This window comes from Pseudoxanthomonas sp. 97-1-1, assembly GCF_057773125.1.
Map to the genome: position 1 here is coordinate 277,180 of NZ_JBYMTJ010000002.1, position 55,819 is coordinate 332,998.

General features: G+C 65.9%; 50 protein-coding genes, 3 tRNA genes and 1 pseudogene (2 of these 54 running past the window's edge). 27 read left to right on the top strand and 27 right to left on the bottom strand.

The window, feature by feature from the left end; all coding sequences use genetic code 11:
- On the top strand, positions 1-345 hold the 3' portion of the coding sequence (locus tag AC3DET_RS08495) for a hypothetical protein (RefSeq protein ID WP_488391344.1). 183 nt of this gene lie to the left of the window's left edge; 345 of the gene's 528 nt are visible here — the last part of the coding sequence; the start codon falls outside the window, past its left edge; its stop codon occupies positions 343-345.
- A 414-nt stretch (positions 346-759) separates the two neighbouring features.
- Here AC3DET_RS08495 and AC3DET_RS08500 read toward each other — a convergent pair whose 3' ends face one another.
- From AC3DET_RS08500 to AC3DET_RS08530, 7 genes are all read right to left on the bottom strand, one after another.
- Positions 760-1,176: a hypothetical protein gene (locus AC3DET_RS08500; protein ID WP_488391345.1), complete on the bottom strand. Its 417-nt coding sequence runs from the start codon at positions 1,174-1,176 to the stop codon at positions 760-762.
- Positions 1,177-1,212: 36 nt separating this feature from the next.
- Positions 1,213-1,812, bottom strand: coding sequence for a hypothetical protein (locus tag AC3DET_RS08505; RefSeq protein ID WP_488391346.1), 600 nt, complete (start codon positions 1,810-1,812; stop codon positions 1,213-1,215).
- Positions 1,813-1,844: 32 nt separating this feature from the next.
- The gene (locus tag AC3DET_RS08510; protein WP_488391347.1) at positions 1,845-2,360 is read right to left on the bottom strand and encodes an SH3 domain-containing protein; all 516 of its coding nucleotides are present in this window, start codon (positions 2,358-2,360) and stop codon (positions 1,845-1,847) included.
- Between the two features lie 22 nt (positions 2,361-2,382).
- Positions 2,383-2,583 (bottom strand): KTSC domain-containing protein, encoded by a 201-nt coding sequence (locus tag AC3DET_RS08515; protein ID WP_185896641.1) that lies wholly within the window; start codon positions 2,581-2,583, stop codon positions 2,383-2,385.
- Positions 2,584-2,609: 26 nt separating this feature from the next.
- Positions 2,610-2,858 carry a hypothetical protein gene (locus tag AC3DET_RS08520; RefSeq protein ID WP_488391348.1) on the bottom strand — a complete coding sequence of 83 codons (249 nt, stop codon included), beginning with the start codon at positions 2,856-2,858 and terminating at the stop codon, positions 2,610-2,612.
- A 450-nt stretch (positions 2,859-3,308) separates the two neighbouring features.
- On the bottom strand, positions 3,309-4,253 hold the full coding sequence (locus tag AC3DET_RS08525) for a hypothetical protein (protein WP_488391349.1): 945 nt from the start codon (positions 4,251-4,253) through the stop codon (positions 3,309-3,311).
- A 28-nt stretch (positions 4,254-4,281) separates the two neighbouring features.
- Positions 4,282-5,400, bottom strand: coding sequence for a hypothetical protein (locus AC3DET_RS08530; protein ID WP_488391350.1), 1,119 nt, complete (start codon positions 5,398-5,400; stop codon positions 4,282-4,284).
- 196 nt (positions 5,401-5,596) lie between these two features.
- On the opposite strand from AC3DET_RS08530, the gene AC3DET_RS08535 reads away from it, so the two are divergent.
- The 3 genes from AC3DET_RS08535 to radA all read left to right on the top strand — a co-directional run bounded on the left by AC3DET_RS08535 (position 5,597) and on the right by radA (position 7,564).
- A complete protein-coding gene (locus AC3DET_RS08535; protein WP_488391351.1) occupies positions 5,597-5,890 on the top strand; it encodes a hypothetical protein in 294 nt (97 codons plus the stop codon).
- A 102-nt stretch (positions 5,891-5,992) separates the two neighbouring features.
- Positions 5,993-6,068, top strand: a tRNA-Thr gene (locus tag AC3DET_RS08540).
- A gap of 104 nt (positions 6,069-6,172) precedes the next feature.
- On the top strand, positions 6,173-7,564 hold the full coding sequence (gene radA, locus AC3DET_RS08545) for a DNA repair protein RadA (RefSeq protein ID WP_337731119.1): 1,392 nt from the start codon (positions 6,173-6,175) through the stop codon (positions 7,562-7,564).
- 134 nt (positions 7,565-7,698) lie between these two features.
- Here radA and AC3DET_RS08550 read toward each other — a convergent pair.
- Positions 7,699-8,210 (bottom strand): annotated as a pseudogene (locus AC3DET_RS08550) (demethoxyubiquinone hydroxylase family protein).
- Positions 8,207-8,998, bottom strand: a complete 792-nt coding sequence (locus AC3DET_RS08555) for a cytochrome C assembly family protein (RefSeq protein ID WP_488391352.1) — start codon at positions 8,996-8,998, stop codon at positions 8,207-8,209. The pseudogene AC3DET_RS08550 and the gene AC3DET_RS08555 overlap by 4 nt, the downstream one beginning before the upstream one ends.
- Positions 8,999-9,095: 97 nt before the next feature.
- Between AC3DET_RS08555 and ffh the strand changes: the two genes are divergently transcribed.
- The 7 genes from ffh (at position 9,096) to AC3DET_RS08590 (ending at position 14,211) form a co-directional block, all read left to right on the top strand.
- Entirely contained in the window at positions 9,096-10,466 is a 1,371-nt protein-coding gene (ffh, locus tag AC3DET_RS08560; protein WP_337731116.1) for a signal recognition particle protein, read from the top strand.
- Positions 10,467-10,586: 120 nt separating this feature from the next.
- Positions 10,587-11,387: an aminotransferase class IV family protein gene (locus tag AC3DET_RS08565; protein WP_488391353.1), complete on the top strand. Its 801-nt coding sequence runs from the start codon at positions 10,587-10,589 to the stop codon at positions 11,385-11,387.
- A gap of 106 nt (positions 11,388-11,493) precedes the next feature.
- Positions 11,494-11,748, top strand: a complete 255-nt coding sequence (gene rpsP, locus AC3DET_RS08570; RefSeq protein ID WP_142124374.1) for a 30S ribosomal protein S16 — start codon at positions 11,494-11,496, stop codon at positions 11,746-11,748.
- Between the two features lie 38 nt (positions 11,749-11,786).
- Positions 11,787-12,314 carry a ribosome maturation factor RimM gene (rimM, locus tag AC3DET_RS08575; RefSeq protein WP_488391354.1) on the top strand — a complete coding sequence of 176 codons (528 nt, stop codon included), beginning with the start codon at positions 11,787-11,789 and terminating at the stop codon, positions 12,312-12,314.
- 63 nt (positions 12,315-12,377) lie between these two features.
- The gene (gene trmD / locus AC3DET_RS08580; RefSeq protein WP_488391355.1) at positions 12,378-13,136 is read left to right on the top strand and encodes a tRNA (guanosine(37)-N1)-methyltransferase TrmD; all 759 of its coding nucleotides are present in this window, start codon (positions 12,378-12,380) and stop codon (positions 13,134-13,136) included.
- Between the two features lie 149 nt (positions 13,137-13,285).
- Positions 13,286-13,693, top strand: a complete 408-nt coding sequence (gene rplS, locus AC3DET_RS08585) for a 50S ribosomal protein L19 (protein WP_192201528.1) — start codon at positions 13,286-13,288, stop codon at positions 13,691-13,693.
- Between the two features lie 116 nt (positions 13,694-13,809).
- Entirely contained in the window at positions 13,810-14,211 is a 402-nt protein-coding gene (locus AC3DET_RS08590) for an RNA-binding S4 domain-containing protein (protein ID WP_192201527.1), read from the top strand.
- 78 nt (positions 14,212-14,289) lie between these two features.
- Here the strand turns inward: AC3DET_RS08590 and AC3DET_RS08595 are convergent, their stop codons facing one another.
- The 3 genes from AC3DET_RS08595 to mutS form a co-directional block, all read right to left on the bottom strand.
- On the bottom strand, positions 14,290-14,904 hold the full coding sequence (locus tag AC3DET_RS08595) for a DUF937 domain-containing protein (protein ID WP_192201526.1): 615 nt from the start codon (positions 14,902-14,904) through the stop codon (positions 14,290-14,292).
- Positions 14,905-15,077: 173 nt separating this feature from the next.
- Positions 15,078-17,324: a catalase/peroxidase HPI gene (gene katG / locus AC3DET_RS08600; RefSeq protein ID WP_488391356.1), complete on the bottom strand. Its 2,247-nt coding sequence runs from the start codon at positions 17,322-17,324 to the stop codon at positions 15,078-15,080.
- A 450-nt stretch (positions 17,325-17,774) separates the two neighbouring features.
- Complete coding sequence (gene mutS / locus AC3DET_RS08605; RefSeq protein ID WP_488391357.1) at positions 17,775-20,318, bottom strand: DNA mismatch repair protein MutS; 2,544 nt, start codon at positions 20,316-20,318, stop codon at positions 17,775-17,777.
- Between the two features lie 357 nt (positions 20,319-20,675).
- On the opposite strand from mutS, the gene AC3DET_RS08610 reads away from it, so the two are divergent.
- The 9 genes from AC3DET_RS08610 (at position 20,676) to AC3DET_RS08650 (ending at position 31,314) form a co-directional block, all read left to right on the top strand.
- Entirely contained in the window at positions 20,676-23,240 is a 2,565-nt protein-coding gene (locus tag AC3DET_RS08610) for a TonB-dependent receptor (RefSeq protein WP_337731110.1), read from the top strand.
- A 127-nt stretch (positions 23,241-23,367) separates the two neighbouring features.
- Positions 23,368-23,859: a CinA family protein gene (locus tag AC3DET_RS08615; protein ID WP_142124366.1), complete on the top strand. Its 492-nt coding sequence runs from the start codon at positions 23,368-23,370 to the stop codon at positions 23,857-23,859.
- Positions 23,860-23,890: 31 nt separating this feature from the next.
- Complete coding sequence (locus tag AC3DET_RS08620; protein ID WP_488391358.1) at positions 23,891-25,576, top strand: ABC1 kinase family protein; 1,686 nt, start codon at positions 23,891-23,893, stop codon at positions 25,574-25,576.
- 48 nt (positions 25,577-25,624) lie between these two features.
- Positions 25,625-26,266 (top strand): transcriptional repressor LexA, encoded by a 642-nt coding sequence (lexA, locus tag AC3DET_RS08625; protein WP_337731107.1) that lies wholly within the window; start codon positions 25,625-25,627, stop codon positions 26,264-26,266.
- Positions 26,267-26,459: 193 nt separating this feature from the next.
- Entirely contained in the window at positions 26,460-27,494 is a 1,035-nt protein-coding gene (gene recA, locus AC3DET_RS08630) for a recombinase RecA (RefSeq protein ID WP_192201519.1), read from the top strand.
- Positions 27,495-27,524: 30 nt separating this feature from the next.
- A complete protein-coding gene (gene recX, locus AC3DET_RS08635) occupies positions 27,525-28,040 on the top strand; it encodes a recombination regulator RecX (protein WP_446538627.1) in 516 nt (171 codons plus the stop codon).
- Between the two features lie 93 nt (positions 28,041-28,133).
- Complete coding sequence (gene alaS / locus AC3DET_RS08640) at positions 28,134-30,785, top strand: alanine--tRNA ligase (RefSeq protein ID WP_488391359.1); 2,652 nt, start codon at positions 28,134-28,136, stop codon at positions 30,783-30,785.
- Between the two features lie 150 nt (positions 30,786-30,935).
- A complete protein-coding gene (csrA, locus tag AC3DET_RS08645) occupies positions 30,936-31,145 on the top strand; it encodes a carbon storage regulator CsrA (RefSeq protein ID WP_142124622.1) in 210 nt (69 codons plus the stop codon).
- A 76-nt stretch (positions 31,146-31,221) separates the two neighbouring features.
- Positions 31,222-31,314: transfer RNA gene (locus AC3DET_RS08650), tRNA-Ser, on the top strand.
- A gap of 119 nt (positions 31,315-31,433) precedes the next feature.
- On the opposite strand, the gene AC3DET_RS08655 is transcribed toward AC3DET_RS08650, so the two are convergent.
- Positions 31,434-31,510, bottom strand: a tRNA-Arg gene (locus tag AC3DET_RS08655).
- Between the two features lie 260 nt (positions 31,511-31,770).
- Between AC3DET_RS08655 and AC3DET_RS08660 the strand changes: the two genes are divergently transcribed.
- The gene (locus AC3DET_RS08660) at positions 31,771-33,345 is read left to right on the top strand and encodes a right-handed parallel beta-helix repeat-containing protein (RefSeq protein ID WP_192201516.1); all 1,575 of its coding nucleotides are present in this window, start codon (positions 31,771-31,773) and stop codon (positions 33,343-33,345) included.
- A gap of 234 nt (positions 33,346-33,579) precedes the next feature.
- Positions 33,580-34,977 (top strand): TIGR03013 family XrtA/PEP-CTERM system glycosyltransferase, encoded by a 1,398-nt coding sequence (locus AC3DET_RS08665; RefSeq protein WP_192201515.1) that lies wholly within the window; start codon positions 33,580-33,582, stop codon positions 34,975-34,977.
- Between the two features lie 25 nt (positions 34,978-35,002).
- On the opposite strand, the gene AC3DET_RS08670 is transcribed toward AC3DET_RS08665, so the two are convergent.
- Complete coding sequence (locus AC3DET_RS08670; RefSeq protein ID WP_488391360.1) at positions 35,003-35,920, bottom strand: glycosyltransferase family 2 protein; 918 nt, start codon at positions 35,918-35,920, stop codon at positions 35,003-35,005.
- Between AC3DET_RS08670 and AC3DET_RS08675 the strand changes: the two genes are divergently transcribed.
- Complete coding sequence (locus AC3DET_RS08675; protein WP_488391361.1) at positions 35,919-36,938, top strand: polysaccharide deacetylase family protein; 1,020 nt, start codon at positions 35,919-35,921, stop codon at positions 36,936-36,938. The genes AC3DET_RS08670 and AC3DET_RS08675 overlap by 2 nt on opposite strands.
- A gap of 30 nt (positions 36,939-36,968) precedes the next feature.
- Here the strand turns inward: AC3DET_RS08675 and AC3DET_RS08680 are convergent, their stop codons facing one another.
- The 4 genes from AC3DET_RS08680 to AC3DET_RS08695 are packed head-to-tail and all read right to left on the bottom strand — an operon-like array spanning position 36,969 to position 40,783.
- Entirely contained in the window at positions 36,969-38,024 is a 1,056-nt protein-coding gene (locus AC3DET_RS08680) for a GNAT family N-acetyltransferase (protein WP_488391362.1), read from the bottom strand.
- A 3-nt stretch (positions 38,025-38,027) separates the two neighbouring features.
- Entirely contained in the window at positions 38,028-39,008 is a 981-nt protein-coding gene (gene nadE, locus AC3DET_RS08685; RefSeq protein WP_192201511.1) for an NAD(+) synthase, read from the bottom strand.
- Positions 39,005-40,513, bottom strand: coding sequence for a class I adenylate-forming enzyme family protein (locus AC3DET_RS08690; protein WP_488391363.1), 1,509 nt, complete (start codon positions 40,511-40,513; stop codon positions 39,005-39,007). Before AC3DET_RS08690 ends, nadE begins: the two co-directional genes overlap by 4 nt.
- A gap of 21 nt (positions 40,514-40,534) precedes the next feature.
- On the bottom strand, positions 40,535-40,783 hold the full coding sequence (locus AC3DET_RS08695) for an acyl carrier protein (protein ID WP_142124353.1): 249 nt from the start codon (positions 40,781-40,783) through the stop codon (positions 40,535-40,537).
- Between the two features lie 141 nt (positions 40,784-40,924).
- On the opposite strand from AC3DET_RS08695, the gene AC3DET_RS08700 reads away from it, so the two are divergent.
- Positions 40,925-42,139 (top strand): PQQ-dependent sugar dehydrogenase, encoded by a 1,215-nt coding sequence (locus tag AC3DET_RS08700; protein WP_488391364.1) that lies wholly within the window; start codon positions 40,925-40,927, stop codon positions 42,137-42,139.
- A 10-nt stretch (positions 42,140-42,149) separates the two neighbouring features.
- Here AC3DET_RS08700 and AC3DET_RS08705 read toward each other — a convergent pair whose 3' ends face one another.
- From AC3DET_RS08705 to AC3DET_RS08715, 3 genes are read right to left on the bottom strand one after another with little or no spacing between them, the layout of a single operon-like run.
- A complete protein-coding gene (locus AC3DET_RS08705) occupies positions 42,150-43,094 on the bottom strand; it encodes a methyltransferase domain-containing protein (RefSeq protein WP_488391365.1) in 945 nt (314 codons plus the stop codon).
- 34 nt (positions 43,095-43,128) lie between these two features.
- Positions 43,129-45,111 (bottom strand): asparagine synthase (glutamine-hydrolyzing), encoded by a 1,983-nt coding sequence (gene asnB / locus AC3DET_RS08710; protein WP_488391366.1) that lies wholly within the window; start codon positions 45,109-45,111, stop codon positions 43,129-43,131.
- Positions 45,112-45,138: 27 nt separating this feature from the next.
- Positions 45,139-46,326, bottom strand: a complete 1,188-nt coding sequence (locus AC3DET_RS08715) for a glycosyltransferase (RefSeq protein WP_488391367.1) — start codon at positions 46,324-46,326, stop codon at positions 45,139-45,141.
- 122 nt (positions 46,327-46,448) lie between these two features.
- On the opposite strand from AC3DET_RS08715, the gene AC3DET_RS08720 reads away from it, so the two are divergent.
- Genes AC3DET_RS08720 through AC3DET_RS08730 form a run of 3 tightly spaced genes read left to right on the top strand, consistent with a single transcriptional unit; the run spans position 46,449 to position 49,610 of the window.
- On the top strand, positions 46,449-47,450 hold the full coding sequence (locus tag AC3DET_RS08720) for an acyltransferase family protein (RefSeq protein ID WP_488391368.1): 1,002 nt from the start codon (positions 46,449-46,451) through the stop codon (positions 47,448-47,450).
- Positions 47,451-47,496: 46 nt separating this feature from the next.
- Entirely contained in the window at positions 47,497-48,984 is a 1,488-nt protein-coding gene (locus tag AC3DET_RS08725; RefSeq protein WP_488391369.1) for an oligosaccharide flippase family protein, read from the top strand.
- Positions 48,981-49,610 (top strand): hypothetical protein, encoded by a 630-nt coding sequence (locus tag AC3DET_RS08730; protein WP_337731093.1) that lies wholly within the window; start codon positions 48,981-48,983, stop codon positions 49,608-49,610. The genes AC3DET_RS08725 and AC3DET_RS08730 overlap by 4 nt, the downstream gene beginning before the upstream one ends.
- Before the next feature lie 12 nt (positions 49,611-49,622).
- Here the strand turns inward: AC3DET_RS08730 and AC3DET_RS08735 are convergent, their stop codons facing one another.
- The 6 genes in view from AC3DET_RS08735 to AC3DET_RS08760 are tightly spaced (at most 25 nt apart) and all read right to left on the bottom strand, a layout consistent with a single transcriptional unit that may run on beyond the window.
- Positions 49,623-50,714: a GNAT family N-acetyltransferase gene (locus tag AC3DET_RS08735; RefSeq protein WP_488391716.1), complete on the bottom strand. Its 1,092-nt coding sequence runs from the start codon at positions 50,712-50,714 to the stop codon at positions 49,623-49,625.
- A 2-nt stretch (positions 50,715-50,716) separates the two neighbouring features.
- Positions 50,717-51,859, bottom strand: a complete 1,143-nt coding sequence (locus AC3DET_RS08740) for a GNAT family N-acetyltransferase (protein ID WP_488391370.1) — start codon at positions 51,857-51,859, stop codon at positions 50,717-50,719.
- Positions 51,843-53,903, bottom strand: coding sequence for an NAD-dependent epimerase/dehydratase family protein (locus AC3DET_RS08745; RefSeq protein WP_488391371.1), 2,061 nt, complete (start codon positions 53,901-53,903; stop codon positions 51,843-51,845). Before AC3DET_RS08745 ends, AC3DET_RS08740 begins: the two co-directional genes overlap by 17 nt.
- Positions 53,900-55,105 (bottom strand): glycosyltransferase, encoded by a 1,206-nt coding sequence (locus AC3DET_RS08750; protein WP_337731090.1) that lies wholly within the window; start codon positions 55,103-55,105, stop codon positions 53,900-53,902. Before AC3DET_RS08750 ends, AC3DET_RS08745 begins: the two co-directional genes overlap by 4 nt.
- Positions 55,098-55,709, bottom strand: coding sequence for a class I SAM-dependent methyltransferase (locus AC3DET_RS08755; protein ID WP_488391372.1), 612 nt, complete (start codon positions 55,707-55,709; stop codon positions 55,098-55,100). The genes AC3DET_RS08750 and AC3DET_RS08755 overlap by 8 nt, the downstream gene beginning before the upstream one ends.
- Positions 55,710-55,734: 25 nt before the next feature.
- On the bottom strand, positions 55,735-55,819 hold the 3' portion of the coding sequence (locus AC3DET_RS08760; RefSeq protein ID WP_488391373.1) for a hypothetical protein. Its footprint extends 587 nt past the window's final position; the window shows 85 of its 672 coding nt (coding positions 588-672); the start codon falls outside the window, past its right edge; it ends in the stop codon at positions 55,735-55,737.

Consider the following 55,819-nt stretch of genomic DNA (forward strand, 5'->3'; position numbering starts at 1 on the left):
AAGCAGCCAGTAGGTTCAGTGCGTGCGGAAGGCGAAGATGGCGACGAAGAACACTGGACCATTGTGGGCTGCGATGGACGGCAGTTCACCTATCGCGTATCCGTAGTCTCCCAGCATCACGGTGGTGTCACCGTATTGGTCGGTAACGTCGATGGGGCTCTGGTCAAGCAAAAGCCCAAGATGGACAAGGATCTACGCCAGCAGTGCGAGGACATCGCCAAGGAGCTTGCGTCTTTCGGGGACGACATCGACAAGGTTCCGGACGACAAGATCAGCCGAGTGGCACAGCTAACCGCTGATAACGCAGCATGTCAGGGCGAGGCGAAAGCCGCGGGCAACCGTTAGAACGCAACCAGCGCGCACCTGGGGCGTTCCGTTTTGCCTGACGCACCGATAGTGCTTTATGCATCGGGGCGCGCCAGACAGCGATTGGTGCACTTTGGGGCGTATTCCAGCAATGAGGGACATCAAGGGCATAGCCTGCTTGCGGGGCCCAGACTGCTCGGGCCGGCTTAAGGGAAGTCATCCAAGACGGGCAGGGGCATCGGTGCGGTACGGTAGTGCTTGATCCGAAAGGGGGTAGGGGATCAAGCCAGCGCTTGGGGCAACGCATCAACAATGCGCCGCTCCCCTGACTGACCCCAATGCGGGTGATCCGCGTTACGGGGCATGGAAGTCTTAGAACGGTGCCGGGATCGCCGCCCCGAGTGAGCCGAAGTGGAGGGCAGGACGGATGCACTCCATACAGGCACTCCACCCTTAGGAATACATTCGCTTTAGCGTTGCAACCGCGGTCACCAGCAATGTAGCTGATGCTCCATAGATGACTATGAGTGCCACAAACAACTCAATGAACGTCACCGGCTTATGTTTGGCAATGAGCGTCATCAGGCGCCAGATTCTACGTATAAGCCCCTTCTCTGCGAGTTCGTCGCGTTGCTGGGCAACCCAGTCTGATTGGCTAAATGCACTGCTAAGGAAGGAGTCCATGTTGGCAAAGGCAGCCATGATCGCCAATCCGGTCAAGCCAAGAAATAGGGCGAATGACCAGTAACCTTGTTTTGCCGACCACTGCACATAGAAGTACAGGGCACATGAAAGAAGAAGTACTTGCGGAGTCAGATTGCGAAGGAACTCCAGAAGAGCCTTCCTTCCGTTGGCTGTTAATAGGTGCATCAATGCAGATCCTCGACCTTGGGGATGTCTGAGTGGTCAGACATGCGGCCAAAGCGATGCGATATACGAAAGCTCCGCGTCGACCATGGGCTTGAAGTTCTTTCCAATCGACGAATGACTAAAGGCCTTTCCATTTCGGACATCAAGAACGCAGAATTCAGTGCCTGGCTTCTCCATCGGGGCAAGCACATGAGCCATTAGGGTGACAATCAGATCCGCGCGGGTCTTCGTAAGGGGCTCAGTCTTCAAGAACAGCTTCAAGACATGGCGTTGCCGATTGAACGCCAATCCTATTTCGGGATTGATTGCCACATCGAAGCCAGCTTGCGTGTAGGTGTTACCAGGCGGATTGAACCAAGTGACGGCTTTGGTCCCCCACCACTTTCTGTAGCCCTTGACCATTTGCGGGTAGTTGGTCGCTTTTTTGGGGTCTTTCAGTCCTTTGGTCAAAGATGTGAGGTCGTCCTTAGATCCTCCGCTTCTATGGATCGCAACGAGGCCTTCTCGGAACCCTTTATAGAAGTCGGTCGCGGGATCGTACACGTCACGGTTCTTAAGCTGCGCGACTTTCGTTGCTTTCGGGCTGCCGGATTTTGTGACTACGTCGATGAAGTCAGTGAGTGTTATCCGTGGCATGTCTGATCCCAAGAAAGATGATTGAGTTCGTTCTAAACACCGTACCGCTTCCGCCCGCCTGAGGTGATGCAGTAGCGTCCGCCACGAGGGCCGATACACACCCGGTTGCCAGAACAGGGGCAATTGCTATCCGAGTAATTGGATCGGGCTGGCTGGTAGTTGGTCCGCGGTCTCGGCTTTGGCGTATAGCAGCCGGCCCCCGAGCAAAGCAGCTTCGATGACACCCAGCGTTCAGGTGAACCGGCGGGAGTGATCCGAGCCCAGCCATTTCTACGTTCGTACACGTGGACCGAATCGCCACCAGTCGACTTGTCCACTACTGCCCCATTGGGCGAAGAACGCTGATTTAGCGAACTCGTTGCGACGTACATTGGCTCAGCCGGCTCGGCTATTGGCGCTTGCACAAACTGCGACGACGTTGCTACTGGGGGAGCGGGAGTAGTGTCCTGCTTGCTGTGGTCATCTTTGCCGCCCCGGCACATTGCGACAAGCAGGACGAAGCCCCCGATTATCCAGAATCCTGTAGTCCCCTTCGATCTCGCGCGCATGTTCTTGGTACCTAAGAGCGAATTAGCATTGGTACCTGTCGCGGATATGGTCGTTGTAGTAGGTGCCTTTTGATCTGGCGTTCAGTAGGCCCTGAAAAATGTGTGCCGGAACCCCGCAGAAGTCATATGTATCGCCCTGTATGAAGCGAATGCGCATCCGCATCGTCCGCTGGTCGTAGCCAATTGCTGATATGGCCGATGAATTCACATGAATCATGTCCATGCGGCGTTCCTCCTTGTAGTCGTTGCTTATCGACGCTTCCCTGGCTTCTGCGTGAGCACACTTCCAGCGATTGCCTTATTTGCCTTGCCGGTTTGATTGCTATCCAGTGCTTTTGCTGCTTTGGATGCGATCTTGGGGGATGTCGTTTTGCCGGTGCCGGTCTGTGCCAAAGCACTGCCTGCAATAGACTTCGCCGCCTTGCTTGAGTTCGGGCTGCGAAGAACTGCAGACGCTTTCGCAGCGATATGAGTCGAAGTCTTCTCGTTCTTAGCCATAAATCCTCCGAGGAATATTCAAGGTGGTTGGGAAGCGTTACTTGAATAGCTTTGCGATAAAGCGGAAAAGCTGCGCAGCCGAAGACTCAAGCCCCATCGCCCGCTTCGTCCGGCGCTTCGCATTCTTGGGTGCATTCAGCACGCGCGTGACCTGGTACACGCCGAGGTCGCGCTTAAACTTCTTTTTGACGGCTGTCCCGCCCAAGCGAGTCTTCAAGCTTGGCTTGCGATACCGAATTCGCATTTCTGGCCCCTAACGAATGCGGCGCTTTCACCCCTGTCGGCGTCCAGCCCGATCCTCCGCCCAAATGTGATGGACGTCAAGTGCGTTCAGGGTTAGGTAAATGCGTGTAGCCACGAGTCGTGCATTGGTTCGAGACCAACGACGGTGTTGTGATAGCTCGCTTGGAAACCAGGTTCGGCAGTAGTCTTGCTGAATTGGATGGCAGGTCAGAAGAAGGGCGCCTTCAACAATTCCGATGGGTTAACACCCACGTTGAGCCCATATCGCGTGTTGATATCGGCAACGAGCCTGATGAACCAGTCTTGGGCTTTCGGCGAAACATGTACGCTTTCAATCAGTTCACCCAAGTCGCAAGGCTTGAGTATGCCGGCATCCTCAGTATGGAAATCCTGTATCAACGCTCGGACTTCTTTCTCGTGTTCGTATGAAAGACGCTTCCTCCAGAATGAGTCATTGACCCCCGCATACCGCTTGTTGAAGTCGATGTACTGAACTCGCCCTATTGCGATAAATGGATCTCTTCCGAGTGCGCGATACATGCGCCGTGGGGTGGTTCGTATCGCTACCGCATTTGGTAGAAAGCTGGAGTAGAGGCGCCACATTGCTTCTGACTCATGTGCATTCTCGTGCCAGCAGCTGATGAAAACGTGTCTTCTTTGTTGCTCGCCGCCGGACGAAAGCTGTTCCACAAGTGTCGAAACCTGCTTGTCGATTGCTTCCTCGTCCAGCGTGACCGGTCGTCCATCGGGAGGATTACAGATTGCATCCCGGAAAAACCTTCCGAAATGGTCATCCCAGCCCTTTTTGTTATCGGCAATACCCTTGGCGCCTTCAAAAGCATCATCAAAAGTGTCGGCGCGTGCAAAGAACAAGCTGCCACTGGACAGGAGGCTGGCGTACTTGGTGAAGTCCAGATAGCGCCATAGGAAGGCATCAGGATCTGGTACTTCGTACGGTCTGGGAAAGAAGTATTGCTTTTCAAGAAGCTCAGTGGGATAGGGGCACGAGCCGCAAACGTAAGTCGGCTTATTCAGTGCATCAAATCCAAGAAAGGTCGTCTCCCCCTTGCTGAAGGGATGGTTGCAAGATGTGCAAAGGCCGTAGTTCTCATAGGCGAATCGCCGTAGCTCCAGAACTTCATCGTTATCCATCTTTGCGAAGCCCTATGAAGCTGGCCTACTAATTGCAGGTTGTGGTTGCCGTATTGCCGTAACCCACGGTCCGGCAGGTTGTCGCCTTAAGGCTGCGCAAGAAGTTCTGGAAGTTGGCTTGCTGCTGAGCGCGTGCCTGTGCCTGCATAGCCGCAGCTTGATCCTGCATCGCCATTACCTTCCCTTGTTCGGCAGCAATAAGGCCCCGTTCAAACATTTGTTTCTGCTGTATGGCGTCCTGCTGATCTCTGATTTCGGCTTCCTTCTCGATAGCGAGGTAGTCGAACTCCTCGACCGAAATTTCCTTCTTGGCGAGCCGGGAAGCAATCAAGCGGTAGTAGGTGACCAATTGCTTCTGACGGTGTGATTCCAATGCCTGGGAGAAGTCGAGTTCGGCTTCCTTGTACTCGACCGCAGCCTGGCCATAGGAAATCTGGCCCGAAGCGTGCCTTTGGCTGATTAGCTCGCCTTGGATGTCCAACTTGGCGAGGGCGGCAGTTCCACCGTAGGCGTCAGTCAGCTTGTCGTCGCGGAAGACGGCAACCACCGGTCCGCAGTTGTAGGGCAGTCCATTGGCCAGAAAGCCGGTGTACTCCCGGATGACGAACCCCGTGCCGGGAATCTGTTCGGTTGTGCGGGGCATACGTGCAAGCGGTTGGCTTGCCGATATCGCCACATAGGGTGCGTCTTTCGAGTTCTGCAGGAAGCTGTAGTCGCTGCACATGGTCGAAAGCGACGCGGCGATCTCGTTGGTCAGCAGCTTGGTGAAGTCGTTGTACGAGCCGTGGATCTTCCGTTCGCCGTTCGAGCCCTGCTTGAAGTCCAGTTCCCGGCTGTCGGCATAGGTAATGGACACCGACTGGGGCGTGGTCGTCAGGTAGGCATAGATGACATGTCGGTTGTTCCATTCCTTGGTGATCCGCATCCGGTAGCCGCCCGGGACCTCAGTCATCCCGTAAGAGCCATCAACCTTCCAGTCGTTCTTGGATGACTTGACGGCTTCGAGGGCAACACCCAGCAGCTGCAGCGGGTGCCTTTGCGGGTTTATCGAGATCGGGGCGGGTTCCTTTAGGGTGGCCGCGATGGAGGGCAGCGAGCCCAATGCAATCGAGAGCCCCACGGCAAAGGAAGTGAATCTGGCGCGCATCCTTGTTGTCCCCATACAGATCAGTACTTTGGCCCTATATCATGCAATTGCTGGGCCACCCCGGGTGCAATGATGCTCCTTTTGAGGCTCAACTGCTGATCCTTTCCCGCCTACGGCTTTATGGGTCGGTGCCTGCCATTGATTTCAATACAGCCATTCCCATGTAGCCGTTAACCACCACAGATTGCGAGGCCCCATGAAATACTTTGTCGACTATCAGTACCTGCCGAAGACGGCAGGCCGTCCGCTCGATGACGGGGAAATGATGCCCATTGAGATCAGCGAAGAGCATCCGCAGTCGCTGCTTCCCAATGTGGGCGACTACGTGGAGATCCATAATGTGGATAGTGGCGAGCACGCCAACTTCTCTGGACGCGTCCGGTCGCGGCTGTTCCGCTACTTCCGTAAGGAGGGCATCGAGTCCACTTGCGCTGTGAACATCGTGGTCGAGGAATCGGATGACGACTGGGGACGGCTCGTCAAGGAGTGATGTTGGGACGGGAAGACCCCGGCTTCCCAACGGCTTACCACCCGATACCCAATACCCCCGCATTGACCAGCCCCCACCCCAGCCCCTAAAATTCGCGGCTCCGCCGGAATAGCTCAGTTGGTAGAGCGGCGCATTCGTAATGCGTAGGTCGTAGGTTCGATTCCTATTTCCGGCACCAGTTGAGACAAAGCCCCGCTTCGGCGGGGTTTTGTTTTTTCCGGGTCTCGCCCCCGGAGACGGCGGCCCGATACAGTAGCCGTTCGCCTTCACGACAGGTTTCCCGTGGCCAAGACCTCCGCCAAGTCCCGTACCGCCTACGTCTGCACCGAATGCGGGGCCGACCACAGCAAATGGCAGGGCCAGTGCGCCGACTGCGGGGCGTGGAATTCCCTCAGCGAGATCGTGCTGGAAAGCGCCGCCAGCGCGCCCGCCGCCGCCCGTCGCTCCGGCTGGGCCGGCAAGGCCGAGGCGCCGAAGGTCACCGCGCTGAAGGACGTGCGCCACAGCGAGGAAGCGCGCGTGACCACCGGCATCGGCGAGTTCGACCGCGTGCTGGGCGGCGGCCTGGTGGAGGGTGCGGTGGTGCTGGTGGGCGGCGACCCGGGCATCGGCAAGTCCACGCTGCTGCTGCAGGCCGTGGCGAAGATGTCGGCTAGCCTGCCGGCGCTGTATGTCACCGGCGAGGAGTCGCTGGCCCAGGTCGCCGGCCGCGCCGTGCGCCTGGACCTGCCGCTGGACAACCTGCAGGCCCTGGCCGAAACCGGCATCGAGAACATCCTGCAGCACGCTTCGGTGGCACGGCCGAAGCTGATCGTGGCCGATTCCGTGCAGACCCTGTGGACCGAATCCCTGACCGCCGCCCCCGGCTCGGTCAGCCAGGTGCGCGAGAGTGCGGCACGGCTGGTGCGCTACGCCAAGGAGACCGGCACGGCCGTGTTCCTGGTCGGCCACGTGACCAAGGAAGGCGGCATTGCCGGCCCGCGCGTGCTGGAGCACATGGTGGACGCCGTGCTGTATTTCGAAGGTGAGAGCGGCAGCCGGTTCCGCGTGCTGCGTGCCTTCAAGAACCGCTTCGGTGCGGTCAACGAACTGGGCGTGTTCGCCATGGGCGAGAAGGGCCTGAAGGAAGTGCCCAACCCGTCGGCGATCTTCCTGTCCGGCGGCAGCACCCAGCAACCCGGCAGCTGCGTGCTGGTCACCCGCGAAGGCACGCGCCCGCTGATGGTGGAAGTGCAGGCGCTGGTGGACAGCTCGCCACTGTCCAACCCGCGCCGCGTGGCCGTGGGCCTGGAACAGAACCGCCTGGCCATGCTGCTGGCCGTGCTGCACCGGCACGGCGGCGTGGTGGTGGGCGACCAGGACGTGTTCGTGAATGTCGTCGGCGGCATCCGCGTGCAGGAAACCGCCGCCGACCTGCCCGTGCTGCTGGCGGTGCTGTCATCCCTGCGCGACCGCCCCCTGGCGGAGAAGACCGTGGCCTTCGGCGAAGTGGGCCTGTCCGGCGAGATCCGCCCTGTGCCCAACGGCGAGGAGCGCCTGCGCGAAGCGGCCACGCACGGCTTCAAGCGCGCCATCGTGCCCAAAGGCAACGCACCGAAGTCGGGTGCGTTCAAGGGACTGGAGGTGGTGGCGGTGGAGCGGCTGTCGCAGGCGCTGGAAGCGGCGGCGGAGTAGGGCGGGGGCGGATCCCTTGTAGGAGCGACGTCAGTCGCGACCGCGAGATCGACATACCTTGGAGGGTTGGCGCGCGCGTCAGCCGTGCGGTCGCGACTGACGTCGCTCCTACAAGAAGCAGGTCGCGACGAGCATCAGAGCCGCATTCCCAGCCAGATCACCGCTTCCGTCGAGACGCGCACGATCGGGGTCAGGATCGGCGGCCAGAAAGCGCCGGGGTGCATCGCGTCACGACCGTGATCGTGATGCTCCTGTTCTTCCACGACGATGCGAGACACCGCATCGAAGGCATCCGCGTCGGTGGACGCGAGCTGCTGCCGTTGCGCCATCAGGTGCTGCAGCACCACGCTTTCGACGGCATACGTGGTGGCCGCGATGGCGGATGGCCCCAGCAGGCCGGTCACCAGTCCCAACGTCCAGCCGCCGACACCGCACAGCTGCGGCAGCGACGGACACCGCGTGCCTGGAGGCGATCGTGAAACAGGGTGCGATGACCGAGTTCGTGATCGAGGAAATGCCGGAGCAGTGGCACCCGCTGCGGCGCGGTCCGCTGCGACACCAGGATCTGTGCACGATAGATGTTGACCGCGCCGTGTTCGCCCGCGTGATCGACCTTCAGGATCCGGTCGCCCAGCGGCGTACTCAAGCCCGCCTCAGCACCATCTCGTACACGAACTTGCTGCCGAAGAACGCCAGCAGCAACAGCGCCATGGCCGTCAGCGTCCAGTGCACGGCCTTCGCACCGCGCCAGCCGTAGCGCCAGCGTCCGACCAGCAGGGCGCCGAAGGTCAGCCACGACAGCACGCTCAGCACGGTCTTGTGGGTGAGCTTCTGGACCAGGAAGTTCTCGACGAAGAGCACGCCGGTCAGCAGCGTGGCGGTCAGCAGGATGAAGCCGACCGTGATCGTGCGGAACAGCAGGTCTTCCAGTTCGGTCAGCGGTGGCAGGGCGCGCAGCCAGAGGTGGAACTCGCGCCGGCGCAGGGCGCGTTCCTGCGCCCACAGCATCAGTGCCAGCAAGGCGGCGATGGCCAGCGCCGCGTAGGCGAGCAGCGCGAGCCAGGCGTGCAGTTGCAGGCGCCAGTCCAGCCCGCTGGAGGCCCGGTGCCCGTACAGGTGGTAGACCACCAGCAGCAACGCGGCCAGCGGGAACGCCACCACGCCGAGGGCGGCCATGCGGCCCTGGATGGCGACCAGCAGGGTCATTACCGCCATGCCCAGCGCCACCAGGGACAGGGCCGCGAAGAAGTGCATGTCCGGGCCGCCCGGCGTCCGCCAGGCCACCAGCAGGTGGTAGGCGCCATGCAGCAGCACGCCGCCGACCGCGGGCCACAGCCACAGGCGCATGCCTTCGCCCGGATCGCGGCCGACGGAGCGGACCAGCAGGCCGGTGGCGAACAGGTAAAGCGCGACGGCAATGAGAATGACTGTCATCGGAGCAGTGTCGCACAGCGGGCCGGCAGGAAGGCAGGGGGCGGGCGCGGCGCGACCGCATATAATTCCGGTCCGATTTTCCCCGGTCCCTTCCCCCATGTTCGAATCCCTGACCCAGCGCCTCTCCGGCACCATCGAACGCCTCCGTGGCCGCGGCCGCCTGAGCGAGGAGAACATCCGCGAGGCTACCCGCGAAGTCCGCATTGCCCTGCTGGAAGCCGACGTGGCGCTGCCGGTGGTGCAGGCGCTGATCGAGCGGATCAAGGTGCGCGCCGTCGGCCAGGAAGTGCTGAAGTCGCTGACCCCGGGCCAGGCGCTGATCAAGGTCGTGCGCGATGAGCTGACCGCGGTGATGGGCTCGCAGGCCAGCGACCTGAACCTCAACGTGCCCGCGCCCGCCGTCATCCTGATGGCCGGCCTGCAGGGCGCGGGCAAGACCACGACCGTCGGCAAGCTGGCCAAGCACCTGCGCGAGAAGCGCAAGAAGAAGGTGATGGTGGTCAGCGCGGACGTCTACCGCCCGGCCGCGATCGAGCAGCTGAAGACGCTGGCCCAGCAGGTGGACGTGCTGTTCTTCCCGTCCGATGCCGGGCAGAAGCCGGAAGCCATCGTCCGCGCCGCCATCGACGATGCGAAGAAGTCCTTCGTCGACGTGCTGATCGTCGATACCGCCGGCCGCCTGGCGATCGACGAAGCGATGATGGCCGAGATCAAGGGCCTGCACGCGGCCGTGAAGCCGGTGGAAACGCTGTTCGTCGTCGACGCGATGACCGGCCAGGACGCCGCCAACACCGCCAAGGCCTTCAGCGAAGCGCTGCCGCTGACCGGCGTGGTGCTGACCAAGACCGATGGTGATGCGCGCGGTGGCGCGGCGCTGTCGGTGCGCTACATCACCGGCAAGCCGATCAAGTTCATCGGCGTGGGCGAGAAGCCCGACGGGCTGGACGTGTTCCACCCCGAGCGCGTGGCCAACCGCATCCTCGACATGGGCGACGTGCTGTCGCTGGTGGAGCAGGTCGAGCAGAACGTCGATCGCGAGAAGGCCGAGAAGCTGGCGGCCAAGGTCATCAAGGGAAAGAAGTTCGACCTCAACGACATGCGCGACCAGTTGGAGCAGATGCAAAACATGGGCGGCATCAGCGGCCTGATGGACAAGCTGCCGGGCATGGGCCAGATCCCCGAGCACGTGAAGCAGCAGGTGCAGCAGGGCAAGGAAGTGCCGCGCATGATCGCCATCATCAACTCGATGACGAAGAAGGAGCGCCGCAATCCCGCGCTGCTGAACGGTTCGCGCCGTTCCCGCATCGCCAAGGGCGCCGGCCTGACCCCGGCCGACGTCAACAAGCTGATGAAGCAGTACCAGCAGATGGAAAAGATGATGGGCAAGCTGGCCGGCGGCGGCATGAAGGGCCTGATGCGCAACATGAAGGGCATGATGGGCGCGCGCGGCGGCATGCCGTTCCGTTGAGGCTTTCTGCCTGTTGTGGGAGCGACGTCAGTCGCGACCGCGAGAACGAAGCACCATGCGCTCTGTTGGCATGCGGTCGCGACTGACGTCGCTCCTACAAGGGAATCAGAAGGCGCCCGCATGACCTCGGTTTTCCTCAACGGCAAACCCGCCACCGCCGACGACCTGCGCGCATTGGCATTGGCCAACTATGGCCATTTCACTTCGATGCAGGTGCGCGATGGCGCGGTGCAGGGACGTGCGCTGCATGTGCGGCGACTGGAAGAGGCCACGCTCGCGCTGTTCGGCAGCGGGCTGGACGGCGACAATGCGTTGAAGCAGGCCGCGCAGGTGATGGAGCAGGCTGGTCTGCGCGATGCGTCGGTGCGTATCACCGTATTTTCCACGCGGTTCGACTACCGCGATCCTGCGCGAAGCGTCACCCCCGACGTACTGGTGTCGCTGGCGCCGCCGTCATCGCCGGACAAGCCCGCGCTGCGGGTGAAGTCCTATCCGTTCGTACGGCCCTTGCCGCAGTACAAGCACGTGGGCACCTTCCCGCTGTTCCACTACCGCCGCCAGGCGGTGGCGGACGGATACGACGACGCACTGTTCGTCGATCCGGCCGGGCAGGTGGTCGAGGGGTCGATCTGGAACCTGGGCCTGTGGGACGGAGAAACAGTGACCTGGCCCGAGGGGCCGGCATTGCGCGGCACGGCCGAGCGGTTGCTGCGCCAGGCGCTGGAAGAGGTGGGCGTCCCGCAGCGGTGCGGGCCTATCCCGCTGGCCGAACTGGGCCGGTATCGGACTGGATTCGCCTGCAATGCCAGTGGCCTGCAGCCGGTGGTGGCCGTCGATGGCGTCGCATGGGGCCTTGATACCGCCCTCATGGGGGTATTGAAGAAGGCGCTGGATGCCGTGCCCTGGGAGCCGCTGGCCTGACCGTCCGGGCGACCTGTCCGGGGGTGGGTTTTCCTGACCGATTCAATGGCTTAGAATAGCCGGCTTACCTCGCCATTCTGGCGACTGGGCAACACTGGAAAACACCATGGTCAAGATCCGTCTCACCCGCGGCGGCGCGAAGAAGCGCCCCTTCTACCACATCATCGTCACCGACTCGCGCAGCGCGCGTGACGGCCGCAACATCGAGCGCGTGGGTTACTACAACCCGGTCGCCGCCGGCAACGAAAAGCGCGTCGAACTCGACGTGGCCCGTGTCGACCATTGGGTCGGCAACGGTGCGCAGCTGACCGAGAAGGTCCGCAACCTGTACAAGGAAATCAAGACCGCTCCGGCGGCCTGATGGCCTTGGCCGCGCAGACCGCGCGGCCTTCCGTCCGCATGAACACCGAGCGCCCACCGACCCCGCAGAAGATGATTCTGCTGGGAAGGCTTCTGGGCGCTTTTGGTGTGCGTGGCCAGATCAAGATCGAATCCTGGACCGAGCCGCGCGAGGCCATCTTCCGCTACCAGCCGTGGACGCTGCGCGACGCCAGCGGCGCCGAACGCGAATTCACGGGGGCCCGTGGCAAGGCATCGGGCAAGCACCTGGTGGCCACGCTGCCGGGCGTGGAAGACCGTGATGAGGTGGAGGCCATGCGCGGACTGGAGATCTTCGTCCCGCGGTCGTCTTTGCCGCCGCCGAGTGCCGGCGAGTTCTACTGGGTCGACCTGGAAGGCCTGCGCGTGGTCAACGTGGACGGCACCGATTTCGGCACCGTCTCGCACCTGTTCTCGACCGGTGCCAACGACGTGCTGGTCGCGCGGGGCGACCGCGAGCGCCTGATTCCGTTCGTCGATCCCGATTACGTCCGCTCGGTGGATTTCGAGGCGGGCGTGGTCACCGTGGACTGGGATCCCGAGTTCTAGCCGCCTCGCGGGCGACCGCCGTGGCGGTTACCCTGCGTCCCCACCAAGTTGCAGCCGATCGCCATGCGTATCGACGTCATGACCCTGTTCCCCGAGTTCATCGCCCAGGCCGCCGCCGTGGGCGTGGTCGGGCGCGCGCAGGAACGCGGGCTGCTGTCGCTGCATGGCTGGAACCCGCGCGACTACGCCAGCGGCGGCTATCGCCGCGTGGATGATCGTCCCTTCGGTGGCGGTCCCGGGATGGTGATGATGATCGAGCCGCTGCAGGCCTGCCTGGAGGCGGTCCGTGCCGCGGATGCCGCGCCGGCGCCACTGATCTACCTGAGCCCCCAGGGTGCGCCGTTGACCCAGAAGAAGGCGCGCGAACTGGCCGCGCTGCCGCGCATGATCCTGCTGTGCGGCCGCTACGAGGGCGTGGACGAGCGTTTCCTCGATGCCGAGGTGGACGAGGAACTGTCCATCGGCGACTACGTGCTGTCCGGGGGAGAACTGGCGGCCGCCGTGGTCATCGACGCGGTCGGCCGTCTGCAGGACGGTGCCCTGAACGATGCGGATTCGGCCATCCAGGACAGTTTCGAAGGCGATGGCCTGCTCGATTGCCCCCATTTCACCCACCCGTCCAGCCACCCGTTGGGTGACGTCCCGGCGGTCCTGCGATCCGGCGACCATGCCGCCATCGCCCGCTGGCGTCGCCAGCAGGCGCTGGGGCGCACCTGGTTGCGCCGGCCCGACCTGCTGGACGAGGCGGGCCTGACCAAGGCCGACAAGGCCCTGCTGGCGGCCTTCCGGGCAGGTCAGGCCGGCAGGGACGGGGCAGGGTAGCCAGTCCGGCCGGGAATCCGGTAGAATGCGCGACCCTTGGGCGGTTCACGCCCCCGGATCCCATAACAATATCGTGCGGCGCAATTCGGCGACTGCATCAGTTTTCGTTGTCGCAAGACACAATCACGCATACAAGCATTGGTGCCAACATGAGCAAGCTCCTCCAGGAATTCGAAGCCTCCCAGATCACGCGCGAGCTGCCCGCGTTCGGCCCCGGTGACACCGTGGTCGTCAACGTGAAAGTGAAGGAAGGCAACCGTGAGCGCGTGCAGGCGTACGAAGGCGTTGTCATCGCCAAGAAGAACGCCGGCCTGAACTCCGCGTTCACCGTCCGCAAGATCTCGCACGGCTACGGCGTCGAGCGCGTGTTCCAGACCCACAGCGCCACCATCGACTCGGTCGAAGTGAAGCGCCGCGGCAAGGTCCGCGCCGGCAAGCTGTACTACCTGCGCGAACTGGAAGGCAAGGCCGCCCGCATCAAGGAAGATCTGGCTGCCAACGCCGCCGCCAAGGTCGCCCGCCAGGCCGCCGCTGCTGCGGCTTCCGCCGCCGAGTAACGGCTGGCTGGATAGCGCTGCAGGAACGGCCACCTCCGGGTGGCCGTTCGCGTTTCCGGCGGCGGAATCCCGGCGCCGCGGCATGGCGCTCATGCACCTGTTGTTCCTCGATCACGATGACTGAACTCCCCACTGCAACCGTGCGCCTGGATCTCTGGCTCTGGGCAGCACGCTTCTTCAGGACCCGAAGCCTGGCCAAGCAGGCGGTCGAGACCGGCAAGGTCGACGCGGCCGGGCAGCGCGCGAAGTCGTCGCGTGCGGTGCGCGTGGGCGATGTGCTGGTGATCACGCGAGGTGAGGAGGTCTTCGAGATCGAGGTGCTTGCGCTGAGTGACCGTCGCGGTTCGGCCGCGGTGGCGCAGGCGCTGTATTCCGAATCGGCAGCCTCCAGGCAACGGCGTGAGGCCGCACTTGCGGCGCGCCGTGCGGAGCGTGCCGGTTACCAGGCGCCGCAGTCGCGACCGGACAAGCGCGCGCGTCGCCTGATCCGTGCGTTGGGCGACATCGATGCGCTGTAGCGATACCCGCGCCTGAAACGGAAGAAGGGCGCCGATGGCGCCCTTCCTGGTTGCAACTGTGCGCTACGTGGAAGCGGATCAGCGTCCGCCGCCGAACATGCCGCTGCCGATCTTGAGGATATCGCCCAGGCCGAGCTGGCCATCGCCGTCCTGGTCCAGCACGGCGCCAAGCAATCCGCCGCCCAGACCGCCCTGTTGCTGCACCTGGCGCTGTTCCTGTCCCAGCACTTCAGCCAGTCCCAGCGGGTTGTTCTGCGCGCTGCCCTGGCTCATGCGCTGGGCGAGGAAGGCGAGCACGATGGGGGCGAGGATCTTCAACAGCTGGCCTGCACGTTCGCCACCCAGCCCGGTCGCCTGGCCCAGGCCCAGTTCTGCACGGTTCTGCTGGCCGCCGAAGACATGCCCGAGGATGCCCGCACCGTTGGCCTGCGGCGAAGAAGCGCCACCCAGCACCGCGCCCAGCACGCTGCCGATGTCCAGCCCGCCGTGGTTGCGTTGCAGGGCACCGAAGAGTGCCTCCGCACCCTGCGGCTGTGCCGCGTTGCGACCCAATGCGCCCAACAGCAGCGGGAGTGCGGCGCCGATGGCGCTGGATGCCTGCATCTGGCCGATACCCAGTTGCTGCGACACCTGCTGCAGCGGCGCGCCCTGCAATTGGGCGAAGAGGTCTTCTGCGAGGGATGCGTTGCTCATGGTGCGGTCGTCCTCCTGGACGCGGTGGGAAGCGGCGCATCATGCTAGCGCCAATGTGACCCGTCGCCGACTCACACTAGTGGTCGGCCGACCGACGGAAACAGCAACGCCGCATGCCTTTCGGGGCATGCGGCGTTGACAGAGCGACGCAAACGCTGATCCGGTCGATCGCCTTACTTGAGGTCGAAGCGGTCCAGTTCCATCACCCGGGTCCAGGCGGCGACGAAGTCCTTTGCCAGTTTTTCCTTGCCGTCGGCGCTGGCGTAAACCTCGGCGAGCGCGCGCAGGACGGAGTTCGAGCCGAACACCAGGTCCACGCGCGTACCGGTCCATTTCGCGGCCCCGGTCTTGCGATCGCGGCCTTCATAGCGGTTCGCGCCGGTCGCTTTCCATTCCGTGCCCATGTCGAGCAGGTTGACGAAGAAGTCATTGCTCAGCACGCCCGGCCTGTCGGTGAACACGCCCTCGCTGCCACCGTCGGCATTCGCACCCAGCACGCGCAGGCCGCCGACCAGGGCCGTCATCTCCGGCGCCGTCAGCGTCAGCAGCTGGGCGCGATCCACCAGCAGGTGTTCGGCCGGCACCACCGAGCGTCCCTTGAGATAGTTGCGGAAGCCATCGGCGAAGGGTTCGAGCACGGCGAACGATTCGACGTCCGTCTGGTCCTGGCGCGCATCGGTGCGGCCGGGCCGGAACGGCACGCTGACATCGATGCCGCCGGCCTTCGCCGCCTGCTCCACGCCAACGCCGCCGGCGAGCACGATCAGGTCGGCCAGCGAGACCTTCTTGCCGCCGGCAGCGTCGAGGTTGAACTCCATCTGGATGCGCTCCAGGGTCTTCAGCACTTTCGCCAGCTGCCCGGGCTGGTTGACGGCCCAGTCCTTCTGCGGGGCGAGGCAGATGCGCGCGCCATTGGCGCCACCACGCTTGTCACCGCCACGGAAGGTCGAGGCAGACGCCCAGGCCGTCGAGACCAGTTCGGGTACCGACAGCCCCGACGCTGCGATCTTCGTCTTCAATGCGTCGATGTCGGCCGCATCCACGGTGGCGTAGTCCGCCTTGGGAAGCGGGTCCTGCCATACCAGTTCTTCCTTCGGTACTTCCGGGCCGAGGTAGCGCACGCGCGGCCCCATGTCGCGATGGGTCAACTTGAACCATGCGCGCGCGAAGGCATCGGCGAAGGACTGCGGGTTCTCCAGGAAGCGCCTGGAGATGGGCCCGTAGATCGGATCGAAGCGCAGCGACAGGTCGGTGGTCAGCATCTTCACGCGCTGCTTCTTCGATGCGTCGTGTGCGTGCGGCACATCCTCGGGCGCGTCCTTGGCAACCCACTGGTGCGCGCCGGCCGGTGACTTCTCCAGTTCCCATTCGAAGCCGAACAGGTTCTCGAAGAACTTGTTGCTCCACAGCGTCGGCGTCTGCGTCCAGGTCACTTCGATGCCTGACGTGATCGTGTCGCGGCCCTTGCCGCTGCCGAACTTGTTGTGCCACCCGAAGCCCTGCTGCTCCAGATCGCCCGCTTCCGGCTCGGCGCCCACGTTGTCGGCCGGGCCGGCACCGTGGGTCTTGCCGAAAGTGTGGCCACCTGCGATCAGGGCGACGGTTTCCTCATCGTCCATCGCCATGCGGCCGAAGGTGTCGCGGATGTCCTTGGCGGCCAGCAGCGGATCGGGATTGCCATCGGGACCTTCCGGGTTGACGTAGATCAGGCCCATCTGGACGGCGGCCAGGGGGTTCTCCAGCCGGCGCGAGTGCACGTCGCCGTCGGCATCGTCGTCGGAGACCAGCACGCCTTCATCGGCCGGCTTCTCCACGCCTTCGGAACCATGCGCATAGCGCACGTCACCGCCGAGCCAGGTGGTTTCCCGACCCCAGTACACGTCCTGGTCGGGTTCCCAGGTGTCTTCGCGGCCACCACCGAAACCGAAGGTGCGGAAGCCCATCGTTTCCAGCGCCACGTTGCCGGCCAGGATCATCAGGTCGGCCCAGGAGATGCTCTGCCCGTACTTCTGCTTGACCGGCCACAGCAGGCGGCGCGCCTTGTCCAGGCTGACGTTGTCCGGCCAGCTGTTGAGGGGCGCGAAACGCTGCTGCCCGCGACCACCACCACCACGCCCATCGCCGATGCGGTAGGTGCCTGCACTGTGCCAGGCCATGCGGATGAACAGACCGCCGTAGTGGCCGAAGTCGGCCGGCCACCAGTCCTGCGAATCGGTCATCAGGTCGCGCAGGTCCTTCTTCAGTGCGTGGTAGTCGAGCTTGTTGAAGGCCTCGGCATAGTCGAAACCGCCGTCGAGCGGATTCGAACGCGAGGAATGCTGGTTGAGCAGGTCCACGCGCAGCTGGTTGGGCCACCAGTCGCGGTTGCCGGTGCCGCCGCCAGCGGTCTGGTGAAACGGGCACTTCGATTCGGTGGTCATGCGTGTGCTTCCTTTTGCCGTCGGGTGTGGGTGGGAAGGAGTCGGATCAAGCGGGCGACTGCGGTCGCCATGCCTGCGGCGCGCGAGCGGCGCGGGGCGGCCGCGTGTGCTGGAGGGTGGGGAGCGAAACTGGCCAGCGGTTCTTCGAGACGGTGGGCGCGTGCGGGGCGTACCGGATGGCGGGCATGCACATGGCTGACGTCCTGCGGGCGTTGGCGGATGGCGACCAGACTAGGCAATGCGAACGATCAATGAAAATCGTTTGTGACGAAGAGTTCGATAGCGCGATTCAATGGTGCATTGCGCAATCGACGATCCCCGGGCGGCGCATACGACGATACGCCGCGCACGTTACGCGGATGTTGTACGAGCGTGCGCGACCCACTGTACTGCTGCCTGCCGGCATGCACCGGATCAGCCAATGGCGTTCGCGGGGTTCTCGCGAAACGGTCAGAGCAGGGCTTTCAGCCGATACATGGCTTCGAGTGCCTGCTTGGGCGTCAGTTCGTCGGGATCGATCGCGGCAAGCGCTTCCTGCGCGGCCGAAGGCCGGGCAGCAAACAAGGCGAACTGCTGCGGTGCATCGAGTGCCAGGGGAGCCATGTCCGAGGCGTGCGTCTCGCGGCCGCGCTGCTCCAGTTCGGCCAGGCGGCGACGGGCCTGCTGCAGCGTGGTCCTCGGCAGACCGGCGAGGGCGGCCACCTGCAGGCCGAAGCTGCGGTCCGCGGCGCCTTCCTTCACCGCGTGCATGAAGACCAGCGTATCGCCATGTTCGACGGCATCGAGATGCACGTTGGCGATGCCGCTGCCTGTTTCGTTGGCCAACGCAGTGAGCTCGAAATAGTGGGTGGCGAACAATGTGTGGCAGCGGTTGGTCGCGGCCAGATGGCGTGCGACGGCGTCGGCCAGTGCCAGGCCATCGTAGGTCGACGTGCCGCGGCCGATTTCGTCCATCAGCACCAGCGATTGCGCGGTGGCGTGGTGCAGGATGTAGCTGGTCTCCGCCATCTCCACCATGAAGGTGGACTGCCCGCGTGCGAGATCGTCGCCCGCACCGATGCGGGTCAGGATGCGGTCGACCGGGCCGATGACGGCGCGCGAGGCAGGCACGAAGCTGCCGATGTGGGCGAGCAGCACGATCAGCGCGTTCTGCCGCATGTAGGTGCTCTTGCCGCCCATGTTCGGACCGGTGATGACCAGCATGCGTCGGTCTTCGTGCAGGTGCAGGTCGTTGGGCTCGAAGGGTTCCTTGCGCACGGCTTCCACCACGGGGTGGCGGCCGCGCTCGATCCGCAGGCCCGGCACATCGTTGAGTTCCGGCTGGGTCCAGTCCAGCGCCTGCGCCCGCTCGGCGAAGGCGGTGAGCACATCGAGTTCGCTGAGCGCGGCGGCACAGCGCTTCAGCGGTTCGAGTCGCTCGTTGAGCGTGTCCAGCAGCGCGTCGTACAGCAGCTTCTCGCGCGACAGCGAGCGCTCGCGCGCCGACAGCACCTTGTCCTCGAACTGCTTGAGCTCCTCGGTGATGTAGCGCTCGGCGCCGGTCAGCGTCTGCCGTCGGGTGTAGTGCACCGGTGCTTTGTCGGCCTGGCCCTTGCTGATCTCGATGTAGTAGCCGTGCACGCGGTTGTAGCCCACCTTCAGCGTGGGAATGCCGCTGCTCTCACGCTCCCGGGTCTCCAGGTCGATCAGGAACTGGTCCGCGTGGGTGCTGAGTTGGCGCAGTTCATCCAGTTCGGCATCGTAGCCATCGGCCAGCACGCCACCATCGCTGAGTTTCAGCGGCGGTTGCGGTGCGATGGCGGCCAGGAGCAGCGAGGCGGTATCGGCATGCTCACCGAGCGCCATGGCCAACGCCTGCAGGCGCGGCGCGTCCAGTGGCAGCAGGTGCGAACGCACGTCCGGCAACAGGGCAAGGCCGTCGCGCAGCGTGGACAGGTCGCGCGGCCGCGCGGAGCGCAATGCCACGCGGGTGAGGATGCGTTCCACATCGCCCAGCGCACGGAAGCCCGACCGCAGTTCGCGGTCGGTGCCGTGTTCGATCAGCGTGGCCACGGCCTGGTGGCGTTCGCCCAGCACACGCTGGTCGCGCAGTGGCCGGTGCAGCCAGCGACGCAGCAAGCGCCCCCCCATCGGGGTGATGGTGGAATCGAGCACGCCGAGCAGCGTGTGCCGCGTGTCGCCGTCGACGCGCGTATCGAGTTCCAGGTGGCGGCGCGTGGCCGCATTCATGGCGATGGCATCGCCGGCCGATTCCACCGCGATCGCGGTCAGGTGGGGCAGGCGCTGCTTCTGGGTTTCTTCCACGTACCCGAGCAGGGCGCCCGCAGCGCCCGTGGCGAGCGGTTTGTCGTCGATGCCGAAGCCGCTGAGATCGTGCAGGCCGAAGAAGTTCAGCAGCTGCCGCCGGCCGCTGTCGGGATCGAACAGCCAGGGCGCGCGCCGGCGGACGCCCGTGCGCTGCTGCAGGAATGCCGGCCAGCCTTCTTCGTCGGGAACCAGCAGCTCGGCCGGCTCCAGGCGCGAGAGTTCGGCCTCCAGGGCGTCGTCGCTGTCCACCTCATTGACCATGAAGCGACCGCCGGCCAGGTCTGCCCATGCAAGGCCATAGCCCGAGCGGCCGCGCGCGACGGTCATGAGCAGCGTATCGCGACGCTCGTTGAGCAGCGCTTCGTCGGTCACGGTGCCTGGGGTGACCACGCGCACCACTTTCCGTTCGACCAGCCCCTTTGCCAGCGCCGGATCACCGATCTGCTCGCAGATCGCCACCGATTCGCCCAGCGCCACCAGCCGGGCCAGGTAGCCCTCGCAGGCATGGACCGGTACGCCCGCCATCGGGATGGGCGCACCACCCGAGCTCCCGCGCTGGGTCAGCGTGATGTCGAGCAGCCGGGCCGCCTTGCGGGCATCGTCGTAGAACAGCTCGTAGAAGTCGCCCATCCGGAACAACAGCAGGAGGTCCGGGTACTCCGCCTTGGCGGCGAAGAACTGCTTCATCAGGGGCGTGTGTTCCGACTTGTCTTTGCTCACGAGGCCTGTGGGGAGGGGAAGTGCGAAAGGGTGCTGATTGTAGCGGCTGGGCGTGCGTGGCCGCGGAGTGGAACAGGGGGCTGGCACAGCGAGCAGCACCCGGCGTAATCGAAGTTCCGCACGATCGTTCGGAAAATCAGTGACTTATCCATGCCAAAGTGATGGCCTGCGTATCGACGCAGTGCAGAATGCCGTGCTGTGAAGTGGGTGTTAATTTCGCGTTGACGCAAGGGGAGTTGCGTTCGCTACAGCGGCATCACTGCACGCTACATCCGGAAACACACAAGCACCCGTCGCCAGCACATGACCCTTGGAGGGGAGAACATGGTCACCGCATCGCCCAGGCACAAAGCGCTTTCACTTGCCGTCTTCGCCGCGCTCTGCGCCAGCTCGCATGCGTATGCGCAGCAGGCCGCACCCGCGGCAGAGGAAGAACCCACCACCCTGGCGACCATGACGGTCACCGCGCAGAAGCGCGAGGAGGCCATGCAGGACGTGCCGATCGCGGTGACGGCGGTGTCCGAACAGCTTCTGCAGGACACCGGCGTGCGCGACATCAAGGACCTGCAGGTCCTCGTGCCCGGCCTGACTGTCACCAGCACCCAGAGTGAAGCCATCACCACCGCCCGTATCCGCGGCGTCGGTACGGTGGGCGACAACGTCGGCCTGGAATCATCGGTCGGCGTGGTGATCGATGGCGTGTACCGTCCGCGCAACAGCGTCGGCTTCGGTGATCTGGGGCAACTTGAACGCATCGAGGTGTTGAAGGGGCCGCAGGGCACGGTGTTCGGCAAGAACACCTCGGCCGGCGTCATCAATGTGGTGACCCGTCGCCCGAGCTACACGCAGAGTGCGGAAGGCGAGGTCACGGTCGGCAACTACGGCGCGATCGGCGTGTCCGCCAGCTACAACGACGCGCTGGGCGAAGCGGGTGCATTCAACATCTATGCGGCCAAGCGCAAGCGCGACGGCTGGATGGATGTCCGCACGGGCAACGGCCCACGCCAGGAAACCGACGACAACGACCAGAACTTCCACACAGTGCGTGGCAAGCTGTTGCTGGAGCCCTCGGAGAACCTGGAAATCCTGGTGTCCGGTGACTTCACCAGCCGTGAGGAAAACTGCTGCGCGGCGGTGCAGACCACCGTGGGTGCCACGGCCGCGATCCTCAACGCCCTGGTCGGGGGCAAGGCGGTTGCCGCGCCGGGCGACGATCCGTTCGACCGCGTGGCCTACAGCAACCGTCCGACCACGCAGGACATCAAGGAAAACGGCGTGGCGGTCGAGGTTAACTGGGATTCGTCCTGGTTCGGTGGCGCCACGCTGACATCGATCACCGCACAGCGCGAGTGGGAGGCAATCAACGGCCTGGACTACGATTTCAGCACGGCCGACATCCTGTACCGCGTGGCAGACGAGGACGAGTCCTTCACCGGCTTCAAGACCTTCAGCCAGGAGTTCCGCCTGACGGGCGGCAACGACCACATCGACTGGATGGTCGGTGCGTTCTACACCGACGAGGACCTGGACCGTACCGAAACCTATCGCATCGGCTCGCACTACGAGCCCTATCTGTCGGTTGCGCTGCTGTCGATCATCAATCCGGCCCTGGGCCAGTCGCCGACCGCGCCGCTGTTCCTGTCGCAGGCGACGGGCCGCCCGTTCGGCACCGTGTTCGCCGGCCTGGGGGCGCTGGATACCTACGAGCAGAGCGCCAAGAGCACGGCGCTGTTCACCAACAACACCTGGCACGCCACGGATGCGCTCGACCTTACCCTGGGCCTGCGCTACACCCGCGAGAAGAAGACGCTGGTGTCGAACTACAGCAACCCCAACGGCGGTGCGGGCTGCGGCGCGATGCTGGCCAACCAGGCCGGCGTCGTGGGTGCGCTGATGGCGCGCGGCCTGTCGCAGGCGCAGGCGGTGGCTGCGGCGCCGACGGTGGTCGGCTACGGCTGCCTGCCGTGGGCCAACCCCCTGCACAACGCGCCCACGCGCGACACGGTGCAGGAGCGTGAAGAGAAGGAATGGTCCGGCACGCTGAAGGCGGCATACCGCTGGAACGAGCACGTCATGACCTACGGTTCGTTCGCGCGCGGCTACAAGGGCGGCGGCTTCAACCTCGATCGCGTGCAGTCGTCCAACGGCCTGTCCAGTGGCGGCACGGGCATCCTGCCGGTGCTCGACACTTCGTTCGCAGGCGAGTTCGTGGACAGCTACGAGCTGGGCGCCAAGACCACGTGGCTGGATGGCAACCTGTTGCTGAACGCCACCCTGTTCCACCAGAAGTACGAGGACTTCCAGCTCAACAGCTTCCTCGGCACCAGCTTCGTGGTGCGCTCGATCCCGGAAGTCACTTCGCAGGGTCTGGATGCCGAGCTGATGTGGCAACCGCGCTCGATCCGCGGCCTCATGCTGCAGGGCGGCCTGATGTACGCCGACACGCAGTATGGCGACAGCATCCCGGGCGGGGATTTCGTGGCGCCCACGGGTGCGCTGTACAAGCTGCCCGGCGCGCAGATGAGCTTCGCGCCGAAGTGGTCCGGTTCGGCGTCGCTGACCTACGAATGGGACGTCGGCAGCCTGATGGCGCGCTTCAACATCGGGGCCAAGTACGTGTCCAAGTACAACACCGGTTCCGATCTGGATCCGGAGAAGATGCAGGATGCCTACGCCGTGGCCAACGCACGGTTCGGCATCGGCGCGCAGGACCAGCGCTGGATGCTGGAGTTCTGGGGCACCAACATCACCGACGAGGACTACGTGCAGGTCGGCTTCGATGGGCCGCTGCAGAATGTTTCGCCGGCGCCGAACAACCCGTTCAACACCTTCAATGCGTTCCTCGGCGCACCCCGCATGTATGGCGTGACCCTGCGCGTGCGTTACTGATCCCCTTCGCAGAACATCGCGAACGGCCCGCCTCCCAGGCGGGCCGTTTTCTTTTGGGGCGGCATGGCGGGGCGACAGCGCCGGACAAATCGGCTACAACACGCACGCCCCCCAGCCGGAACCGATGATGTCCGTCCCCACCGATGAAGAACTGCGCGTCCTGGCCCACCGTCTGGGCGAACGCCTCAGGCAGGGCCGCGATCATCTGGTCACGGCGGAAAGCTGCACGGGGGGCTGGATCGCCAAGTGCGTCACCGATATCGCCGGCTCATCGGACTGGTTCGATTGCGGCTTGGCGGCGTACAGCTACGAAGCCAAGCAGGCCCTGCTGGGCGTGCGGCCGCAGACGCTGGAGACGCATGGCGCGGTCAGCCGCGAGACGGTGATCGAAATGGTGTCCGGCGCACTGGTGAGTTCGGGTGCCAGCGTCGCGGTCGCCGTGACCGGCATTGCCGGCCCGGGCGGCGGTAGCGCGGACAAGCCGGTGGGTACGGTCTGGATCGGCTGGAAGCGGCGGGGCGGCTATGCGCGCGCCGAGGTTTTCCAGTTTTCGGGTGATCGCGATGCCGTGCGCCGGCAGACGGTAGCGACCGCGCTCGACGGGTTGGAAAGGCTGTGATCGCGGTTATCCGCCGCGGAGGAATGCGGTGATGTGGGAAACGCTGGGCACGGTGCGCGATCTGGGCCGATTGCAGGAAATCGCGTCGGTACTGATCCGCTGGGGCTTCGGCGATGTCGTCAAGCGCATCGGCATGGCTGGCGTGCTGGAGAAGGCGGGGCGCCTGCTGCACTGGCAGGCGGTCGAGGAAGGGCGCCTGCGCATGGACGTGCCTGCGCGGCTGCGTTGCACGTTGCAGGACCTGGGGCCCACGTTCGTGAAGCTGGGCCAGGTGATGGCCACCCGGGTAGACCTGTTGCCGCCCACGTGGATCGACGAACTCTGCCGGTTGCAGAATGCCGTGCCTGCGTTGCGATGGGAGGACGTGCTGCCGCAACTGCGCGAAGACCTGGGGGCGGATCCCGAAGCGGTCTTCGACCGGATCGAGCAGGAGCCCCTGGCTGCCGCCTCACTGGCCCAGGCACACCGCGCGTGGCTGGCCGACGGCAGCGCGGTGGTGCTGAAAATACGCCGCCCCGGCATCCGCGACACGGTGGAAGCCGATCTCCGGCTGCTGAAACACCTGGCCGTCATCGTCGAGAAGAATCTTCCCGAACTGCGCCGCTACCATCCCCAGCGCATCGTGCAGCAGTTCAGCGCCTCGCTGCGCCGCGAGCTGGATTTCGCTGCGGAATGCCGCAATGCCGAGCGCATCGCGCAGAATTTCGCCGGCCGCGAGGACATCGTGATCCCGCGCGTTTACTGGGAGTGGACCTGCGAGCGGCTCAACGTGCAGGCCTGCCTGGACGGCATTCCCGGGCGCGACCTCGCCGCCGTGGATGCGGCGGGGCTGGACCGCAGGCAGCTCGCGCGCACCGGGGCGGGGATCGTGCTCAAGATGGTGCTGGAGGACGGTTTCTTCCACGCTGATCCGCACCCCGGCAACATCTTCTACATGCCGGACGGTGCCATTGGCGTGATCGATTTCGGCATGGTCGGGCGGGTCACCGAGCAGCGCCGATTCCAGATCGTGCGCCTGCTGCATGGCCTGGTCGCACACGACCCGGAAGCCGTGGCGGAAGTCCTGTCCGACTGGACCGAGGAAAACAACGACGTCGACGAACTGCGCTTGCAGGAGTCCGCCGGTGCCTTCGTCGACCAGTATCGCGGCGTGCCGCTGAAGGACCTGCGCATGGGTGCCATGCTCGGCGACGTCACCGCGATGCTGCGCGAGCACGGCCTCAGCCTGCCCGCGGACCTGGCGTTGATGATCAAGGCGTTCCTGACCCTGGAAGGTATGGGGCGCCAGCTCGACCCGGATTTCGACATGGCCAGCGAAGCGCGCCCCTACCTGGAGCGCGCCATGCTGGAGCGTTATGCGCCCGATGTCCTGGTAAGGCGCGGACGACGGACGTTGTCCGGGCTGGTGGACCTGTTGCGCGACATGCCGCGCGACGTGCATCGGCTGCTGCAGTCGGCCCGGCGCGGCAAGCTGCAGATGCACATCGAGGTCGATACGCTCAAGGTGTTTGGCGAGCAGGTTGACCGGGCTGCCAACCGCCTGACGATGGGCATCATCACGGCCGCCCTGATCATCGGTTCGTCGATCGTGATGAACAGCGTGGGCGGAGGTGTTTCCAACCGGTGGCTGATGGCGCTCGGCGTGCTGGGTTTCCTCGGCGCCGCGCTGTGCGGTGTGTGGATCCTGTTCTCAATCCTGCGCAGCGGGAGGCGCTAGCGCTCCCCTGGTTGCGAATCGGCGAAGTTAGTAGTATTACTACTAACCATGGACCTGACCGATACCCAGCACGCCATCCTCGCCCTGATTGCCGAACGGCTGGAAGCCGAGGGCATGCCGCCGTCGCAGGCGGAAATCGCCAAGGCCTTCGGCTTCAAGGGCGTGCGTGCCGCCCAGTACCACCTGGAGGCGCTGGAACAGGCGGGGGCCATCGAACGGGTCCCCGGCCGCGCGCGCGGCATCCGCCTGCTCAAGGCGCCGTTGCCCCCCCAGTCGGACCTTGCGTTTCCCGCCGCCAATGAAGACGGCCTGCGTGTCCCGGTACTGGGGCAGGTAGCGGCGGGTTCGCCGATCGGCGCGGACGCAGGGCACCACGATTACGTGCTGCTGGATCGCGCCTTCTTCGCACCCGCGCCGGACTACCTGCTGAAGGTCAAGGGTGATTCGATGCGCGACGAGGGCATCTTCGACGGTGATCTGATCGGGGTGCACCGCACGCGCGACGCCCGTTCCGGCCAGATCGTAGTGGCGCGGATCGACGACGCCATCACCGTCAAGCTCTTGAAGATCGGCAAGGACCGCATCCGTCTGCTGCCACGCAATCCCGACTATGCCCCCATCGAGGTGCTGCCCGACCAGGACTTCGCCATCGAAGGCCTGTACTGCGGGCTGGTGAGGCCGAACCGGTGACGCATGGCGCTAGATCGGTCGAGATGCCTTCCTGCATCGAAGCACGGTGTTTCCCGACCTCCCACTGCGGCGAGCGCCGATCCCCGCAGCCCCCGCGAGCAACTAATTTCTCCCATGCCCGTTCCGTCGCAGCCTGTGCGATGGCCGCTCCCCACACTGATCGCACCTGACCACCTTGACTAGGACCACGACAATGGATGAGAACAAGAAGCGCGCCCTTTCCGCCGCACTGACCCAGATCGAGCGCCAGTTCGGCAAGGGCTCGGTGATGCGCATGGGGGACCGGGTCATCGAGCCCGTGGAAATCATCCCCACCGGCTCGCTGATGCTGGACATCGCCCTGGGCATCGGCGGACTGCCGCGTGGTCGTGTGGTGGAGATCTACGGTCCGGAATCCTCGGGCAAGACCACGCTGACCCTGCAGGCCATCGCCCAGTGCCAGAAGCAGGGCGGCACGGCTGCATTCATCGACGCCGAGCATGCGCTGGACCCGATCTACGCCGCCAAGCTCGGCGTGAACGTGGATGACCTGCTGCTGTCGCAGCCGGATACCGGCGAACAGGCGCTGGAAATCGCCGACATGCTGGTGCGCTCCGGATCCATCGACATCGTGGTCATCGACTCCGTCGCGGCGCTGACCCCGAAGGCTGAAATCGAGGGCGAGATGGGCGACCAGTTGCCCGGCCTGCAGGCGCGCCTGATGAGCCAGGCCCTGCGCAAGCTCACCGGCAACATCAAGCGCTCCAACACCACCGTCATCTTCATCAACCAGTTGCGCATGAAGATTGGCGTGATGATGCCCGGCCAGAGCCCGGAGACCACCACCGGCGGCAATGCACTGAAGTTCTACGCCTCAGTCCGCCTGGACATCCGCCGCATCGGTGCCATCAAGAAGGGCGACGAGATCATCGGCAACCAGACCAAGATCAAGGTGGTCAAGAACAAGCTGGCGCCGCCGTTCAAGCAGGTCGTCACCGAGATCCTCTACGGCGAAGGCATCAGTCGTGAAGGCGAACTGATCGACATGGGCGTGGAAGCCAAGCTGGTGGAGAAGGCGGGCGCCTGGTACAGCTACGGCAGCGAGCGCATCGGCCAAGGCAAGGACAATTCCCGTACCTTCCTGCGCGAGAACCCCGCCATCGCCGCCAAGCTCGAAGCCGAACTGCGTGAGAAGTTCCAGCCGGCTGAAGCGCAGCGCGAAGAAAGTGCGGACAACGACGGCGAATAAGCATCGCGGCAGGTCAGATGGGCGCGTGTCGTGGTCGATGAAGCAGGAGATGCACCGGGGGCGGGACGCCGCCGTCGCAAGCCGGTCGAGCAGACACCCCTGCAGCGCGCACTCGGACTCCTGACCCGTCGGGAGCATTCCCGGCGGGAGTTGTCCCGAAAATTGACGTCCCGTGGAGTGGAAGCGGCCGATGTGCGATCGGCCGTGGACCGGTTGGCAGGTGAGGGCTGGCAGAGCGACACGCGCTTTGCGGAGGCCCTTGTCCGCAGCCGGGCCTCGGGTGGTTATGGTCCGCTACGGATCAGGGCTGAGCTGTCCACGCATGGGCTGGACCGTGAGGCAGTGGCGGCGGCCATGGCCACCTTCGATGGCGACTGGACCGAAGCGGCGTGCGACCTCGTCCGCCGTCGTTTCGGTCCAGCCCGCCAGATCGACCAGGCTCAACGGCGCAAGATCGCTGATTTCCTGATCCGGCGCGGCTTCGATGGTGCCGCCATCCGTGCCGCAAGTCGGCTGGAGGCGGAGGACTGGGACGGAGCGGCCTGATAATCTAGGGCATTGGGTTGCTTCCACCCTGCCGCACCCGCATGTAGCGGAGAGCGCGGCGCGGTGATGCGCCTTCCAGCCAATGCCTGCCAGATGACCACTCCCAATACCTTCAGCACCCGCCAGATCCGCCAGGACTTCCTCGATTTCTTTGCCGGGAAGGGCCATACCATCGTGCCGTCTGCCTCACTCGTGCCCGGCAACGACCCCACGCTGCTGTTCACCAATTCCGGCATGGTGCAGTTCAAGGACGTCTTCCTGGGCGCGGAGAAGCGGAGCTACGTACGCGCCGCCGACGTGCAGCGCTGCCTTCGCGCAGGCGGCAAGCACAACGATCTGGACTCAGTCGGCTATACGGCCCGCCATCACACCTTCTTCGAGATGCTGGGCAACTGGTCCTTTGGCGATTACTTCAAGAAGGAAGCCATCGGCTGGGCGTGGGAATTGCTGACCGAGGTCTGGAAGCTGCCCAAGGACCGCCTGCTGGTCACGGTGTATCACACCGATGACGAAGCCTACGACCTGTGGCATGACATGATCGGCCTGCCCGCTGAACGCATCGTGCGCATCGGCGACAACAAGGGCGCCCCTTACGCATCGGACAATTTCTGGCAGATGGCCGATACCGGCCCCTGCGGTCCCTGCACTGAAATCTTCTACGACCATGGCGACCACATCGCGGGTGGTCCTCCGGGCTCGCCGGATGAAGATGGTGATCGCTATATCGAGATCTGGAACAACGTCTTCATGCAGTTCGACCGGCAACCCGACGGCACGCTGATACCGCTGCCGGCCCCCTGTGTCGATACCGGCATGGGACTGGAGCGCCTGGCGGCCGTGCTTCAGCATGTCCACACGAATTATGAGATCGATCTGTTCCAGGGCCTGATCCGCAAGGCGTCCGAGCTGACCGGCACGGCCGACCTCGAGAACAAGTCGTTGCGCGTGATCGCGGACCATATCCGCGCCTGCAGCTTCCTCATCGTCGATGGCGTGCTGCCTTCCAATGAAGGGCGCGGTTACGTGCTGCGCCGGATTATCCGCCGCGCGCTGCGCCATGGCTGGATGCTGGGCGTGCGGCAGTCGTTCTTCCACAGGATGGTAGGCACGCTGTCGGACCTGATGGGCGATGCCTATCCCGAACTGCCCGCCGCTCGCGAGCTCGTCGAGCGCGCACTCAAGGCCGAGGAGGAGCGCTTCGCCGAGACCCTGGATTCGGGCATGCGCATCTTTGACGATGTGGCTTCTCGCGTCACCGATGGCGTGATCCCGGGCGTCGATGCGTTCCGGCTCTATGACACCTATGGCTTCCCCGTCGACCTGACCGCGGATATCGCGCGCGAGCGTGGGTTGACCGTGGATATGGCGGGTTTCGATGCCGCGATGGAGCAGCAGCGCGAAACCGCGCGTGCCGCCGGCAAGTTCACCTCGACGACCGGCCTGCCTGCCGACCTGGTGGCGCAGCTTTCGCCTACTGGATTCCTGGGTTACGACCAGCTTGATGCCGGCGGCCTGGAGATTGTCGCGCTGCTCAAGGATGGGCGCCCGGTGCAGGCGGTGCAGGCGGGTGACGAGGCCGTTGTCATCCTGGACCGAACCCCCTTCTACGCGGAATCCGGTGGCCAGGTCGGCGACACCGGCGTGCTGGCCGAGCAGGGTGTCGAGTTCGATGTCGCGGACACGCTCAAGTTCGCTGGCCAGTTCCACGGCCACGCAGGTCGCGTCGCGAAGGGTTCGTTGAAGGTGGGTGACCACGTCGTGGCGTCGGTGGATGCGGCGCGTCGCGCCAGCACCATCCTCAATCACTCCGCCACGCACCTGTTGCATGCGGCACTGCGCGAAGTGCTGGGCACCCATGTGCAGCAGAAGGGATCGCTGGTCGCGCCGGATCGCCTGCGCTTCGACTTTTCCCACTTCCAGCCGATGACGCCCGCGGAGCTGGCCGAGATCGAGCGCCGCGTCAATGCGCAGATCCGTGCCAACAACGAGGCCGAAGTGCATCACATGGGCATGCAGGAGGCGCTGGATTTCGGTGCCATGGCCCTGTTTGGCGAAAAATATGGCGAGAACGTGCGTGTGCTGAAGATGGGCGGCTATTCCACGGAGCTGTGTGGCGGCACCCACGTCGGACGCACGGGTGACATCGGCCTGTTCAAGCTGGTCGGTGAAAGTGGCGTATCCGCAGGGGTGCGGCGCATCGAGGCGGTGACAGGGCAGGGTGCCCTGGATTACGTGGCGGATGAGGAACGCCGGCTGTCCGAAGCTGCAGGCCTTCTGGGCGGGAACGCCAGCGAAGTGGTCGAGAAGATCCGGGCCCTTGCCGACAGGCAGAAGAAGCTCGAGCGCGAACTGGAGTCCCTGAAGGCAAAGGCGGCCTCCAGCGCCACGTCCGACCTGGCAGGGGGGGCGGTCGATATCGCGGGCGTCCGCGTACTCGCGTCACGGCTGGAAGGCTTTGACGCCAAGGCGCTTCGCGATGCCGTGGACCGCCTGAAACAGCAGCTGGGTGACGCCGTGATCGTCCTCGCCGGCACTGCGGACGGCAAGGCCGCACTGGTGGCGGGCGTGAACGGTGCCGCAACCGGCCGGGTCAAGGCGGGGGAACTACTGTCACATATCGCCGGTCAGATCGGGGGCAAGGGCGGTGGTCGCCCGGACCTCGCCCAGGGTGGTGGTGAGGACGGGCCCGCCCTTGCTGCGGCCCTTGAGGGCGTTCCGGCATGGGTCCAGCGACGCCTCGCCTGACCCGTCAAGGGGTCATTCAGCGCTTGCGGCCGTGTGCCTCCGGCCGCTACCATGCTTTAGGTTCATGAATGTACCAGGAAGCTGTCGGCCGGTTTTCACAAGGCTGGCGCGCCCCCGGCACTATCCTTTGCCGGATTACGGAGAAGAAACATGTTGATCTTGACCCGCCGTGTCGGCGAAACCCTGATGATCGGCGATTCGGTCACGGTGACCGTGCTTGGCGTGAAAGGCAACCAGGTGCGTATCGGTATCACCGCGCCCAAGGATGTGGCCGTGCATCGCGAAGAAATCTACCAGCGCATCCAGCGCGGCGAAGAGATCGCTTCGCCTGCAGGGTCTGAAAACGTCACTTCGGAGTGAATTTGTTTGCCGCCTGCGCGGTGAGCCGCTATCCTAGGCGGCCGCTGCAGCATGGCTGCAACGTGCGACAAAAACCGGAGTGATGCCCGAGTGGCCGAAGGGGCTCCCCTGCTAAGGGAGTATAGGGTCAAAAGCCTTATCGAGGGTTCGAATCCCTCTCACTCCGCCAGTTGATGAAAGAAGCCCCGCAATGCGGGGCTTCTTTTTGTCCGCATGAGAGCTGGAACGATGCTCCTCTTATCGCGGACGAAAAAAAACAGGCTGACCTAAGTCAGCCTGTTTCGAAAATGGCGCGCCCGGAGAGATTCGAACTCCCGACCGCCTGGTTCGTAGCCAGGTACTCTATCCAGCTGAGCTACGGGCGCGTTTCGTTAGAAGCGGAATTTTGCACGAACGAATTTCACCCGTCAATAACCTGATGGAAAGATTCCTTGGGCACGACGTCTGCGGCCGCCTTCGGCGGTCCTTCGCGTACTCGAAGGCAGATCCGATCACCGAAATGGGGCGCGCGTCTCATCCGCAGCGCTTAATGAAGGTCCGGATTAGCAGGCTGTTCACGCCCGCGTCGGGACAATGATCGGGCAGGGGAAACAACAGAACGCGAGCAATCGCGGGAGTCCATTTGATGCATTTCTCAAAACCCTTGCTTGGGCTGGGGCTGCTGGCGGCTGTCCCCTTGAGCGCGGCTGCCGCGACTTACAACGTCGGCCCGGGGCGCACCTATACGCAGCTCACGACCCTCTTCAGCAGCGTCAATCTGGCGCCTGGCGACATCGTCGAAGTGGACGGCAATGCGACCTACGCCGGCAATATCGTGGTGGGCAGCGATGACAGCGGTACCGAAGCCAGCCCGGTGACGATCAGGTGGCGCCGTGTCGCCGGGGCAACCCGGCCGGTGCTTTCGGGGGGCACCCATACCATCAAGTTCGAGCAGTCGAACCACGTCGTGCTGGAAGGCTTCGAGGTGACCGGCGGAACGAGCTCCTGCATTTTCAGCGAAGCCCACAACGCCACGGTACGCGATGCCTACGTGCATGACTGTCCCTCGCACGGCATCCTGGGCGCCGACCAGAACTCCGGTTCGTTCACGCTCGAATACAGCGAGATCGCCCGCTCGGGTCAGGGTGACCGCCGGCACGCGATCTACATGCAGTCCGACGAAGTGGCCTATCCGGACACCGTCTTCAGGATGCGCTACAACTACGTGCACAGCGCCACGGGTGGCGTGCTGGTGCGCGTGCGCCACCAGCGTGCCGAAATCCACTACAACTGGATCGAGGGGTCGGACCTGCACGAAGTCGAGCTGATCGGGCCCGACTGCGAGACGCAGAAGTCCGGCTGGACGGCGGATCTCCGGCGCGAAGACGCCGAGCTCGTCGGCAACGTCATCATCCATCGTTCGACGAGTCGTTCGGGCAATGCGCTGCGCATTGGCGGCGATCTCAACGGACGCAACCAGGGGCGCACGCGCCTGGTGAACAACACCATCCTGATGGACCGCTCCGGCACAGCGAACGCCGTGCTGGTCCAGTTGGGACAGGGCTCGCTGGAGATGCACAACAATGTGATCTATCAGCCGGCAGCGGGCAGTGCGCCCAGCATCGTCCGCGAGAATCCGGCCAGCAATGTCGACACGCCGTACTGTGGTCCGCAGAGCAGAGAGCCCTGGTCGGATGGCCGCAAGGTCGCCGGCTCCAACAACTGGGTGCAGACGGCGGCGGCGATGGTGCCGACGGAATGGACGGGCACGCTGCGCGGCAACGACCCGATGTTCGTCGATCTGGCGCAGCGCAACCTTCGTCCGCGCGCGGGCAGTCCCCTGTTGAACGCGGGCAACAATACGCCCGTGACGCCAACCGCTTTCCCGTTCCCGTCGCCGCAGCTGCTGCCGGCCTTCGATCCGCCGTTGCGGACCAAACTCGCGATGGGCGATGCGCACGCCCGTCTTCTGCTGGAGAACCGCATCGACGTGGGGGCGTTCGAACAGTTCGACATCGACCAGGTCTCCGACCCGATCCGGGTGAATGGGTCGCAACCGTTGATCCCCTCACGCGCGTCCGGAGCGGCGGCACAGCCGGTGACCGCGTCCCAACCGGCCATTGCCACCCCTGCGCCGGCCACGCTGCCGGCGGTCCGCGAGCGGCCGCGCTGGCGGCAGGCGCCCGCTGCACGTTACCGAAGGGGCGTTGTCCGCCGCTGACGCGCGGCCGTTTTCCCCTGTTGCGACCAGAGGCCGCCCTTCGGGGCGGCCTTTTTTCGGTCCCGTGTCCGGCACTGGCGGAAAGTCACGTTCGAGGAGGTGTGTCGGAAGTAAGAAGACGTACCGGCGCCAGAGCGATGGTTTTCCCGGGAAGGGATGGCCGCGTGGCGACGGAATGAAACGTATCGCGGTACGGGCCGAGGGTGCTGGCCGGTACGGCAGCAGGGGGCGTCGATGAAGGCAGCGCACAAGAGCCGCAAGGACCGGGTGATCCGGTTCCTGTGGTTGGGGGAAGTCGTCGTACTGTTCGCAGCCGTGATGGCGGCGGCGTGGATCCGCTTCCACACGGATCCGGAATACCAGGTGATGTTCCTGGAACAGACGCCGTGGCGCGCGGCACTGGTGGCCTTGGCCATCACCGGCTCCATGACCGCCTTCGGCCTTTACCAGACCCACGTCCGGCACTCCCGCATGGACTTCGTCCTGCGCCTGGCGCTCTCGTTCGCGTTTGGCGGCATCGCGCTCGTCGTCCTGTATTACCTGGTGCCTCCTGCGTATCTCGGTCGCGGCGTGCTGGCCATCTCGCTGGGCATCGGAGTGGTTGGCATCGTGCTGGTCCGCATCGGGTGGGTGCGGGTGTTCCATTCGGACGTCCTGAAGCAGCGCGTCCTGATTCTCGGTGCAGGCCGCAATGCGGACCTGATCAATTCCTGCATGCGGCGCCGCTCGGACCGTCGCACGTTCTCCGTCGTGGGATTCGTGCCGGTGCCGGGCCAGCCCGTGCTGGTACGCGAGGACATGCTGGTCCACATGGGGGATGAAGGGCTGCATGCCCTGACCGAACGCCTGCTGATCGACGAGTTGGTCATCGCGCCCGACGAACGTCGCGGCGGGCTACCCATGGAGCAGATGCTCCAGTGCGTACAGCAGGGGATATCCGTGGTCGACCTGTCCAGCTTCTTCGAACGCGAAGCGGGCATGGTGCAGCTCAACGCGGTGGACCCGTCGTGGCTGGTGTTCTCGGGGGGCTTCGATTACTCCACGCCACGTCGCCTCAGCAAGCGCTTCTTCGACCTGCTGGCGGCGGGCGCGCTGTTGCTGGTGAGCTGGCCGCTGATGGTCCTGGTGGGCCTTGCTGTCTGGCTCGAATCGGGCGGGCCTGTCTTCTACAGCCAGACACGCGTCGGCGAGCGTGGGCGGCACTTCACGCTGACCAAGTTCCGCAGCATGCGGGTGGATGCCGAGAAGGGCGGCGTCGCGATCTGGGCCAGCAAGGATGACGACCGCAGCACGCGGGTGGGACGCTTCATCCGCAAGACGCGCCTGGACGAACTGCCGCAGCTCATCGCGGTGCTTCGCGGCGACATGAGCTTCGTGGGGCCGCGACCGGAGCGCCCGCATTTCGTCGACATGCTCAACGATGAAGTGCGTTATTACGGCGTGCGGCACAGCGTCAAGCCCGGTCTGACCGGGTGGGCGCAGCTGCGCTACCCCTACGGTGCATCGGTGCGCGATGCGGAAGAGAAACTCAAGTTCGATCTGTTCTACGTCAAGAACCATGGTCTGGTGTTCGACGTGATGATCCTGCTGCAGACCGTAGAGGTCGTGCTGTTCGGCCGCGGCGCGCGCTGAGCGGCCGCGCATGCGGAAGGGAAATTCAACCGGCCGGGAGCAGTCCGCGCAGGAAGCGTTTCAGGCCGAACGGCAACAGGGCCAGGATTTCGCGACGCTGTCCCCTGTCCCGCGAGAGCTGCCAGGCGCGGCTGGCCAGTCTGCCGCCCGCAACCCAGCGGCGGCGTATCAGCATGCCGCGCGCATTGCGCAGGTAGGTGCCGGCAAGCGCGGCGTCCAGTTCGCCGTCGTCAAGCGTGCCGCGGGCACCGGCGACAGCGGCTTCGACCACGCGGACATAGTCGTCGTACGTGCTGCTCGCCGCCGACAGGCCATCATGGCCCCGCATCGCGCGCACCAGTGCCAGTTCGACGACACCGATCGGCCAGTGACGTGCGACCCTCAGGTGGAATTCGAGATCCTCGGCAGTGCGCAATGCCTCATCGAACCCGCCCAGCTGGTCCACCACCTGCCGGCGGAGCATGACCGATGCGGGAATCAATGCGGGATTGTGCAGCAGCCATCGCAGCGCCCAGCCATCCTCGCGGATCACCTCGCGGCGGTGGAAGACGTCGATGTGCCGGTAGTCGCCATCGATGCGCTCGACGTCGCAGACGACCATGCCGAAGTCCGGCCTGGATTCGAGGAAGGCCACCTGCAGCGCGGTCTTTTCCGGCAACCACTCGTCGTCGCTGTCGAGCAAGGCGAGATAGCGTCCACGGGCGAGGCGGAGGCCATGGTTGCGTGCGGCCGATACGCCTGCGTTGGATTGCCACACGTGCTTCACGCGTTCACCGTAGCGCGCCTGCAGTATGTCGGCGGTGCCATCGGTGGAGCCGTCGTCCACCACGATGATCTCGTCGACGCGGTGGGTCTGCGCCAGCACGGAATCGATGGCGCGCGGCAACAGGTCCCGACGGTTGTACGTCGGTATAATCACTGAAACTTCGATGTCGGGCGCCATGCTGAAGGACGTCTCCAAGAAGCTGTTGTACACGAGCGGGTTGCTCGGCCTCTATCACCGGCTGCGCAACGCCGACAGCCTGACGGTGGTGATGTTCCATCGTACCTTGAGTCCGGACGATCCGCGCTGGGCGACCTGCGATCCCGACTACACGCTGGCCACGCGCTGGCTTGAACAGTCGCTGGCGTTCTTCCGCCGCCACTACAGCGTGGTATCGCTGGAGCAGGTGCTGGCGTCGCGCAGGACAGGCGCGCCCCTGCCGCCAAGATCCCTATTGATCACCTTCGACGACGGCTGGGCCGACAATGCCCACTACGCACTTCCCGCGTTGAAGCGGGCGGGCTTGCCGGCGCTGCTGTTCGTGGTGGCGGATGCGGTGGGAACCCGGCAGCCTTTCTTCCAGGAACGCCTCATCGGCGCCTGGCGACGCGGAGCGCTGGGTGTGCGCGAACTGGCAGCTGCGTTGCCGGCTGGCGAGGCGCCAGGGGCCCAGGTCGATGAGACCATCGGCGCCCTGCGCGAGGTGATCGCGCGCCTCGAGGCATTGGAGGCGGATGTTCGCGCGCGCGTACTGGAGCCTTTCACGGCGCGGCTCGATGACGGGCACCGCCACATGGTCACTGCCGAGGAACTGCATCAGCTTGAAGCCGGGGGCGTTGCCCTGGGCCTGCATGGCAAGACCCATACACCGATGAGGCTTGCGGCTGATCTGGATGCGGAACTTGCCGGCGCACGTACAGCGCTCGCCCAGCATCTGGGGCAGACGCATGCCAGTGCGGAGTCGATGTCGTTTCCCCATGGATCGTTCGATGCCGCCATCGCGCAGCGGGCGCGGGAAGCCGGTTACGAATTGCTGTTCACCAGCGTGCCGGTACTGAATCCCACGACGCCGGGCGTCGGCTGGCTGCTGGGCCGGACCGGTTTCGAAACCGACGCGGTGGTCGATGGCAAGGGACGGTTCCGCGAAGACTGGCTGGCCCTGTACCTGTTCCGCCGACAGGCGCGCCGCCTGGCCTGACGCTGTCAGGCACGGGAGCCACTGCGCGCGTTATTCGTCTTCGTCCGCCGAGGTCAGGAACAGCGAGGCGGCGGCTGCCGGTTCGCCTGACGAGCTCCAGCGCGTGAACACCGGCCTGCGTCCGCGCTCGACGAAATGCAGCGCCTGCCATCCCGCGCGTTGCGCGTCCGAGTTGCACATCTCCACCGAGACAGCCGCGCAGCCCAGCGTACGCGCGGCACGAAGCAGCTCGCCCACGTGCATGGCCGCCATGCCGTTGGCGCCGTCGAGAGACCAGAAGTCGCGCACATGCAGCGTGCCCTCGATGCGCTGCACGGCGAACCAGGCCTGCAGGGCACGGTCCCGTGCGCGCTTCACCAGCAGGTAGCGGGTGGTCGCCAACGGAGATTCGTCGAAGCGCCAGCGCAGATGGCCGACATCGCGTACCGCCATGACATCGTCGCCCTTGTGGGAGTCCGCCCACACGGCATCGATGCGGGCGTCGGCCTGGTCCGTCCATGCCGAGCGCAACGCCGGGCCGCGCAGGCGCGACCATGCATCGCGAAGCGCGACCACCCTGTCGGCGGCCCAGCCTGCGGGCGACGCGAGCCAGCCTGGCAGGCGGCTGCGAAGATAGTGGGCGTGGCGCAGCACGCGTGCGTAACGCACCAGATGCGCGGACTGGGCATACCCGATCCGCTTGAACACCGGGGCGGCCTTGGGATTCGGGAAGCCGTAGAGAACATCGAGCGCCTCACCCGCGGCCGCGATCAATCCCTGCTGCAACATCAGTGCGGGCCCCAGTGAACGATGCTGGGGCAGCACGGCGAGGTCCACGAGCACGCCCCCGCGCAGTTCCCGCCCCTGCCACACGAGGCGGCGCCTGCCTGCGGATGCCGTGCCCACGTGCGTCTGCGTCGGGACATCGAGCAGCAACTGCAACAGTGGCTCGCCATGCGGGCAGCGCAGGTAGAACCACTCGTACTTCGCGGTCATCCGGGCGTCCTGGCCCAGATTGCCACGCCACAACGACAGCACCGTCTCCCGGTCGCGCGCCGGATGGCCGGCTCCCACGAGGTACTGCGGCGGGGTGGGCATGGCGTTCATCGCTCAGTCCAGTTCGGGAACGTCGCCGGCCAACACCGGCGCCATGTGCAGATACTTCGTGGTGCGGCGCTTGTTGCGGACGTCGTCGTAGACGGCCTGCGCGTGCGCCGGCGTGATGCCCAGGGCGATGGCGAGCTCGCTGGCGGGGCGGCCATGGTTGAGCGCCCAGATGGCGAGATCCATCTGCTGGTAGGGCAGGGCGAAGTAGAACTCGTCCTGGCCCTGGCTCAGGCTGTAGGTGTCGGTGGTCGGGATCGCGGCGCAGACGCGCTCCGGCAGGCCGAGGTGGCGTGCCATGCCGTAGACCTGCGACTTGTACAGGTGCGCGATCGGCTTGACGTCGGCCGAGCCGTCGCCGTTCTTGACGAAGAAGCCCTGGTCGTACTCCACCCGGTTCGGCGTGCCGACGACGCCGTAGTTCAGGCGGTCGGCGTGGAAGTACTCCAACGTCTTGCGGATGCGCTGCTTGAAGTTGGTGGCGGCGACGATCGTCAGGTAGTCGGCCAGCGCGAGATCGCGCTCGTGCATGGCGCCATCCGGCGACTGCGCGATCAGGCGGAAGCGGTTGATGCGGCCTTCGGTGCCGCCGTCGATGACGATCTTGAACTTCCAGCCCTCGCCGTACTCGGGCAGGGTGTTGCGCACCGCTTCGTCGCGGGCGCGGTAGCAGCCGATCGCCGCCAGCGCAGGGGCGATGTCCACGGTCTCGGTCCGCACGCCGAGGTGCTCGGCCAGGATGCGCGCGCGCGCGGCGCTGTCGTCGGAGGAATCCTGTTCGGGCAGGATCAGCGTGAACACGCGGTCGGGGCCCAACGCGCGCACCGCGAGCGCGGCGCTGACCGAGCTGTCGATGCCGCCGGAGATCGCGACCACCAGGCCGCGCCGGTGCAGTTGGCGCGCGGTGATTTCGCGCAGGCGCGCCGCGATACGGTCGGCTTCGCTCTGGTAGTCGATGTCGAGGACATGGTGATCGAGCTGGCTCATGGTGTCGTGGTCTGCTCCGTCAGTTGGACGCGTCTTACCTTGCCGGATGCAGTCCGCGGCAGGGCTTCGACGAAGGTGATGTGTCGGGGAATCTTGTAGGCCGGCAGGCGTGCACGGCAGTGTGCCTTGATGCGGTCTTCCGCACGGGGGATGCATTCGTCCGCTACCACGAAGGCCTTGATGACCTGGCCCAGCGTGTCGTCGTCGATACCGACCACCGCCACTTCGCGGATGCCGGCAAGTTCTGCGATGACTTCTTCCACGTCGTTGGGGTGCACGCGGTGGGCACCGGTCTTGATCATGTCGCTGCGTCGGCCCTGCAGGAACAGATAGCCGTCGGCGTCGACATGGCCGAGATCGCCGGTATGCAGCCAGCCATCGCGCAGGACTGCCCCGGTGCCGGCGGGATGGTTCCAGTAGCCCTGCATGATGCCGGGCCCACGCACGCAGACTTCGCCTGCTTCGCCCGTCGAGGCGGGGCTGCCGTCCTCGCGCAGGATGCGCCACTGTGTATCCTGCACCGGGATGCCGACCGAGCCGCGCTTGTCGTCAAGCCGTTCCGGCGGGAGCCAGCTGATCCGCGATGTGGCTTCGGTCTGGCCGTACATCAGGAACAGGCGCGCATCCGGAAGCACGGCGCGGACACGGTCGGCCACGGCGGGCGCCATCGCACCTCCCGCCTGCGTCAGGTAACGCAGCGAAGACAGGTCGTGGCTGCGGCGCTCCAGCATGTCTATCAGCAACACGTAGGTGGACGGAACGCCGGAGAAGCCGGTCGCGCGGTGGCGCTGCAGCGCGTCGAGCACCTGGATCGGGAAGACCATGCCCGGGCCAAGCACGATGCACGCACCGCTGGCCAGGTGGGTATGCAGCACCGATGCGCCGTAGGCGTAGTAGAACGGCAGCACGCTGACGATCACGTCGTCGCGCGTCAGCTCCAGATAAGCGACGACGGCATCGGTGTTGGCGGCGAGATTGCCATGGCTCAGCATCACGCCCTTGGGCTCACCTGTCGTGCCCGAGGTGTAGAGCAGTTGTGCCAGCGTGTCGTCGGCATCGTCCTGCGGCCAGTCGTCGTCGCCCTCGGCACGTGGCAGGTCGTCGTCCGGGGACAGCGCGATCGCGCGTGGCATGGGGGCGGTGTCGTCCCATTGCGCCAGCGTCTGCTCCATGTCGCGATGGCCACTCTCATGCACCACGAAGCGCGCGCCGCAGTGGCGCAGCCAGGGCATGAAGTCGCGCGAGCGTGCCTGCGCATTCAGGGGCGCGGCGACGCCGCCGGCCAGCCAGATGCCATACAGCGCAACGGCGGCTTCGATCCTGTTCGGAAGCACCAGCGCCACGCGTTCGCCGGCCTGCAGGCCGGCCTCACGCAGGTGGTGCGCGAAGCCGGACGCTTGCGACCAGAAGCTGCCGTAGTCGATCGTGCGATCGCCCTCCACCATCGCGGTGCGTTGCGGCGTGGTACGTGCGATCCGCGCGAGTCGGGTGGCGAGGCGCTCCATGGCGACGGCGTACGGGACGGGTCAGCCGGCCAGCTTGCGCGAGACGAACGCGTCGACGGTCTGGATGGAATCGAAGTTGGCGGGAGTCATCTCCTCCGCCGCGATCTGCAGCTTGAACGCGTCCTCCAGGAAGAACACCAGCTCGTGGATCCCGGTCGAGTCGATGATGCCGCCCTGGATCAGCGAATCCTGATCGCCCACGGCGGAAGGGTCATCCGAGAAGAGAAAGTTCTGCAGGATGAAGGTTTTGATCTGCTGCTTCTGCGGCATGGTTTCCCCAACGCTTCTTGTTCCGTTGCTGCTCACATGAACGGCGGTTCCGCGTATCACCGGCCATCCGGATGAGGTGCTGGCCGCCGATCCGCCGGTGCTACCATCGCCGCCCAGTATCCGCGCCGACAGGAGTCCACGATGCGTTTCTCCCTGTGTCTGTTGGTCCTGGCGCTGGCGGCGTGCCGCCAGGCCGATCCCGTCGCCGCGCCCGCGGCGCCTCCCCGCTCGGTGCAGGATCCGGCGCCAACGGCCTACGCGTCGGAGAGGCAGGATTTCGTGGTGTCGGAACAGGTCGTTGGCCTCGACCATCCGTGGTCGCTCGCCTTCCTGCCCGGCGGCGGCATGCTGGTCACCGAACGGGCGGGGCGACTGCGCAGGATCGCCGCCGACGGCAGCGTGTCGGCACCCTTCACCGGGTTGCCCGAGATCTTCGTCGACGGACAGGCCGGCCTGCTGGACGTCGCACTGTCACCCGGTTACCCGCAGGACGGATGGGTCTACCTGGCCTTCGCCGAGCCCAATTTCCGCGGCAACAAGGCAGGGACTGCAGTCGTGCGCGGCAAGCTGCAGGGTGATGCGCTGGTCGAGTCGACCGTCGTGTACCGGCAGGAGCCCAAGCTCTCGCACGGCACCCATGTCGGCGCACGGCTGGTGTTCGACGACCAGGGCAACCTGTTCGTCACCCAGGGCGACAATCGCGTCGGTGCGGCCACGGCGCAGGAGCTGGACAAGCTCTCGGGCAAGATCGCGCGCATCCATCCCGATGGCACGGTGCCGGCCGACAATCCCTTCGTGTCGCGCGCAGGTGCCCGTGGCGAGATCTGGTCGTACGGGCATCGCAACGTGCAGGGTGCAGCCCTGCATCCCGTGACGCGCCAGTTGTGGGCCACCGAACATGGGCCCATGGGCGGCGATGAACTCAATCTGCCCAAAGCCGGCCTCAACTACGGCTGGCCCGTGATCACGCACGGGATCGACTACAGCGGCCGGCCCGTACCGGGTTCACAGGGCAAGGCGGCGCCCGGCATGGAGCAGCCCCATCACGTCTGGGCGAAGTCCCCCGGTCTCAGCGGCATGGCGTTCTACACCGGCGACGCGTTGCCGGGCTGGAAGGGCAACCTGTTCCTGGGCGCGCTGGCGGACAAGGCGCTGATCCGCCTGGAACTGGACGGCGACCGCGTGGTGCACGAAGAACGCCTGCTGACCGAACGCAACCAGCGGATCCGCGATGTGCGGCAGGGGCCGGATGGCGCGCTGTACGTGCTGGTGGATGCGCCGGCACCCGACGGCAAGCTGCTGCGTATCGCCCCTGCGCCCGCAACACCCGCACCGGCACAGGCTGCGTCGCAGTAGCGCGCGAGGGTCAGCCGGCCGCGCTCGCAGCCGGCTTGCGCGCGATGAAATCCACGCTGGTGATGCACAGCTGCTCGGCCGGGACGTGGGCGAACTGCGGGTGCACGGGCGTGCCGGCGAGCTGGCGCATGCGTTCGGGCCGCGTCGTGGACGTGTCCAGGTCGATGTCGAATCCATGCCGGCGCGCGCCTTCCACGAACCAGTGCGCGCGCAGGCGGTTCTGGTAGAGAAAGGCGTTGTTCCAGCGCTGCCACTGGTTGTCGGAATATTTCAGGTAGTGCAGCTGGTGGATGCTGCGGTCCACGTACGCGTAATGGTCGCCGCAATTGACCGAATGGAACATCAGGCCGCGCGGCGACAGGATCCGCATGGATTCGGCATACATCGCATCGATCACATCCGGCGGCACGTGTTCGAGCACGCTGTTCGAGAACACCACATCGACATCGCCGTCCGGAAGCGCGGTGCGGGTGGCATCCGCCGGCGAGCGGTAATGGATCACGCCGCCACTGGCGGCGTCGAGGTCGGCACCCGCGCGCAGGCGGTCGAGCAGCTGCCGATGGCGCTGTTCGACGTCGGCGAGCGGAACTCCGGCGGCCGTGGCGATGCGGTCGAGGAAACGGCCGAGCACGTCCGCACAGCGCAACGTCAGCTCCATGCGCAGGTGCGGGTTGAGATCGTACGTGGTCACGCGTGCGGCACCTGCCAGATAGCAGGCGAACGGGAACGTGGGGTACCACCCGGTACCGATCTCGAAGCAGCGGACGCCGGGCAGCACCACGCCGGCGCCGCGCAGGTGGCCGATCATGATTTCCCAGTCGTCCACCTTGGTCGCGAGTTCACCGTCGAAATCGCGCAGGCCGCCGAAGCGGCGCTGCAGGTGGAAGTGCAGCCCGTGCCCACCGGGCAGCGCGCCGAGAATTTTCTGGATGGTGCCCTTGACCCGCCAATCCATGCCTTGATCCCCTCGAGATGTCCGAGTGTGCGTCCTACGCGACCGCGCCGGAAGGTTGTGCCGCCGGGAGGGGCGACAAGCGCGCCTCGACGGTCTGGCGGTGCACCAGCATCGTGGAAAGGATGCCCACGAATGCCTGGTTGTCGGCAAAGCCCGTCGCCCGTCCAAGCCGGCACTTCTCCACCAGCCGCGATACCGGCGCGGGGTCGAAATAGCCGGCATCGCGGATCGCATCGGGCGACAGCAGGTCGGCGACGTAGTCCAGCGGCTTGCCGTCGAAAAAGAAGCTCTGGCTGTCCGGTGCGCGGTACGGCTGCTTGGTCCGCTGCACGATATCCGGCGGCAGCAGTTCCGCCAGGGCGCGCCGCAGCAGGTACTTTTCCGTCATGCCGCGGATCTTGAAGCTGGGCGGCAGGCGGTTGGCGAACTCGATGACGCGATGGTCGAGGTACGGGAAACGGCCCTCGATCGAGTTCGCCATCGCCACCCGGTCGCCCTGCGAGGACAGCAGGTAGCCGGCCAGCAGCGACTTGGCTTCCACGTACTGGTCGCGCGCGAGATCGCTCCATCGCGCGATGTCCGGCGGCAGCGTGTGCTCGTACGCCTCCAGCGGGTCCCAGTGCGCGGCCGTGGTCCGAAGGTCCGGCGACAGGAAGGCGAAGGCGCGCTGCGAGGTGGTCCAGCGGGGCACGTGCGCGAAGATCGGCCGGTGGAGGTGCTCCATGCCCTGGCCGAAGAACGATTGCGCGAACGCGGGACTGCTCACCGGCGAGTTCTGCAGGTAGCCGTACAGCTTCTCCAGCAGGCGCGGTCGCAGGCGCGAACCGGGCTGGCGCGCCCAGAAGCGTCGCACCTTGGCTTCCTTGAACAGGTCGTAGCCGCCGAACACTTCGTCGGCGCCTTCGCCGGTCAGCACGACCTTGTAGCCGTGCTGGCGCACACTGCCGGCCAGCAGCATCAGCGGGACGGGCCCGGTGCGCAGCACGGGTGTTTCCGTGTGGCGGATCAGGCGCGGAAACGCATTGCCGATGTCGCGGCGCGTGCACATCAGCGTGGTGTGGTCGGTGCCAAGGTGCCGCACCATCGCCTGCTGGTGCGCGCTTTCGTCGAACTCGCCATCCTCGAACGCCACCGAGAACGTGCGTACCGGCGTGTCGGTGAAGCCGCGGATCAGGGCGACGATGCCGGAGGAGTCGAGGCCGCCGCTGAGGTAGGCGCCCACCGGAACGTCGGCACGCAGCTGCAGGCGCACCGCATCGACCAGCAGTTCGCGCAGCTCCGCCGTGGCCTGCTCCAGCGTGAGCGGGTACCGTGAAGGCGATGTCGCGTCCGCGTCGGGGAACGTCCAGTCCCAATAGCGGCGCAGGTGCTGGCGCCCGTCGCGCTCCACCGTCAGCACATGCCCCGGTGGCAGGCTCTGCACGCCCTGGTAGAGCGTCTCCGGATCCACCGGCGCCCAGTAGGTCAGCGTCTGCAGCAACGCCTGCGGCTCGAGGTGCGCGCACTCCGGCAGTACCGCCAGCAGCGATTTCACTTCGGAAGCGAACCACAGGCGACCGCGCTGGCGGGTGTAGTACAGCGGACGGATGCCGGCGCGGTCGCGCGCCAGCACCAGGCGCTGGCGTTCGCTGTCCCACAGGGCGATGGCGAACTGGCCGTTGAGGTGATGGACGAAATCCTCGCCGTAGCGGTCGTACAGGTGCACGATCACCTCGGTGTCGGACTGCGTGTAGAACACGTGGCCCTTGTCCTCCAGCATCCTGCGCAGTTCGACGAAGTTGAATATCTCCCCGTTGAACACCGTCCACACGGTGCGGCGCGGATTGTGGATGGGCTGGTCGCCGGTAGACAGGTCGATGATCGACAGGCGCGCGTGTGCCAGTCCGATACTCGGCGCGGCGTGGAAACCGAAGCCGTCCGGGCCGCGGTGCGCCAGTGGCTGGATCATCCGCTCCAGCCAGGGCCGCGCCTCTGCCGAGACGACGCTGGGACCCATGAAACCCGCGATTCCGCACATGTGCTGCTTCCCCTGTCCGTGTTCTTGTCAGGCCCGGCCGGTGGCGTAGTACGCCCGGCCGGCATGCGTTTCGGCGAGCGCTTCCCCGCAGGCATCCAGGGTTTCCCGGGCGACCTGCTCCCAATCCCGGGAGAAGCGCCGCGCGAGTGCGGCTTCGTCCCAGGTCCGTTCCAGTGCCTGCACCAGTGCGGCCGCCAGTGCGTCCGCATCGCGCGCCGGGACCAGCACGCCGTTGGCCGCATCCACGACTTCCGGGATGCCGCCGACAGGGGTGGCCACCACGGGCCTGCCGCACGCCAACGCTTCGACCAGCACGTTCGGATGACCTTCCGAATAGCTGGGCAGCGTGACTACATCGGCGGCGACCATCCAGCGCGCCACTTCGGCGGGGGCCTGTGCACCGGCGAGTTGCAGCGGCAACGAGGGATCGGCGGCGAGCGCCGCGTCCAGCTCGCCCCGCAGGGGCCCTTCACCCACCAGCACCACGCGGGCGCGTGGCCGCTGCGCCACCAGGCGGCGCGACGCCTGCAGCAGTTCGCGCAGGCCCTTCTCGGCGACGAGACGTCCCACGTAAAGCACCACCTCGGCATCCTCCGCCACGCCGAGCGCACGCCGCGCGGCGCTGCGGTCGCCGGGATGGAACAGACTGGCATCGCAGCCATTCGGAATCGCGCGGACACGATGCGGCTCGGCGCCGTAGCCCTCGACTGCGACGCGCCCCAGGTCTTCGCTGACCACCAGCAGCCGACGCGCCGCGCGGACCACGGGTCGGGTCAGGCGGCGGCTGATGGCATCCCGCACGCGCAGGTCGGAGCCGCGCGCACCTGCGACGAAGGGGACGCCGGCCGCGCGTGCAGCCCGCATCGCGCCGTAGCCGTCCGGATACAGCCAGTAGGCCAGCACCACGTCAGGCGCGAAGGCGCGCAGCGGCGCGGCGAGCGCCCGTGCACACAGATGGCCATTGAAAGGGCGGCTGATCGCCGGCAACGCGGGATAGCGCACATGGTCCACGTCGCAGCCGGGCGCGACCTGCGCATCCTCCACGGGGCGATACAGGTAGCTGCGCGGCTGTGCCCAGCGGGGATACGAAGCGACCGGGCTGATCACCTTCACCTCGGCGAGCCGCGACAGTTCGCGCGCGGTCTGGTAGACGGGGCGGCCGCGGTTGGGTTCGCCGGCGATCGGGAACTGGGAGGTGACGATCAGGATACGCATGCAGGAGTCATGGAGGAGAGGCGGCCATGCTGTCCGCAGCACGGTGTGGTTGGCGTTATCAGAACCGAGTCATGCCGATGCAGGGGAACAGGGTGGGTCACGAAACGTCTACGCCCTCGCGGATGTTGGAACTGGACGCCCTGCGCGGTATCGCCGCTGTCGCCGTGCTGGGTTACCACTTCACAACGCGTTATCAGGAGCAGATAGGCCATGCCGGCGGCATGGCGCTGGACCTGCGGGTGGGCAAGTACGGCGTCTACCTGTTCTTCCTGATCAGCGGCTTTGTGATCTTCATGACGCTGGAGCGCACGCGCAACGCCATGGATTTCGTGGTGTCGCGCTTCTCCCGGCTCTTTCCGGGCTATTGGGCGGCCGTCCTGCTCACCGCCGCCGTGGTGTATGCCGCCGGGCTGTCGATGCAGCAGCTTCCGCTGGGGGCGCTGCTGCTCAATTTCACGATGGTGCAGGAGATCCTCGGTGCCGAGCATCTGGACGGGTCCTACTGGACCCTGCAGATCGAACTGTTCTTCTACGTGCAGATGCTGTTCTGGTTCGTGGTCGGCCAGCTCGGGCGCATCCACTGGATCATCGGCGGATGGCTGTTGTTGGCGACGGTCGAGGGCCTGTGCGAGAAGCATCACTGGCACTTCTCGTACTGGGTGCGGGAACTGCTGGTCCTGCGCTTCATTCCGTTCTTCGCGCTGGGCATTCTCTTCTATCGCATGCGTCGCTATCCGGGCGAGTGGCGGCTCAACTTCGTGATGGTGTTGTTGGCGCTGCTGGCCATCGCGATTGGCGAACGGCCGGTGTTCCTGCCGGTGGCGCTGGCCTGCTGCGCGATCTTCGCGCTGTTCCTCCGGGGCGGGCTGGGATTCCTCGATACGCGCCTGTTCGTGTTCCTGGGCGGCATCTCGTATGCGCTGTATCTGGTGCACCAGGCCATCGGTTTCGTGGTGATCCATCAGCTGGAGCAGCGTGGCGTGCCGGCGTTGCTGGCGTGCGCGGTGGCGGCTGCGCTGTCGCTGGCCCTGGCGGTGGGCCTGAACCGTGGCGTCGAACGGCCGATGATGGCGTGGATGCGCGAAGGCTGGCGGCGGCGCGGGATGCGCCTGGAGACGACGTGAGCGATCATCCGGTCACCGGATACTCGCACCGGCACGGGACGCTTGCTTGAACGATCACCGAAAGATCTTTTCCGGCGCCGCACTCGGCATCATCGGCGGCCTGTCGGGGCGCGCCGTGGGCCTGGTAGGAACGCTGCTGATCGCACGCCACCTGACGCCGGACATCGTGGCCGAAGTGACCGTGGCCACGGTCATCGCGCTGACCGGCAACTGGATCGCCGCGTGGGGGTGCGGCCAGTATGTCGTGGTCCGTGGGGGCGAGGGCAGGGAGGCCATCTTCGCCGCGAGCATGGTGTACCTGCTTGCAGGCATCGCCATGATCGCAGTGCTCTGGTGGGCCACACCGACGCTCGCGCTTTGGCTGCAAGCCCCGCGGGTGGCCGACTACCTGCCTGGCGCCCTGCTGGGCATCGGTATCCGCCGCCTCGGCGCGATGCCGGACAAGCTGCTCGCACGCGAGCTGCGCTTCGGGCGGATCGCGCTGGGCACCGCGCTCGGCGACGTGGCCTATGCGGTGGTGGCCGTCTCGCTGGTCAGCACGACCACGCTGGGCGGGCAGGCGATGATCATCGCCTTCATCGTCCAGTCCTGCGTCATTGCCGGCGCGACGATCACGGCCACGCGCCTGCGCGACTGGCTGCTGCCGGTGAAGGTATCCGCCGCGCGGCTGCGCGACATTCTCCGCTTCGGCGCACCGATCACGGGCGAGATCGTCCTCAGCGAGGGTGCGCGCTACTGGGACAAGCCCTTGATGTTCCGGCTCGTGGGCGCGCATGACGCAGGCAGCTATGGCATGGCGTTCAATCTTGCGCAGTTGCCTGCGGTCTATGTGGGGGGGCATATCGGCACGGTGATGGTGCCGGCCGTGACGCGCGCGCCGCCACAGGAGCGGCCCGCACTGATGGTGCGCGCGCTGACGTTCGCGGCATTGCTCCTGTTCCCGATGTCGGCGGGCCTGGCGATATGCGCGCCCACCCTGGTCGCCGCGCTGCTGCCCCCGGCCTGGTCGCAGGTCGCGCCGCTGCTGGGCGTGCTCGCCCTCGCGTCGCTGCCCGGGACGGGCAGCTTCATCCTGTCCGCGTTCCTCGCGGCACATGCGCGCAATCATTGGCTGATGTGGATCGAGGTGGCGACCATGGCGACCCTGGTGTCGTCGTTGTGGCTGCTGTCGAAGGGCGGTGTGCTGATGGCGTCGGGTGCCATCGGCGTGGCTGCGCTCGTGCAGTGGCTGCTCACCGTGAGGGCATGCCGCGCCGACGGCCTGCGCCTGCAGGGGCTGGCGGCGCCCTGGCTGCGCATCGCGCTGGCGTGCGTGGTGATGGGGGCGGCCGTGCTGGCCTGGCGGTGGGCCACGCAGGCGCACCTGGCCATCGGCTGGCGGCTGGCGGGCGAAGTGCTGGTGGGCATGGTTGTGTATGGTGTTGCGATGTGGGGCGTCGGGCGCGACCTGGTCGGGGACGCGCTGGCGGGATTGGGGATGTCGCGTCGGCGACACCTCGAAGATCGGGTGCGAGAAGGGGAAAGCACACCATGATTCATTTCGATGCCATCGCCTTGCTGCGACGGCCGGCGGCGAAGCAGTGCACGATGGCGCTGTCGGAGGAGCAGCGCTTCGTCGAACTGCGGGAAGCGGACATGGACCGCCTGGTGGCGGCGTACCGCGCGAACGGTATGTCGGGGAAACCGGAACGCATCCTGCGGCGCTATCGCCACGGCATGCGCTGCTTCGGCATCCTCGAGGGCGAGGAACTGGTGGCATGGTTCTGGGCGCTGCATGGCGTGCCGCGCTACATGGACGAACTGGCGTGGCAACTGCCGCTGACACCCTCCCAGGTATGGCTGCGCGATGCGTTCGTGGTGCCCAGGCGGCGCGGGCGGCGCCTGCTGGTGGCGATGATGGGGCAGGGGATGAGCGTCGAATCCACGCCGATGGAGTATTTCTCCGACGTGAGCGTGTCCAACCGGCCGTCGTTGCGGGCCCACGACGCGATGGGTTTCAGTCGCTATGCGACGGTACGCAGCCTGCGGATTGGCGACGCATGGTTCTGGCGCAGCCTGCCACCGGAGGAATTCCCGGCGCCGACCATGATCAGGCCTGCGCAGCGTCGCCTGCGCTTGACGGCCGAAGAGATCGCCTGGCACCGCGAACAGATCGCGTGATGCCGGGTGGCGTCAGTTGTCGTGTCCCCGCCTGTACGCGAGCGGGCGCAACGGGCGCGCCGCCGCGATCAATCCGCGCGGCAGCCCGCCTGCGTGCAGGATGCCGGAGGCCATGGGTTGGCGGTCGGGCAGCAACTCGCCCATGTAGGAATCTTCGTGGGCCTGGCTGTCGAACAGGGCCAGCTCGGGCCATCGCCCGTCCAGGGCCTGCAGCAGGTGCCATTCGTTGAGTTTGCCGGGGCTGGCGTTGGCGAAGTCCGCATCCCAGCCCGTCTTGAATCCGCTCAATCCATTGCCGCACAGCAGGTTGCTGCTGGAAGCCACCACGCGGTCGCCGCACAGCGTTTCCACGAACACCATGTGGCCGCGATCCGCCAGGCGCGCGCTGGCTTCCAGGAAGAACGTGCGCTCCGCGCCGGATGCGAGCATCGAGCTGCCCTGTGCGCCCTTCCAGCCCGCATCCTCCAGGGTCAGGTGGCGGCTGGCTGCATGGGAATCGGCCTCACGCCCTTCGAGGATGCGCAGGCTGACATCGCCGCGTTCCTGCAGTCGACGCGATCGTCGACGCAGGTCCTTCGCCACGTTCGGCCGGACCCGCGCGGCGGCCGGCACATCACCCGGAATGCGGCGCAGTACCGGTCTGCGCGAGAAACCGGTCTGGCTCCAGCGCAGTCCGGTTCCCTCGCGCAACGCCGCCCACAGTTCGCCGTCGGCGGCGACGTTGTGCCACACGACCGCGCGCTCGCGCCAACTGCCCCGGTGCATCAGGCGGGCGAAAGCCCCGGCGATGGCGCCGGCCTCGCCCGGCAGGTGCAGGATGCCGGACTGGAACGCATGCAGATGCCGATACGCGCGCCAGTGCGGCATCGGCACGAACAGATTGGCGGCGCGTCGCTGCAGGCAGGTCAACGCCAGCAGATCGCGTCCGCGCTCGATGGTCAGCACCACCGGAGGCGCATCCGGCGTCAGCCAGCGGGCGGCCGCCTGCACGAAACCGGGTAGCAGGAAGGGCACGGAGGCCGCAGTGGCACGCGCCAATCCGTCCCAAGCTTCGAAGTCGGCCGCGGTGAGTTCGTCGAGTGTCCGCAGCCGCGTGCGCAACATGCTCACGGCAGGACCTCCTGGCCATGCCGGCGGCGGTACAGGTCGACGATGCGTGCACGCCAACCCACCCGGTCCACCGACAGCCATGCCATGCGGCCTTCGGCCATGGCCAGTGAGCGCTTGTACTCGGCGTTGCCGGCCATCAGTTCGTAGCGGTCGAAGCCATGGCCGGCGAACTCGTTGATGGCCGTGCTGAGCAGCAGCAGCCCCGGGCTTCCCGTGCCGCCGATCTGCCGGTAGTTGATGCCGGCCTGGTAGAAATACGCGATGCCGCGCCAGACCAGGTGGTACAGGTAGCCCACGATGGTGCCGCCCGCCTCCAGGCGCATGAGATGGACGCCGGTCTCCTGCGTGGAGGCCGCGATCAGGGCGTGGTGGAACGCGATGATGCGCGGATCGGCGAACGCGCCCTGTTCGCCGGAATCCTCGTCCCAGTGCGCCTGGTGCAGGCGGACCAGTTCGTCGAAGAATTCCAGCCGGTCGGCGAGCGTCACCGCCGTGCAGCAGGCCAGTGGGCCGAACTGGTCGATCAGCTTGCGAGCCGTGCGGCGCAGGTTGGCGCGCGTGCGGCTGCCCGGCACGGTGGTGACGTAATCCTGGTGGCCCAGGCGCAGGCCGGCCAGATCGACATACGGGGTCGCGCTGCTGGTCCGCTGCAGGCGAAGGCGCGGTGAGCGCAATCGCTCCAGCGGGAGCGCGTCCATGTCGATGCCCGGCAGGTAGAGGGTCAGCCAGTGGCGCTCACGGCGTTCGAAGTGGTCGACGCAGGCGACCAGCACATCGTCCTCGTGTCCCGCGAGCGACAGCACGCCATTGAACTCGACGGTGATGCTGTCCGCCACGCGATCACCGACCTGGTGCAGGCGCACATGCTTGAGCCCCAATGCGAACCAGCGCCGCTGTTCCACCACGATACCCAGGCCGACCACACGGCCCTCGACATGCACGGACAGCAGGCGCGCGCGCCGCAGCGGGCACAGGGTACGAAGCCAGGTGCCGATCCACATCCAGCTCTGGAAGAAGCTGCCACGCGATTGCTGCTCGAGGGCCCGCCATTGCGTTTCCAGCAGGTCCAGCGGGGGCAGCGGCTCCACCCGCACGTCATACCGGGCAGACGGCGTCACGCTGTCACCCGAACGTCGCATCCAGTCCCCTCTCCACGCCCACCCGCGGGGTCCAGCCCAGGCCGGTGCGTGCGGCCGTGGTGTCGAAGTTCGCCAACGGCCGCAGCGAGCGCACGCGATAGCGTGTCAGCGGCACGTCGCGGCGCAGGATCCTGCCCAGTTGCTCCACGCCGAAGCCCAGGGTCATGAACATCCAGCGCGGAACCCGCACGACCTTCACTTCGTCGCCGAACTTCCGCGTGCAGCGGGCCAGGTAGTCGGCCTGGGTGATGTGCGAGGTGTCCACCACGTTGAACAGCGGGTGCGCCGGTGCCGGTGTGTCGGCCGCGCACAGCAGCGCGTCCACCACGTCGTCCACGTACACCAGCGGCAAGGCCTGCGCGCCGTCGCCGACGGCGACCCAGCGACCGGCCAGGGCGATGACGCCGTTCGGGGTGACCTTCTCGGCGCCGGGCCCGAATATCTGGCCAGGGCGCACGACGATGGCGGGCAATCCCCGCTGTGCCACCGCATCCAGCACCATGCGTTCGGCCGACAGCTTGGTCTGGGTGTAGGCACCGCGCCAGTCGGGATGCGGCTCCAGCGGCGACGATTCGGTCATCACCGCGTTCACGTCGCGCCCGGCGTGGTCGAACACGCTCATCGAGCTGACGTACACCAGCCGCTTCACCGAAGCGTCGACGCAGGCATCGACGATGTTGCGCGTGCCCCAGACGGTGCCGGCCTCGAAGTCGCGCGGTCCACCACGCATCGCGGCGCCCACGTGGTAGACCAGCGGCACACCGTCGACGGCATGGCGCACGATGCGCGGGTCGCCCAGGTCGCCGATGACGGTCTGGATATCCTTGTCCTGCGCGAAAGCCGCCACCGGGCGACGCACCAGCACGCGCACCGTCCTGCCCTGTTCGCGCAGGCGTGCGACGACGCGCTTGCCGAGGAAGCCGGCGGCGCCGGTGACCAGCACGTCCGCCGGCGGAAGCGCGGCGTAGCGCGATTCCAGCAGCGCGATGCGCTCTGCATCAGGGGCTGCGCAGACCGGTTCCAGCAGCTGCGCGATACGCAACGCGTCCTCGCCCGTGAAGGGAGGAGATGCATTGTCGCGCGCGGCGCGTGCGAACTCCGCCGCGCCCCGCCGGATGCCGGGTGACGGCTTGAGCATGCCGGTGGCGAACCGCACCACGTTCCACGGCACGCGGAACACGTCCTTGCATGCACTGGCGAAGGCGTTGACCACGATGCCGATGAACTTCGGCCCGGGCAGCACCCGGTGGATGCGGCATGTCTGCAGGAAGCGGTCCACCTCGATCGTGCCGCGCGTGCCGCGCACGAACACGCGGTTCTCCATCGGCCGGGCGTTCCACGACAGCAGCAGGCGGCCCACGCCATCGCGCGCCACCGCGTGCGCCTGCCATTCGTCGAAGTGCAGGTTGGGGTCGGTGCCGCGGGCCTGGCAATCCACCCGCAGTTCGCGCACCGGTCCGAGGAAGGCTTCCAGGGTATACAGGCCATGCACGCCCAGGTCGCGGAACGGATACGAGCCCTGGGTGACCGAGCCCGGCAGCGGGCCACCGGCATACGGCGGATATTCCGAGTTGCGCACGATCTCCACCGACACCACGTCGCCGATGCGTCCGTCGCGCACCGCCTGGATGGCCTGCATGAGCACGGGATCGAAAAGATCGGAATGGTTCACGCCGAGCTGCAGCTTGCGCGCGCGAGCGGCGGCGATCATTGCCTCGCAATCGTCGACGGTATCGGCCATGGGTTTTTCCACCAGCACATGGCAGCCCATGTCCATCGCCCGCAGGGCGATGGCGGCATGGAAGGCAGGCGGCGTCAGCACATAGACCGCCTGGGGACGCTGGTCCGCCAATTCGTCCAGATGGGCCGCGACGCGCGGCACCTTGAAGCGGTCGGCCAGCGCCTGCGCCGCGGTGAGGTTCGGGTCGCAGATGCCGACGACGTCGACGAAATCCAGCTCGGCCAGGGCGGCGAGGTGATGGGTGGCGACATAGCCCGCGCCGACGATGGCAACGCGCAGGCGGGTGGAAGCGGGAACGGTCATGGGGCAGGGGTCATCATGGAGGTATGTGGTCGGTGATCGAGCGCGTGGGTCACGGTGGCCAGCACGTCCTCGACCCGGCGGTCCCAGGTCTGCGCCGCCACGGCGGCGACGCGTTCGTCGGCGGCCTCGCGGCTGTCGTCGCGCAGTGCCTGCTCGAGGGCGGCGAGGAAGCCGCCCCGGTCTTCCGCAATGCGGACCCACTGCGCGAACTTCGCGATCTCGGGGTTGTACGTGCTCACCACGGGCTTGCCGGTGGCCAGGTACTCGCGCAGCTTGAGCGGGTTGGCGTTGGCGACCTGGCGGTTCATCCGGTACGGGATGATGGCGGCGTCGAACGCCTTCGCCCATTGCGGAAGCGTGGGGTAGGGTTGGGGGCCGGCCAGCCGCACATTGGGCAGTGCCCGCAGCGAAGACACATCGACCGCCGGATGGCCGACCAGCAGGAAGCTCCATTGCGGGCGCTGTTGCGCCAGCCATGCGATCAGCTCGATGTCGATCCATTCGTGGATCGAGCCGATGTAGCCGACCACGGGCCCCTTCAGGTCGCGTGCGCCTTCCGCCACGGGCGTGTCGGGCATGCGCGCGGTGAGGAACAGGTCGAGGTCCACGCCGTGCGGGGCGTACGTGGCCGTGGGATTTAGCGCCTGTTTGAGGGGCAGCAACGACGGTGGCGCGACGAACAGCTGGTCGGCCTCGCGGCTGAGCGCCTCGTCGCGGCGACCGATCAGGTCGGCATCCACGCCGGGATGCGCTGCATAGTCGTCGATGCAGTAGTACACGCAGAAGTCCTCGCCCAGGCGGTGCGCGAGGAAGCCCGGGTGGGGGACGACGAACCACGACAGGTAACGGGTGATGCCGACCATGCGCAGCGCGCGTCGCACGGCCCAGCGGCTGAAGAGCCGGTTGAAGACCTCCACGCCGGGAATGCGCCGGAACGGCAGCTGCGGCACGGTGCAATGCCAGAAGCCCTCGCGGATCGGTACCGGCGGCCGCAGCGCGGCGGCCAGCTTGCGCCATGCGCGCTTGAGGTCGCGCCCGGAGGTGTTGGGCGCCCGCATGCCCGGGGAGTCCACGTAGAGCACGGGCATGCGGTTCGCCAGGCGCGTGGCGACGTGATGGCTGCTGGTGCGGTTCTCCGCGTTCCAGTCGTTGCCGAAATAGACCACGCCGCGCCCCTGCAGCGCGGTGGACGGATCACTCATCACGCCACCAGCCGATGAGCCAGGCGGTGCCGCCATGGTGGATCCAGGTCTTCTGCAGGCCGGGAATGGCCTCGACGTGCGGCCCCACGCGACCGCATGCCGGCGCGAAGAACGTCACCAGGCCGCAGCGGCCGAGATGGCGCATGCGGGCGATCGTGGCCGCAGGATCGCTCAGGTAGTAGAGCACCTCGCAGGCGGTGACGAGGTCGAAGCGATGACGCTCGTCGCCCCACGGTTGCTGGAACAGGTCGGCGGCGGCGAAGTGCGCCTGCGGCAGGCGAAGGCGCGCGCGTTCCACCGCGGCGGCACTGACATCCAGGCCGTACTGTTCGTCGCTGAGGCAGGCCAGATGCTGGGTCTGGTGTCCTTCGCCACACCCGATCTCGAGTACCGAACCCACGCGGCCGAACGCCTGCTCGATGACGCGGTTGGTGGCTTCGAAGCGCGTGCGCTCCATGGCCGAGTCCATGTTCCATGGATCCTCGACGCGATAGGCCAGATCCAGGCGCGCATGGTTGTCGTTGCCGCCCACGCCGCGCAGCGCATACTTCATCCACAGGCGACGCTGGGCCTTCTTCAGCAATCGGGCGGTATCACTCCACATTCGCGTGTCCTCTTTCCTTGTCCGCTCAGCCGCACGCGGCCGGGCCGCGTGGGCCCTCGGTTGCCTGGTGCGCGGAGTCACGTCCTGCGGGCAGCGGACGCGAAGGTGCG

Excerpts from the sequence above, each read along its gene's own strand:
- AC3DET_RS08555 (WP_488391352.1), bottom strand. The coding sequence starts at position 8,998 with ATGACAGTCATTCTCATTGCCGTCGCGCTTTACCTGTTCGCCACCGGC.
- rplS (WP_192201528.1), top strand. The coding sequence starts at position 13,286 with ATGAGCAAGCTCCTCCAGGAATTCGAAGCCTCCCAGATCACGCGCGAG.
- AC3DET_RS08675 (WP_488391361.1), top strand. The coding sequence starts at position 35,919 with ATGCTGAAGGACGTCTCCAAGAAGCTGTTGTACACGAGCGGGTTGCTC.
- nadE (WP_192201511.1), bottom strand. The coding sequence starts at position 39,008 with ATGAGCCAGCTCGATCACCATGTCCTCGACATCGACTACCAGAGCGAA.
- AC3DET_RS08740 (WP_488391370.1), bottom strand. The coding sequence starts at position 51,859 with ATGCGACGTTCGGGTGACAGCGTGACGCCGTCTGCCCGGTATGACGTG.
- rimM (WP_488391354.1), top strand. The coding sequence starts at position 11,787 with ATGAACACCGAGCGCCCACCGACCCCGCAGAAGATGATTCTGCTGGGA.
- AC3DET_RS08525 (WP_488391349.1), bottom strand. The coding sequence starts at position 4,253 with ATGGATAACGATGAAGTTCTGGAGCTACGGCGATTCGCCTATGAGAAC.
- AC3DET_RS08565 (WP_488391353.1), top strand. The coding sequence starts at position 10,587 with ATGACCTCGGTTTTCCTCAACGGCAAACCCGCCACCGCCGACGACCTG.
- csrA (WP_142124622.1), top strand. The coding sequence starts at position 30,936 with ATGTTGATCTTGACCCGCCGTGTCGGCGAAACCCTGATGATCGGCGAT.
- AC3DET_RS08705 (WP_488391365.1), bottom strand. The coding sequence starts at position 43,094 with ATGGATTGGCGGGTCAAGGGCACCATCCAGAAAATTCTCGGCGCGCTG.
- AC3DET_RS08670 (WP_488391360.1), bottom strand. The coding sequence starts at position 35,920 with ATGGCGCCCGACATCGAAGTTTCAGTGATTATACCGACGTACAACCGT.
- AC3DET_RS08735 (WP_488391716.1), bottom strand. The coding sequence starts at position 50,714 with ATGTTGCGCACGCGGCTGCGGACACTCGACGAACTCACCGCGGCCGAC.
- AC3DET_RS08690 (WP_488391363.1), bottom strand. The coding sequence starts at position 40,513 with ATGGAGCGCCTCGCCACCCGACTCGCGCGGATCGCACGTACCACGCCG.
- AC3DET_RS08520 (WP_488391348.1), bottom strand. The coding sequence starts at position 2,858 with ATGGCTAAGAACGAGAAGACTTCGACTCATATCGCTGCGAAAGCGTCT.
- AC3DET_RS08665 (WP_192201515.1), top strand. The coding sequence starts at position 33,580 with ATGAAGGCAGCGCACAAGAGCCGCAAGGACCGGGTGATCCGGTTCCTG.
- AC3DET_RS08505 (WP_488391346.1), bottom strand. The coding sequence starts at position 1,812 with ATGCCACGGATAACACTCACTGACTTCATCGACGTAGTCACAAAATCC.
- AC3DET_RS08515 (WP_185896641.1), bottom strand. The coding sequence starts at position 2,583 with ATGGACATGATTCATGTGAATTCATCGGCCATATCAGCAATTGGCTAC.
- AC3DET_RS08500 (WP_488391345.1), bottom strand. The coding sequence starts at position 1,176 with ATGCACCTATTAACAGCCAACGGAAGGAAGGCTCTTCTGGAGTTCCTT.
- recA (WP_192201519.1), top strand. The coding sequence starts at position 26,460 with ATGGATGAGAACAAGAAGCGCGCCCTTTCCGCCGCACTGACCCAGATC.
- AC3DET_RS08730 (WP_337731093.1), top strand. The coding sequence starts at position 48,981 with ATGATTCATTTCGATGCCATCGCCTTGCTGCGACGGCCGGCGGCGAAG.
- AC3DET_RS08510 (WP_488391347.1), bottom strand. The coding sequence starts at position 2,360 with ATGCGCGCGAGATCGAAGGGGACTACAGGATTCTGGATAATCGGGGGC.
- rpsP (WP_142124374.1), top strand. The coding sequence starts at position 11,494 with ATGGTCAAGATCCGTCTCACCCGCGGCGGCGCGAAGAAGCGCCCCTTC.
- alaS (WP_488391359.1), top strand. The coding sequence starts at position 28,134 with ATGACCACTCCCAATACCTTCAGCACCCGCCAGATCCGCCAGGACTTC.
- AC3DET_RS08615 (WP_142124366.1), top strand. The coding sequence starts at position 23,368 with ATGTCCGTCCCCACCGATGAAGAACTGCGCGTCCTGGCCCACCGTCTG.
- AC3DET_RS08745 (WP_488391371.1), bottom strand. The coding sequence starts at position 53,903 with ATGACCGTTCCCGCTTCCACCCGCCTGCGCGTTGCCATCGTCGGCGCG.
- AC3DET_RS08715 (WP_488391367.1), bottom strand. The coding sequence starts at position 46,326 with ATGCGTATCCTGATCGTCACCTCCCAGTTCCCGATCGCCGGCGAACCC.
- AC3DET_RS08530 (WP_488391350.1), bottom strand. The coding sequence starts at position 5,400 with ATGCGCGCCAGATTCACTTCCTTTGCCGTGGGGCTCTCGATTGCATTG.
- AC3DET_RS08750 (WP_337731090.1), bottom strand. The coding sequence starts at position 55,105 with ATGAGTGATCCGTCCACCGCGCTGCAGGGGCGCGGCGTGGTCTATTTC.
- AC3DET_RS08535 (WP_488391351.1), top strand. The coding sequence starts at position 5,597 with ATGAAATACTTTGTCGACTATCAGTACCTGCCGAAGACGGCAGGCCGT.
- trmD (WP_488391355.1), top strand. The coding sequence starts at position 12,378 with ATGCGTATCGACGTCATGACCCTGTTCCCCGAGTTCATCGCCCAGGCC.
- AC3DET_RS08590 (WP_192201527.1), top strand. The coding sequence starts at position 13,810 with ATGACTGAACTCCCCACTGCAACCGTGCGCCTGGATCTCTGGCTCTGG.
- lexA (WP_337731107.1), top strand. The coding sequence starts at position 25,625 with ATGGACCTGACCGATACCCAGCACGCCATCCTCGCCCTGATTGCCGAA.
- AC3DET_RS08755 (WP_488391372.1), bottom strand. The coding sequence starts at position 55,709 with ATGTGGAGTGATACCGCCCGATTGCTGAAGAAGGCCCAGCGTCGCCTG.
- ffh (WP_337731116.1), top strand. The coding sequence starts at position 9,096 with ATGTTCGAATCCCTGACCCAGCGCCTCTCCGGCACCATCGAACGCCTC.
- AC3DET_RS08610 (WP_337731110.1), top strand. The coding sequence starts at position 20,676 with ATGGTCACCGCATCGCCCAGGCACAAAGCGCTTTCACTTGCCGTCTTC.
- AC3DET_RS08720 (WP_488391368.1), top strand. The coding sequence starts at position 46,449 with ATGTTGGAACTGGACGCCCTGCGCGGTATCGCCGCTGTCGCCGTGCTG.
- AC3DET_RS08660 (WP_192201516.1), top strand. The coding sequence starts at position 31,771 with ATGCATTTCTCAAAACCCTTGCTTGGGCTGGGGCTGCTGGCGGCTGTC.
- AC3DET_RS08695 (WP_142124353.1), bottom strand. The coding sequence starts at position 40,783 with ATGCCGCAGAAGCAGCAGATCAAAACCTTCATCCTGCAGAACTTTCTC.
- AC3DET_RS08700 (WP_488391364.1), top strand. The coding sequence starts at position 40,925 with ATGCGTTTCTCCCTGTGTCTGTTGGTCCTGGCGCTGGCGGCGTGCCGC.
- AC3DET_RS08595 (WP_192201526.1), bottom strand. The coding sequence starts at position 14,904 with ATGAGCAACGCATCCCTCGCAGAAGACCTCTTCGCCCAATTGCAGGGC.
- mutS (WP_488391357.1), bottom strand. The coding sequence starts at position 20,318 with ATGAAGCAGTTCTTCGCCGCCAAGGCGGAGTACCCGGACCTCCTGCTG.
- katG (WP_488391356.1), bottom strand. The coding sequence starts at position 17,324 with ATGACCACCGAATCGAAGTGCCCGTTTCACCAGACCGCTGGCGGCGGC.
- AC3DET_RS08680 (WP_488391362.1), bottom strand. The coding sequence starts at position 38,024 with ATGAACGCCATGCCCACCCCGCCGCAGTACCTCGTGGGAGCCGGCCAT.
- AC3DET_RS08620 (WP_488391358.1), top strand. The coding sequence starts at position 23,891 with ATGTGGGAAACGCTGGGCACGGTGCGCGATCTGGGCCGATTGCAGGAA.
- asnB (WP_488391366.1), bottom strand. The coding sequence starts at position 45,111 with ATGTGCGGAATCGCGGGTTTCATGGGTCCCAGCGTCGTCTCGGCAGAG.